This window comes from Corynebacterium sp. EPI-003-04-2554_SCH2473622, assembly GCF_001665955.1.
Taxonomy (GTDB): domain Bacteria; phylum Actinomycetota; class Actinomycetes; order Mycobacteriales; family Mycobacteriaceae; genus Corynebacterium; species Corynebacterium pseudodiphtheriticum.
The window spans coordinates 1-57,671 of record NZ_LZMN01000007.1 but is presented as its reverse complement, the minus strand read 5'-3'; the positions used below and the strand labels follow the sequence as shown (position 1 = coordinate 57,671).

General features: G+C 56.7%; 48 protein-coding genes, 2 tRNA genes and 2 pseudogenes (1 of these 52 running past the window's edge). 29 read left to right on the top strand and 23 right to left on the bottom strand.

Annotation, left to right across the window (positions count from 1 at the left end; genetic code table 11):
- On the top strand, positions 1-1,249 hold the 3' portion of the coding sequence (locus A5774_RS00575; protein ID WP_064832996.1) for a succinic semialdehyde dehydrogenase. It extends 377 nt beyond the left edge of the window; 1,249 of the gene's 1,626 nt are visible here — the last part of the coding sequence; the start codon falls outside the window, past its left edge; it ends in the stop codon at positions 1,247-1,249.
- Positions 1,250-1,527: 278 nt separating this feature from the next.
- Complete coding sequence (locus tag A5774_RS00565) at positions 1,528-2,838, top strand: alpha/beta fold hydrolase (RefSeq protein ID WP_197490197.1); 1,311 nt, start codon at positions 1,528-1,530, stop codon at positions 2,836-2,838.
- Between the two features lie 37 nt (positions 2,839-2,875).
- Here the strand turns inward: A5774_RS00565 and A5774_RS00560 are convergent, their stop codons facing one another.
- From A5774_RS00560 to A5774_RS00525, 8 genes are all read right to left on the bottom strand, one after another.
- On the bottom strand, positions 2,876-4,405 hold the full coding sequence (locus tag A5774_RS00560) for an ABC transporter ATP-binding protein (RefSeq protein ID WP_231892286.1): 1,530 nt from the start codon (positions 4,403-4,405) through the stop codon (positions 2,876-2,878).
- Entirely contained in the window at positions 4,402-5,238 is an 837-nt protein-coding gene (locus A5774_RS00555; protein ID WP_064832993.1) for an ABC transporter permease, read from the bottom strand. Before A5774_RS00555 ends, A5774_RS00560 begins: the two co-directional genes overlap by 4 nt.
- Positions 5,235-6,197, bottom strand: coding sequence for an ABC transporter permease (locus tag A5774_RS00550; RefSeq protein WP_064832992.1), 963 nt, complete (start codon positions 6,195-6,197; stop codon positions 5,235-5,237). Before A5774_RS00550 ends, A5774_RS00555 begins: the two co-directional genes overlap by 4 nt.
- Positions 6,194-7,726 (bottom strand): ABC transporter substrate-binding protein, encoded by a 1,533-nt coding sequence (locus A5774_RS00545; protein ID WP_064832991.1) that lies wholly within the window; start codon positions 7,724-7,726, stop codon positions 6,194-6,196. Before A5774_RS00545 ends, A5774_RS00550 begins: the two co-directional genes overlap by 4 nt.
- A 30-nt stretch (positions 7,727-7,756) precedes the next feature.
- Entirely contained in the window at positions 7,757-8,809 is a 1,053-nt protein-coding gene (locus A5774_RS00540; RefSeq protein WP_082936024.1) for an LLM class flavin-dependent oxidoreductase, read from the bottom strand.
- 53 nt (positions 8,810-8,862) lie between these two features.
- Positions 8,863-10,266, bottom strand: a complete 1,404-nt coding sequence (gene brnQ / locus A5774_RS00535; RefSeq protein WP_064832990.1) for a branched-chain amino acid transport system II carrier protein — start codon at positions 10,264-10,266, stop codon at positions 8,863-8,865.
- 106 nt (positions 10,267-10,372) lie between these two features.
- Complete coding sequence (locus tag A5774_RS00530) at positions 10,373-11,521, bottom strand: MalY/PatB family protein (protein ID WP_064833010.1); 1,149 nt, start codon at positions 11,519-11,521, stop codon at positions 10,373-10,375.
- 104 nt (positions 11,522-11,625) lie between these two features.
- Positions 11,626-13,509 carry an ABC transporter ATP-binding protein gene (locus tag A5774_RS00525; RefSeq protein WP_082936023.1) on the bottom strand — a complete coding sequence of 628 codons (1,884 nt, stop codon included), beginning with the start codon at positions 13,507-13,509 and terminating at the stop codon, positions 11,626-11,628.
- A gap of 232 nt (positions 13,510-13,741) precedes the next feature.
- Between A5774_RS00525 and A5774_RS00520 the strand changes: the two genes are divergently transcribed.
- Positions 13,742-14,305 carry a hypothetical protein gene (locus A5774_RS00520; protein ID WP_064832988.1) on the top strand — a complete coding sequence of 188 codons (564 nt, stop codon included), beginning with the start codon at positions 13,742-13,744 and terminating at the stop codon, positions 14,303-14,305.
- A 68-nt stretch (positions 14,306-14,373) separates the two neighbouring features.
- On the opposite strand, the gene A5774_RS00515 is transcribed toward A5774_RS00520, so the two are convergent.
- The 5 genes and pseudogenes from A5774_RS00515 to A5774_RS10745 form a co-directional block, all read right to left on the bottom strand.
- Positions 14,374-15,705, bottom strand: a complete 1,332-nt coding sequence (locus tag A5774_RS00515; protein WP_064832987.1) for a carboxylesterase family protein — start codon at positions 15,703-15,705, stop codon at positions 14,374-14,376.
- A 3-nt stretch (positions 15,706-15,708) separates the two neighbouring features.
- A complete protein-coding gene (locus A5774_RS00510) occupies positions 15,709-16,473 on the bottom strand; it encodes a hypothetical protein (RefSeq protein ID WP_023019093.1) in 765 nt (254 codons plus the stop codon).
- Between the two features lie 5 nt (positions 16,474-16,478).
- Positions 16,479-18,137, bottom strand: a complete 1,659-nt coding sequence (locus A5774_RS00505) for an LGFP repeat-containing protein (RefSeq protein WP_064832986.1) — start codon at positions 18,135-18,137, stop codon at positions 16,479-16,481.
- Positions 18,138-19,117: 980 nt separating this feature from the next.
- On the bottom strand, positions 19,118-19,369 hold the full coding sequence (locus A5774_RS11400) for a helix-turn-helix domain-containing protein (RefSeq protein ID WP_021351808.1): 252 nt from the start codon (positions 19,367-19,369) through the stop codon (positions 19,118-19,120).
- 668 nt (positions 19,370-20,037) lie between these two features.
- A pseudogene (locus A5774_RS10745) lies at positions 20,038-21,317 on the bottom strand (IS256 family transposase).
- Between the two features lie 408 nt (positions 21,318-21,725).
- Between A5774_RS10745 and A5774_RS00475 the strand changes: the two are divergent.
- The 3 genes from A5774_RS00475 to A5774_RS00465 all read left to right on the top strand — a co-directional run bounded on the left by A5774_RS00475 (position 21,726) and on the right by A5774_RS00465 (position 25,079).
- Positions 21,726-21,980: a hypothetical protein gene (locus A5774_RS00475; protein ID WP_023019099.1), complete on the top strand. Its 255-nt coding sequence runs from the start codon at positions 21,726-21,728 to the stop codon at positions 21,978-21,980.
- Positions 21,981-22,273: 293 nt separating this feature from the next.
- A complete protein-coding gene (locus A5774_RS00470) occupies positions 22,274-24,103 on the top strand; it encodes a long-chain fatty acid--CoA ligase (protein ID WP_064832985.1) in 1,830 nt (609 codons plus the stop codon).
- 292 nt (positions 24,104-24,395) lie between these two features.
- Complete coding sequence (locus tag A5774_RS00465; protein WP_023019101.1) at positions 24,396-25,079, top strand: hypothetical protein; 684 nt, start codon at positions 24,396-24,398, stop codon at positions 25,077-25,079.
- A gap of 22 nt (positions 25,080-25,101) precedes the next feature.
- Here A5774_RS00465 and A5774_RS00460 read toward each other — a convergent pair whose 3' ends face one another.
- Complete coding sequence (locus A5774_RS00460; RefSeq protein ID WP_023019102.1) at positions 25,102-26,142, bottom strand: CNNM domain-containing protein; 1,041 nt, start codon at positions 26,140-26,142, stop codon at positions 25,102-25,104.
- Between the two features lie 3 nt (positions 26,143-26,145).
- A complete protein-coding gene (locus A5774_RS00455) occupies positions 26,146-27,606 on the bottom strand; it encodes a hemolysin family protein (protein ID WP_064832984.1) in 1,461 nt (486 codons plus the stop codon).
- A 167-nt stretch (positions 27,607-27,773) separates the two neighbouring features.
- Between A5774_RS00455 and hemW the strand changes: the two genes are divergently transcribed.
- The 4 genes from hemW (at position 27,774) to A5774_RS00435 (ending at position 32,131) form a co-directional block, all read left to right on the top strand.
- Positions 27,774-29,033 carry a radical SAM family heme chaperone HemW gene (hemW, locus tag A5774_RS00450; RefSeq protein ID WP_231892285.1) on the top strand — a complete coding sequence of 420 codons (1,260 nt, stop codon included), beginning with the start codon at positions 27,774-27,776 and terminating at the stop codon, positions 29,031-29,033.
- On the top strand, positions 29,033-30,064 hold the full coding sequence (hrcA, locus tag A5774_RS00445; RefSeq protein WP_064832982.1) for a heat-inducible transcriptional repressor HrcA: 1,032 nt from the start codon (positions 29,033-29,035) through the stop codon (positions 30,062-30,064). The genes hemW and hrcA overlap by 1 nt, the downstream gene beginning before the upstream one ends.
- A 150-nt stretch (positions 30,065-30,214) precedes the next feature.
- A complete protein-coding gene (dnaJ, locus tag A5774_RS00440; RefSeq protein ID WP_021351797.1) occupies positions 30,215-31,360 on the top strand; it encodes a molecular chaperone DnaJ in 1,146 nt (381 codons plus the stop codon).
- Between the two features lie 30 nt (positions 31,361-31,390).
- On the top strand, positions 31,391-32,131 hold the full coding sequence (locus A5774_RS00435) for a 16S rRNA (uracil(1498)-N(3))-methyltransferase (protein WP_064832981.1): 741 nt from the start codon (positions 31,391-31,393) through the stop codon (positions 32,129-32,131).
- Positions 32,132-32,229: 98 nt separating this feature from the next.
- Here the strand turns inward: A5774_RS00435 and A5774_RS00430 are convergent, their stop codons facing one another.
- Positions 32,230-33,846 carry a cytochrome c biogenesis protein CcdA gene (locus A5774_RS00430; protein ID WP_064832980.1) on the bottom strand — a complete coding sequence of 539 codons (1,617 nt, stop codon included), beginning with the start codon at positions 33,844-33,846 and terminating at the stop codon, positions 32,230-32,232.
- A 239-nt stretch (positions 33,847-34,085) separates the two neighbouring features.
- On the opposite strand from A5774_RS00430, the gene A5774_RS00425 reads away from it, so the two are divergent.
- The 10 genes from A5774_RS00425 (at position 34,086) to A5774_RS00380 (ending at position 42,312) form a co-directional block, all read left to right on the top strand.
- Complete coding sequence (locus A5774_RS00425) at positions 34,086-34,430, top strand: hypothetical protein (protein WP_231892284.1); 345 nt, start codon at positions 34,086-34,088, stop codon at positions 34,428-34,430.
- A gap of 11 nt (positions 34,431-34,441) precedes the next feature.
- Positions 34,442-35,023 carry a sigma-70 family RNA polymerase sigma factor gene (locus tag A5774_RS00420; RefSeq protein ID WP_023019109.1) on the top strand — a complete coding sequence of 194 codons (582 nt, stop codon included), beginning with the start codon at positions 34,442-34,444 and terminating at the stop codon, positions 35,021-35,023.
- Positions 35,016-35,744 (top strand): anti-sigma factor, encoded by a 729-nt coding sequence (locus A5774_RS00415; RefSeq protein WP_231892283.1) that lies wholly within the window; start codon positions 35,016-35,018, stop codon positions 35,742-35,744. The genes A5774_RS00420 and A5774_RS00415 overlap by 8 nt, the downstream gene beginning before the upstream one ends.
- A gap of 84 nt (positions 35,745-35,828) precedes the next feature.
- Positions 35,829-36,788, top strand: coding sequence for a PhoH family protein (locus A5774_RS00410; protein WP_021351791.1), 960 nt, complete (start codon positions 35,829-35,831; stop codon positions 36,786-36,788).
- Between the two features lie 90 nt (positions 36,789-36,878).
- Positions 36,879-37,544 (top strand): rRNA maturation RNase YbeY, encoded by a 666-nt coding sequence (gene ybeY, locus A5774_RS00405; protein ID WP_064832979.1) that lies wholly within the window; start codon positions 36,879-36,881, stop codon positions 37,542-37,544.
- Between the two features lie 84 nt (positions 37,545-37,628).
- Positions 37,629-38,510 (top strand): pyridoxal kinase PdxY, encoded by an 882-nt coding sequence (gene pdxY / locus A5774_RS00400; protein ID WP_369815469.1) that lies wholly within the window; start codon positions 37,629-37,631, stop codon positions 38,508-38,510.
- Between the two features lie 3 nt (positions 38,511-38,513).
- On the top strand, positions 38,514-39,440 hold the full coding sequence (gene era, locus A5774_RS00395; RefSeq protein ID WP_156519503.1) for a GTPase Era: 927 nt from the start codon (positions 38,514-38,516) through the stop codon (positions 39,438-39,440).
- Between the two features lie 3 nt (positions 39,441-39,443).
- Positions 39,444-40,184: a DNA repair protein RecO gene (gene recO / locus A5774_RS00390; protein WP_082936022.1), complete on the top strand. Its 741-nt coding sequence runs from the start codon at positions 39,444-39,446 to the stop codon at positions 40,182-40,184.
- 44 nt (positions 40,185-40,228) lie between these two features.
- Positions 40,229-40,966, top strand: a complete 738-nt coding sequence (locus tag A5774_RS00385; RefSeq protein WP_027017608.1) for an isoprenyl transferase — start codon at positions 40,229-40,231, stop codon at positions 40,964-40,966.
- Between the two features lie 86 nt (positions 40,967-41,052).
- Complete coding sequence (locus A5774_RS00380; RefSeq protein WP_064832977.1) at positions 41,053-42,312, top strand: VIT1/CCC1 transporter family protein; 1,260 nt, start codon at positions 41,053-41,055, stop codon at positions 42,310-42,312.
- Between the two features lie 110 nt (positions 42,313-42,422).
- Here A5774_RS00380 and A5774_RS00375 read toward each other — a convergent pair whose 3' ends face one another.
- Both A5774_RS00375 and A5774_RS00370 read right to left on the bottom strand, forming a co-directional pair.
- Positions 42,423-42,860, bottom strand: coding sequence for a Fur family transcriptional regulator (locus A5774_RS00375; protein WP_021351784.1), 438 nt, complete (start codon positions 42,858-42,860; stop codon positions 42,423-42,425).
- Positions 42,861-42,873: 13 nt separating this feature from the next.
- Positions 42,874-43,161 carry a metalloregulator ArsR/SmtB family transcription factor gene (locus A5774_RS00370; RefSeq protein ID WP_021351783.1) on the bottom strand — a complete coding sequence of 96 codons (288 nt, stop codon included), beginning with the start codon at positions 43,159-43,161 and terminating at the stop codon, positions 42,874-42,876.
- A gap of 478 nt (positions 43,162-43,639) precedes the next feature.
- Between A5774_RS00370 and A5774_RS00365 the strand changes: the two genes are divergently transcribed.
- Positions 43,640-45,019: a glycine--tRNA ligase gene (locus tag A5774_RS00365; RefSeq protein WP_064832976.1), complete on the top strand. Its 1,380-nt coding sequence runs from the start codon at positions 43,640-43,642 to the stop codon at positions 45,017-45,019.
- Positions 45,020-45,063: 44 nt separating this feature from the next.
- A complete protein-coding gene (locus A5774_RS00360; protein WP_064832975.1) occupies positions 45,064-45,666 on the top strand; it encodes a hypothetical protein in 603 nt (200 codons plus the stop codon).
- On the opposite strand, the gene A5774_RS00355 is transcribed toward A5774_RS00360, so the two are convergent.
- Positions 45,663-47,945 (bottom strand): TPM domain-containing protein, encoded by a 2,283-nt coding sequence (locus A5774_RS00355; RefSeq protein WP_082936021.1) that lies wholly within the window; start codon positions 47,943-47,945, stop codon positions 45,663-45,665. The genes A5774_RS00360 and A5774_RS00355 overlap by 4 nt on opposite strands.
- A 50-nt stretch (positions 47,946-47,995) precedes the next feature.
- On the opposite strand from A5774_RS00355, the gene A5774_RS00350 reads away from it, so the two are divergent.
- The 3 genes from A5774_RS00350 (at position 47,996) to dnaG (ending at position 52,154) form a co-directional block, all read left to right on the top strand.
- Entirely contained in the window at positions 47,996-48,766 is a 771-nt protein-coding gene (locus A5774_RS00350; RefSeq protein ID WP_023019121.1) for a YdcF family protein, read from the top strand.
- On the top strand, positions 48,763-50,124 hold the full coding sequence (locus A5774_RS00345; RefSeq protein WP_064832974.1) for a deoxyguanosinetriphosphate triphosphohydrolase: 1,362 nt from the start codon (positions 48,763-48,765) through the stop codon (positions 50,122-50,124). The genes A5774_RS00350 and A5774_RS00345 overlap by 4 nt, the downstream gene beginning before the upstream one ends.
- 125 nt (positions 50,125-50,249) lie before the next feature.
- Complete coding sequence (gene dnaG / locus A5774_RS00340; protein WP_064832973.1) at positions 50,250-52,154, top strand: DNA primase; 1,905 nt, start codon at positions 50,250-50,252, stop codon at positions 52,152-52,154.
- Between the two features lie 141 nt (positions 52,155-52,295).
- Here the strand turns inward: dnaG and A5774_RS00335 are convergent, their stop codons facing one another.
- Positions 52,296-52,580: a hypothetical protein gene (locus A5774_RS00335; protein WP_064832972.1), complete on the bottom strand. Its 285-nt coding sequence runs from the start codon at positions 52,578-52,580 to the stop codon at positions 52,296-52,298.
- A gap of 548 nt (positions 52,581-53,128) precedes the next feature.
- Between A5774_RS00335 and A5774_RS00330 the strand changes: the two genes are divergently transcribed.
- Positions 53,129-53,608, top strand: a complete 480-nt coding sequence (locus A5774_RS00330; protein ID WP_064832971.1) for a hypothetical protein — start codon at positions 53,129-53,131, stop codon at positions 53,606-53,608.
- Between the two features lie 472 nt (positions 53,609-54,080).
- Here A5774_RS00330 and A5774_RS00325 read toward each other — a convergent pair.
- Positions 54,081-54,153 (bottom strand) — tRNA-Asn (locus A5774_RS00325).
- A 334-nt stretch (positions 54,154-54,487) separates the two neighbouring features.
- Here A5774_RS00325 and A5774_RS00320 point away from each other — a divergent pair.
- Both A5774_RS00320 and A5774_RS00315 read left to right on the top strand, forming a co-directional pair.
- Positions 54,488-55,870, top strand: coding sequence for an NAD(P)/FAD-dependent oxidoreductase (locus tag A5774_RS00320; RefSeq protein WP_064832970.1), 1,383 nt, complete (start codon positions 54,488-54,490; stop codon positions 55,868-55,870).
- A gap of 120 nt (positions 55,871-55,990) precedes the next feature.
- Positions 55,991-56,064: transfer RNA gene (locus A5774_RS00315), tRNA-Ile, on the top strand.
- A 180-nt stretch (positions 56,065-56,244) separates the two neighbouring features.
- On the opposite strand, the gene A5774_RS11810 is transcribed toward A5774_RS00315, so the two are convergent.
- Positions 56,245-56,457: an excalibur calcium-binding domain-containing protein gene (locus A5774_RS11810; protein WP_232218039.1), complete on the bottom strand. Its 213-nt coding sequence runs from the start codon at positions 56,455-56,457 to the stop codon at positions 56,245-56,247.
- Between A5774_RS11810 and A5774_RS11600 the strand changes: the two genes are divergently transcribed.
- A complete protein-coding gene (locus A5774_RS11600; protein WP_023019127.1) occupies positions 56,367-56,561 on the top strand; it encodes a hypothetical protein in 195 nt (64 codons plus the stop codon). The genes A5774_RS11810 and A5774_RS11600 overlap by 91 nt on opposite strands.
- A 523-nt stretch (positions 56,562-57,084) precedes the next feature.
- On the opposite strand, the pseudogene A5774_RS00300 reads toward A5774_RS11600, so the two are convergent.
- Positions 57,085-57,671, bottom strand: a pseudogene (locus A5774_RS00300) (hypothetical protein); the annotation flags it as partial.

Here is a 57,671-nt window from a genome sequence, read left to right as displayed (position 1 = left end):
AGGAGCGTTCGACGAAGTTACCGATGTGGCTAATAATGCTCGTTATTATGCCGGGCAAGCACCGAAACTGCTGCGCCCACAGAAAAAGCGTGGTGGAATGCCGGTCTTGACCAAAACCTACCTGCACCATGATCCGAAAGGCGTGGTCGGGCAGATCAGCCCATGGAATTATCCATTTAGCTTGGGTATTTCTGATGCAATTCCGGCGTTGCTGGCAGGTAATACGGTTGTTGCCAAGCCGGATTCACAAACTCCGTTCACTTCCTTGCTGATCGCACATTTGTTGTCTGTAGCAGGGCTTCCCGACGGCGTGTTTACTGTGGTAGTTGGCTCCGGCGGGGTAGTGGGTACCGCGATTGCCGAGAACTGTGACTTTTTGATGTTTACTGGATCGACGGCCACTGGGAAGGTTTTGGCGGAGCAAGTCAGTAAGCGCTTGGTGGGGTTTTCTGCGGAATTGGGTGGCAAAAACCCGATGATCGTCACCAGTGATGCCCACCTGGATACCGCGGTGCGGGCGATAACGCACGCATGTCTGTCGAATACCGGCCAGCTTTGTGTGTCTATTGAACGTATTTATGTCGACCAGGATATTTACCAGGAGTTCTGTGAGCGGCTCGCAGATTCCTTCCGTGCACAAAAGCTCGGCGGCGCGTTGGACTGGAAAAACCAGGTGGGGTCGTTGGTTAGTGCAGGGCAGCTGGAAACCGTGGAAGAATTCGTCGCCGATGCCAAGCGCGCCGGGGCCCGCGTGCTCACTGGTGGGAAACCCCGGCCGGATTTGGGGAAGTATTTCTATGAGCCGACGATTCTGCTCGATGTCCCAGACAGCGCCAGGCTGCTGCGCGAAGAAGTCTTTGGCCCAGTCGTGTACATCCAGCCGGTGGCGAAGGTTGACGACGCCGTCGCAGCGGCAAATGGCACCTGTTATGGGCTGAATTCTTCGATATTTGCTGCACCAAAAACTGCTTGGAAGCTCGCCCCACGTATTCATGCCGGATCGGTCAATATCAATGACGGTTATGTGGCAGGGTGGGCCTCTATTGATAGCCCCATCGGTGGGTATAAAGAATCGGGGGTGTCGCGTCGGCATGGTGCAGAGGGGTTATATAAATACACGGAGCCGAAAACAATCGCACAACAACGTGGTTTCCCCATTTGGGGGCCACAGTGGTTATCGCAAAAATCCTGGTCAAAAGTGTTGTGGAGGAGTCTTTCTTTAGGCAAGAAGACAGGTTTGCTGCGATAGCATCTTTTCGTTATAGTAGGAAATGTCTTCACAGGCCGTGGCCTTGGCCACCACCCCCCCCGAGTGGCCCTGGCCCTCCTGTTGGAGGCGCTGCCCCGTGGAATTCACCCCCCCGAAATTCCACGGGGCCCAAAAATTTCTCTGGCCTTCCGTCCCAAGTATTCCCGGGGCGGTGCCGCAGAGGGCGAAGTGGTGCATACTGCAGGCTCGAAGAAGAGTCCGGGCCGAACTAAAACCTTGACGCGTCGCGTATGCATCACTAGACATAAGTTATGTCTCTGAAAACCACTTCCAGTCGTCATTTTGGTCATAACCTCAAAGAACACACGCTCACCGTCCCTTGGGACCCACAGAATGTCTCCGCTGGCAGCTTCGAGCTCTACGCCCGCGAAATTTACGCCGACGGCAATGAAGATAAACCCGCCATCGTCTACCTGCAGGGTGGCCCGGGATTTCCCGCACCACGTCCCTTTGGTGGTGCAGGTAAAGTCGCCGGTTCAGATATCGGCGGGGTGATAGGCAAAGCCCTGGAAGAATTCCGTTTCATCCTGCTAGACCAGCGCGGCACCGGCCGCTCCCACCGCATCGATAGCGCCAGCCCAGTCGAAGACTTAAGCGTCGAACGCCTATCAAAACTCCAGCAAAACTATATCGTCGACGATGCCGAAGCCCTACGGAAAGCTCTGGGCATCGAAAAATGGTCCTTGTTCGGGCAATCCTTTGGTGGCTTCTGCATCACCTCCTACCTCTCGCGCTACCCGGAGGCAATCGAGCACGCGTACCTCACCGGTGGCCTACCCGCCACCAGCGTGGGCATCGATGATGTCTACCGTTCCACCTTCGACAAAGTGCGGGCTCGCCACCACGCCATGTATCGCGAATACCCCTGGATCGATGAGCGCATCCGGGAGGTTTGCCACCACCTGGATCAGTCCCAAGAACTCTTGCCGACGGGCGAGCGGCTGAGTTCACGCCGCCTGCGCACCGTCGGTATTACCCTGGGGCAGGGTCCGGGATTCCACACCTTGGCATACTTATTCGAAGATCCATTCCGCACTGTCGGCGGCGAAAAGCGGCTGAAGACAGACTTCTTGACCAGCGTCGCCGGCATGGTATCTTTCGCTGATGGTCCGTTGTACGCCGCGATCCACGAATCCATCTATGGCGGTGTGGTTACCCCAGGCGCTACCAACTGGTCCGCGCACCGCATCCGCGAAGAAATCCCAGGTTTCGAAGAAAATGCCGACCCTCGTTCGCAGGAACCGTTCTACCTCACTGGCGAACACGTCTTCCCGTGGCAATTCGATGAGGACCCTGCGTTGCATGCCTTCCGGCAAGGTGCGCACGACCTGGCGCAGCATGATTTCCAGACCTCGCCTTATGACCGGGAAATTTTGGCAACTGCCCCAGTCTCGGCCGCAGCTGCATATTTCGATGACATGTATGTGCCATTCGAGCTGTCGTATGACACCGCGCGTGCTTACGCGGACTGCCGCCTGCACGTGACCAACCTGTATCAACATGACGGCATCGGCTATGCTGGCGCAGAAATCTTTGACGTGTTACGCGATAAGGTGCGCGATTTTTAAGGCCGCTGTGCAAGCCTACTGTGCAGGCTATTTCCGGCTATTTCCCGGCTGCTTTGCGGTATAGTGCAGCCGCAAGCAGACGGGCGGTGTAGTCGTCAGCCGGATCCTGCCAGATCTTGTCGACGGCGCCGGCCTCCACAATCTGCCCGTCGCACATGACAATCACCTCATCGCAGATCTGGCGCACTACGTGCAGGTCATGGCTGACGAATACCAACGTTAGTCCGTAATCGTCGATCAGCGAATCGAGCAGGTCGAGCACTTGGCAGCGCACAGAAACATCGAGTGCGGAGACAGCTTCGTCGGCAAGCAGAATATCCGGGTGACCAGCAACGGAACGGGCAATGGAAATGCGCTGACGCTGGCCGCCGGAAAACTCGTGTGGCAGACGTCCGGTGGCATCTGTTGGCAGACCGACCTCGGCCAGAATCTCGCCGCTGCGCTCATCGCTGCCGCCACCCTCGGCAATGATGCGGCCTATGCGTAGCCGTGGGTTCAGCGAAGAAAACGGATCCTGGAACACCATCTGCACCCCGGCTTTGACCTCGATATTCCCGGCGGTCGGGGCCTCTAACCCTGCTATGAGTTTCAGCAGCGTGGATTTCCCGGAACCGGAGGCACCCACGATTCCTAGGCGCTTACCTCGGCGCACCTGCAGGCTGATATTGCGCAGCACCGGAGTTGTGCCATAGGCGTGTGTGACTCCCTCGAGTTCGATGATCGGGTCGGCCTTGGCCAGGGCACTGAAGGAACCCTGGGAGCCCGATTTTGTGCCTGCCGTACGGGCGGGGAGCTGATAACGAGACGCCGCCAACAGCTGTTTCGTATAAGGCTCACGCGGACTCTGGAATACCTGTGTGCTTGCACCACGCTCCACGACGTGTCCTTTGTGCAGAACCAACATGTCGTTGCACATGCGCTGAATAACATCCAAGTCATGGCTGATGAATAACAACGCCATGTCACGTTCGCGAACCAAGCGTTCGATAACACCGAGTACCTCATCTTGGGCAAGGACATCCAGTGCCGTGGTCGGCTCATCACAAACCAGGATGTCCGGATCCTGGGATATAGCCAGTGCCAACAACACCCGCTGACGCTGACCACCGGACAATTCGAAAGGGAAACGGGAAACAAAATCCGGTTCTAGACCCACCTCGGCCAACAGCTGGCGGGCATTGTGGCCTAGCATCCGACCGATTTTCATCAAAGGATCCAATGCGCTCATTGGTTCCTGAAAAACCATGCCGATGCGTGTTCCGCGTAGCTGACCCCAGCGCTTCTCTTGCCTACGGGCACGCCTGCGCACAGCCAGCATTTCTTCACCATCGATGCAGATCGAGCCGGTAGCTTGTATGCCACGCGGGCACAGCCCCAGCAGGGCCAAAGCCGTCAGTGATTTTCCCGACCCAGACTCCCCAATGATCCCAAGACGCTGACCCGGTCTAAGAGAAAAACTGAGGTCGTTGACCAGAACCTTATCCCCAGCGTGAACCCGCAGTGCATGCACGGCTAACAGACTTGGTGCCTGCGCCCGGCTCATCGTGCTTTCTTGTGCACCCATCATCGTGTCCTCCAATGTGCTGCACGGCGTGGATCCAGAACGTCGCGCAGGCCGTCGCCAAGCAGGTTAAAGCCCAACACGGTCAGAGCAATTGCCAACCCCGGCCAGACCGCCAGCAGTGGGGAAGTACCCAGTTGGGTCTGCGCTGCCTGCAGCATTAACCCCCATGATGGATGCGGTGGGCTGACACCCAGACCTAAGAAACTTAGTGCGGCCTCGGCCAAAATCGCCAGGGAAAACGCCACCGACGCCTGCACAATGGCCATCGCGCGAATATTTGGCCAAATATGGCGCCATGCGATGACCAGCTCTGGAACCTTGGAAATGCGCGCCGCCGAAATATAATCCTGCGTGAGCACTTGCAGCGCGCCAGCACGCGCGACGCGAGCAAAGCCTGGAACCCCAGAGACCCCAATGGCCAACATCGCGGTAAGCACCGATGGCCCGAACACCGCCGCAGCAACAATCGCCAACAACAGCGCCGGGAAGGCAAGCAGCAAATCCGCACCTCGCATAATCACCACATCTGTCCAGCCACCACGCATGGCTGCCCACACCCCAAATGGAATACCCAGTAATCCAGAAATGCTCACGGCAATGACCCCAACGAATAGGCTCACCTGCGCCCCGACGAAAAGACGGGACGCAATATCACGGCCGAAGCGGTCCGTGCCCAACCAGTACTGTGCTGATGGTCCGTGTAAGCGATCAGCTGGCACAGCCTGCACCGGGTCGTGTGGAATCCAAAACAACGAAACCACCGCCAGCACCACGACGACACCCACGATGCCAGCTCCCAAATAAAGGGAGAAATTCTTCTGTATAGCTGGATTCATGATGCACGCACCACCTTGCCACGCCGCAACCGCGGATCAATAAACCGGTAACCCAGGTCCACACACAGGGTGACCGCTAAAGTGAAAAACACCAACACCATCACCAGCGATTGCACAGTTGGCAAATCCCGGGAATTGACCGCATCCAACAACATGGAACTCAAACCGGGAAGGACAAATACCCGTTCTATGACCACAGCGCTGGCCACTAACGTCGCAAGTTGCACCCCGGCTACCGTCAGTACCGGCAGGGTAGCGTTGCGCAGGCCATGCCTGCCTAAAGCCTGCAATTGGGTATACCCACTGGCCCGGGCAGTACGCACGTAGTCCTGTTCGATTACTTCTAACACGGCAGAGCGCACATAGCGCGTCAAAATTGCTGCCTGCACCAAAGCTAAAGCCACCACCGGCAACACCAAGCGTGCCAGGAAACCAGCAAAACCATATTCCGGCGGCAACCAGCCACCAGCCGGTAACCAGCCCAAATGCACAGCAAAAATAGCGACGAGCACAACCGCTAGAAGAAACGACGGCACTGCAATGCCCAATTGCACCAGTCCGGACAACACCGCGGCATCCGGCTTACCATGCCGATATGCCAGCCAGGTGCCCACTGGCACTGCGATTGCCAAGGACAACGTCATGGCCAACCCCACCAAAATCAGCGAGACCTGCGCACGGTCCCACACCAGGGGAGTGATGTTTTCTTGCGACACCAGCGAAGTACCGAAATCACCACCGAGCAAACCTGTGATCCAATCGAGGTACTGCACCAGCAATGGACGATCCAGCCCGAGTGCCGCAGAAAGCTTCGCGACGTCCTCGTCACTAGCAGAAACCCCAAGGGCCACCCGCGCCGGGTTACCGGGGGCTGCGCGAAGCAACAGGAAAATTAGCACTGACGCTAACGCCAACAAGACTGCGAACCGTGCGAAAACCCGGGCCAGTGCACGAATCATGATGCCTCCCGAAGACGAGCTAGCTCAATCGCATCGGTGACCATTGTCGGCTGCACTCCAGAAATTGCTGGAGAAGAAAGCACAATATTGGGCAAATTTGCGATGCTCAGCGCACCGGCATCTGCCATGATTTGCGCGATAGCCTCGGTTATTTCTTCCGCAGGGGCGGAACTACGTCCTGCGGCGTCGAAAAGCTCGCGGACGCGAGCATTGTCATAGCCCAAATAATAATCTGGGTTGCCGAACATGTGCTCAGTGTCCCGGGCTTCCATATGCGCGATGATGGAGGCCTGATAATCCGCCGCGCCATGCACCTGGTTCAGCCACACCGCGGGAAATTCGACGGTTTCCACCGCCACGTGAAAACCCACCTCGCGCAACTGGGAATACACCAATTCTGCCAGTAATTTCGCGTACGGTAGCGACGGTACAGTCAACGTCACCAGCTCTCCGTCATAGGAACTTGCAGCAAGTAATTCTCGCGCACGGTCTGGGTCGAAGGGATAAAAACCGCCAGGAGCGGAGCTTCTGGCAAGCACATCGGTGAACCACGGGTCCGTGGGCGAGACCGGCGCGCCCGCAGTATCGGTGGCATGACCAGAAAAGACCACCTCGTTGGCGGCTTGCCGGTCGATCGCGAAGGCTACAGCCTGACGCACGAGAGGATCGTCGAAAGGCACGGCGTTGTTATTCATTGAGAAAATGATCTCGCCATTGGTAGTGCCGATATCGACGTTGATCTCACTATCGAGTGAGTCCAATAGCTCGGGAGCCTGCATTGCCCACACCAGATCGACTTGCCCGGACTGTAAAGCGTTTACTGACGAGATGGCATCGGAAAAATAGCGGATCTCCACCGACGAGCTGGCAGGAGTGCCCCAATAATCATCCCGTGGGCGGAATCGAATTGACTCCCCTGTGGCAAAACTTTCCACGAGCAAAGGGCCCGTGCCGACGGGATCGCTGGCTAATGATTCCACCCCAGTAGGCGACATCATAGCCCCGATAGTGGTGCCCATTGACCACAGCCATTGCGAATCCGGGTGCTTTAGCTGCACGCGCAAAGTGTGCTGGTCCAAGGCTTCGGCCGCAGCGACGACATCCATGCCGGACTTCAAACCATTCGTCCACTCATTTTGCACATAGTGAATGCTAAAAGCTGCTGTTTCGGCAGTAAAAGGCGTGCCATCCGAAAACTTTACGTCGTGGCGCAGCTGAAAAACATACTCGGTGCGATCATCTGAAACCTGCCAATCGGTGGCCAAAAACGGGGCGATTTCGCCTTTGCTATCGATGCGTACCAGGGTTTCGTATACGTCGGGAAGCAGTGCGCTCGGAGCCGCAGAACCACCGGCGTTGGTGAAATCAAGAGCGCGTGCTGCAGAGGTGGAGGCCAACACGATCGCATCCGCGCTTCCGGGTCGCGCATAATTGGCGGTGCTGCCAGCGGAGCACCCCGCTACTAGCAGGGCAGTGCTAGCTAAGACAGACAACCAGCGAAAGCTGCCGGTGCTGAATTTCTGTGACATTGCAGATGATTCTGAGTTGATGACTCTGAGTTACAGCTTCCACGTATTAGCCAAATGTTGCATGCTAGCCGCGGTGTGCTCGTAGCTCGGGCCTTGTAAGGAAACCATCAACTCGTCAGCAGATGCGGTGGCAGCGAACTCCTGCAGATAGTCACGAACCTCGTCTTCAGTACCCACGGCTGTGTAATGCAGCATTGAGATAATTTGTTGGCCCTGCGGTGAGTTCACCAGATCGTCGAGCTGGGCATCGGTAATTTTTGCGCCCCGGGCAGCGAACGCCTGCACGCGTTTTCGCGCAACCTCTTCGAATTGAGCTTGGGCGCGCTCTGTCGTCTCATCAGCAACGACGTTAACTGCAGCGATGACATAGGGCTCGGCAAGATACTCGGAAGGCTGGAAGTTCTCGCGGTAGTAGCGCGTGGCGTTTTCCAAATGCTGCGGCGCAAAATGCGAGGCGAAAGCATACGGCAGGCCATATTTCGCCGCCAGGGAAGCGCCAAATAACGAAGAGCCCAAAATATAGAGCGGTACGTGGGTGTTCCGGCCCGGAATCGCGACGACTCCGGGTACTGGGGAATCTTCCGGGGCGCCCAAATAGCCCTGCAATTGGCGGACATCGTCCGGGAAGTTTTCTGCTGCGCGCGGATCGCGTCGTAAAGCACGGCCCAAAGTGTGCATATCAGTGCCCGGTGCGCGGCCGAGGCCGAGGTCGATCCGGCCAGGGTACATCTCAGCCAGGGTTCCGTATTGCTCGGCGATGGAATACGGTGCGTGGTTTGGCAGCATCACGCCACCAGCACCCAGCCGAATGGTCTCGGTATGTGCGCCCACATGCGCCATAATCAGCGAAGGCACAGAAGATGCAATCTGTGGCATGTTGTGGTGCTCGGCGTACCAAATACGCGCAAAGCCCAGTTTTTCTGCAGAACGGGCAAAATCCACCGAACGCCTCATAGTGGCGGCGGTGGATTCACCGGGGTACATCGTGCAGAAGTCGATCAGGGACAGGGGAATATTGTGCGCGGAATCACCAGAAGTAGTGGTTGGACTAGCGGCAGCGGAGGCAGATTCGGGCTTAGACATAGTGTCCGCCAAATTAGTCCGTGTTTATGCTCCGTGCAATGTTGCACAAAGTTTTAGGCTTCGTGTGCTGCTTCCTGGTGCACAGGAGCTTGCTCGCTGGCTTTGTGAGGTTTCGACATATCCAGAATGACACCGATGATTACAGCGACAATAACCGGCAACAGCCAGCCCAAGTTCACTCCGTGCAGTGGTGTCCAGCCGATGATCGGCTCCAGACCCTCGGCGCCTTGGGAAACAGCCACCATGATTGCGGACCATACAACTGCGGTCCACAAACCGAGACGGAAAGTGAAATAGAACTTAACCTTGCCGCCGAAGATTGGCTCGATCAGAGTCAAGAAAATCAGGGTGATTGCTGGCGGGTACAGGAAGATGATGATCGGGACGGCGATATCCAGCACGAAATCCAGACCCTGTGCGGCCAGTACCAGGGAGATCAGGGTGAAGATGATTGCCCATGTGCGGTAGCCCATCTGTGGGGTCAGCGTGGAAAAGAACTCAGAAGTTGACGAGATCAGGCCGACGGCGGTGGTCATACAAGCCAACAAAACGATGAAAGCCCAGATGATCTGGCCGGGGGTGCCCAGCGCGGATTCCGCAGCAGCAGACAAAATTGCAGCACCTGAATCATGGTCTGCCGCACCAGGAAGCATTTGGCCGATATAGCCCAGGCCAATGTAAATGACGGCCAAGAAAGCACCCGCGATGATACCCGTGGTGATCGTGCCGCGAACCAGCTGGCCGCCTTCGGAAAAACCTCTGGTGCGCAGCGTGGAAATGATGACGATGCCGAAAGCCAGACCGGCGATGGAGTCCATCGTCAGGTAGCCTTCGAGCAGACCGGTGGTGAATGCAGACTCCGAATATTCTTCGGAAGCCGTCAGATTTTGCGCATCAAAACCGGTGATCGCAGAGATCACCAGGATAACCAGCAAAATTGTTAAAGCTGGGGTCAAAATACGACCCAGGGTGTCCATGATGGTGGTTGGGCGCCAGGCCAATGCCAAGGCCACACCGAAGAAAATTAGGCAGAAAACCCAGTTCGCAGCAGTGCCTTCGAAACCTAAAATCGGGGTGATCGCGGTTTCAAAGGACACGGCTGCGGTACGAGGTAATGCATAGAACGCACCGATAGATAGGTAGGCCAACAGCGAAAAGACCAGGCCGAAGATTGCTCCGCCACGAGCAGCGAGGTCGCGGACGCTGTGACCGGAAATAGCGATGGCGATAATCGCGAGCACCGGCAAAATCACACCCGAGCCGACAAATCCGAGGATCGCTGGCCAGAAGTTTTCGCCGGACTGTACGCCTAGCATCGGTGGGAAAATCAGGTTGCCGGCACCGAAGAACATCGAAAACAGCATCAATGAACTGAAGATGATGATGCTGATGCCCGGACCGGACTTCGCAGAACCCCGGGAAGAGCCCTGCGGAGCCTGGGTAGCAGCTGTAGCCATAGTGTGTCACCTTAACTTTTCGGGTGAGTAGTGATGAAGAATATTCAGAATACTGTACACAGACCCTAATCAGTGTGCGGTGATGGGACTAACAGATTGCCATATTTTATTCAGCAGCCCGCTTGTCGACGGCGGTTTTGATGCGAACGATCGCCTCCTCCAAGATCTCCCGCGACGTTGCGAAGTTCAGGCGCGCGTGCCCAGCGCCACCGGTACCGAAGTCCGTGCCTTCGTTCAGTCCGACCTTCGCGTGCCGACGCAACCATTGCGCTGGGGTATCCAGATCGCCTAACGCGGTGTTACGGAAATCTAGCCACATCAGGTAGGTAGCGTGCGTGGCAGAGACCCGCAATCCTTCGACAGCCTCCGGCAAAGCCTGCACAAGCCAATCGCGGGTGGCACGCAGATACTCCACCTGCGCGTCCAACTCGCCACGGGCGTCGCGGTAACAGGTCTGCGAAGCCACGATGCCTAACGTGCCGGTGCCGTCTTTGGCGACGCCGGTTAACTGTGACCATTTTTCGCGGTCCGCATCATTGGAAAAGATGATTTGTGCACATTTCAGCCCGGCGATATTCCAGGCTTTGGAGGCAGCAGTGACGGTGAAACACACCCGGGCTGCTTTCTCTGAGAGCGAAGCAGCCGGTACATGCTCGCCGTCATAAACCAGCGGTGCATGGATCTCGTCGAGCAATAACCGTGCGTCGTAGGCGTCGGCAAGCTCCACCAAGCGGGTCAGGGTCTCGCGGGAAAAGACTTCGCCTAGAGGGTTATAGGGGTTCGACAGCACCAGTGCACCGGCGCCGTTCTGGAAAGCTTTCTCAATCTCGTCGAGATCTAGCCCTCCATAGGCAGAGACTTCAATTTTCTCACGGCCCGCGGTACCCGGCAGCTCCAGCAGCGGCGGGTACGACGGGGTAGGGATGATGACCGCGGAATCCTCGCGCGTGAAATACTGCAGGCCTAACAAGAGGCCGCGCACCACATCCGCGCACCAGACGATATTGTGCGGATCCGGCCGCCAACCAAAATAATCGGCATAAAAATCCGCGACGGACTCTGCGAGGTGCGTGGTGTGCGGTGCGGGCGAATAGCCAAAGGTTTCGGCTTCTACGGCATCCCGAATGCGTTGGTGCACCGGGGCGGCGGTGGGAAAATCACTTTCGGCGACCCACAATGGCAGCACGTCGTCATCAAAGACCGTCCACTTGCGGGTCCCGCGAGCCCGGAGCTGCTCCAGATCCGGGAAATTCAGGTGAGGGTTTTCTTGCTGGTTTAACTGTTGTTTCTGGTGTGTGTTCATGCATTCCAGCCTAGTGACAGTCGCGCACGAGCTCAGCTGGGAAGCGCTGCCACCACTTAGTTAGTGCTGTCGTGCACCATGCCGTAGCGCTGAAAATGCTGGCGTTGTTCCTCTGTGACCTGCTTATCTGGGTTCGCAGAAACAGATTCCGAAAGCTCCAACAACTGTGCATATATTCCGCCGCTGCGCGCCAATTCCACCGGCGAACCTGACTCAACCACCTCGCCTTTTTCTAAGGTGAAGATCGTATCGACGTCCGCGATGGTGGACAGCCGGTGCGCGATAATGAGCGTGGTTCGGTCTTTCATCAGCTCTTCCAACCCAGCCTGCACGCTGCGTTCTGCTTTGGTATCCAGTGCGGAGGTAGCTTCATCCAGGATGAGCAGCGGGGCATCTTTCAACATGGCGCGGGCGACGGCAACGCGTTGCTTTTGCCCACCGGATAGTCGCAGGCCACGCTCACCGATCACGGTGTCGTAGCCATCCGGGAACTCCGAGATGAAATCGTGTGCATTGGCCCGACGCGCCACCGCGATGACCTCCTCGTCACTGGCCTCCGGTTTACCGTAGGCAATATTCTCGCGGATAGTGCCGGAAAACAGGGATGGTTCCTGGAACACCACGCCGACGGACGAACGCAATTTCTCCGGGCTTAACTCTGCGGTCTCGTGGCCAAGCACGGACACGCTGCCAGCTTGCGGCTGGTACAACCCCAGCAGCAAGTTCACCACGGTGGATTTACCGCCGCCGGATTCGCCGATCAACGCGATCTTGCTACCCTGCGGTGCCGATATGGAGATATCGTTGAGCACGGGTTTGCCTTCTTCATAAGCGAATTTCACGTTGCGGAATTCGAAACCGGGCTCGGTTTTTTGCTGCTGCAGCGGTGCCGGGATTGCCGGATCCACCTCGGGTACGTCTGGTGCGTCGATGGTGTTGCGCAATTGCGGGTTGGCGCTGTCGTCAAGCTCTTCGTCCATGATGCGGAAATAATCCCGCGAATTGGCCATGGCTTTTTGCGCGGCGTCGACCAGAAACGACAGCATAAACACCGGGGTCTTCGCCATGTTCATCAGCTGAATGAGCATGACCATTTGGCCGAGTGAGAAATGACCTTCCAGCGTGCGCCAGAAAATCAGGGCGTAAATGCCGAAAAACAGCACGGCGGTGGTCAACCCACGCGCAATATCCATCGAATGCCACCAGCGCGACTGTGGGCGAGTGATAGAAACTGTACGACGGTAACCGTTGCCGAAACTGGCCAGCTCGCGTACCTCAGAAACGAAAGATTTGGTGATTTTCACCTGGCCGATGGCCTCGGCAAAGCGCGAGTTTGCAGTATCGATTTCTTCGTTTTTCTCGTGCTCGTAGCTTTGCCAGCGCTTGGACGTCAATGCGGTTAGCCACAGGTACGTGGGGAACAACAGCGCCAACAACACCGCCAATGGCCAGTAATAAAAAATGGTGATGCCCAAAATCACGAACAACTGAATGATGATCGTGAACATGTTGTTCGAGAAATACTGGATAAACTGCGTGACCGCGTGGATGGAACGATCCAGCCGGGCGATAATTGCGCCGGTGTTCTGGTTATCGTGAAAGCGCTGCGGTAATGCCAACAGCTTCGCGTAGTAGCGCGTCGACAAGATCTGCCGCAGGCGTGCCGACATCATGTCGCCCCAATAACCACCGAGGTTGTCGACCAGCACGCGCACCGCATCGGCGGCAAACAGCGCGACGGCCAGCCAGAGCACCGTCGTCAAGATTGCGGAGGTATCGCCACCTTCGCGGATCCCCTCGGCGATCACGTCTGTGGCCTGGCCGACCAAAAACGGCCCGATCATCGAGACCACCGCGACCACGATTGCGGATACGATAACGCCTAAATACAGTGGCCACAGCGCCGAGGCACTGCGCATGATGCGGAAAAGGGAAGACACGAAAAATTCACGCTTTCATAAGGGTTTACTGATCAGTCAGGGTGCAGAACTTACCATTGTGCCACTGTCGGGCAAGATCTGTTGTGCTGCGGTATCCGGTTATAGCTTTCGGTTACCATAGACGGGACGTAGGAAGACATAAGACACTCGGGCGGTGAGCCCCGCCGGGGTCTCCGGCCCTCACAGTTACCTAGCAGGTGCTGAGAGGCAGTGGAAAGGCAGTGGAAAACCAATGGTGAAACCAATCGCGAAGCCACAGACAACGACGCGGGCCTGGTTCGTCGGTGTCCTTGGCACCCTGGTGTTGGGCCTGGCGGCCTGTGGGGATCCGAATGGTGGTAGCAGCGCAGACCCAGCCAGCACCATTGAGGTGGAAGAAACTGAGGAACCGGATTACAAATCCAAAGATGTCGATCCGATCAGACCCGACAACGTCAATGCCCAGGTAGAAGACCCAGGCTACGGGGTGAGCTTCACTTACCAGGGCGCGGTGTCGGCCTCAAATGGTGGCACGGTGGTGACCATCGCTGTGCGCAACGACAATGATGTGACCCTGCCGCCGGATGCGTTTGACGAGCCGACCCTGGAAACCGGCAATGGCGGTGGAAATTACAGCAAGGTGGATTTATTGCAATCCAACCCAGAGGATGGCGAGGCGCTCGGCGGGTTGGATCTGCCGCTGGGCGTTGGCGCCACGACGAACTTGCAGTATGTCTTCGACACCACCCCTGGCGCGCTGTGGGACGCGCGCCTGACCATTGGCAACGTGGTGTATGAAGGAAACCTGAGCAACTAGTGGCTGGTGCCTGGTGGCGGGAGTCCAGCATCTAGTGCCTGGCGCGCCGGGGTTGTTCCGTTCTAGCCTTACTGCCCCCGGGATTCCGTAGGGAAGTATTCGGCCAACCGTGGGATTCGGGATTCTAACATGGTGGCTTGTCCAGTGCCGAAATCCAGCCGCCAGGTGCGCCCTGTGGCCGAATAGCTGTCAAAGCCGGGGTTACCGGTGCGGGCGAACGACAATAAAGCCTCGTGTAGTCGCCTGCGCCCGGCATGTTCACTGGCGCTGTCATTGTCGCCGTCACTGACACCAAATAAGTACGCGATATCAGAAGAATGCTGCACGGCACCCGCGGTGCTGCGGTAGTACTCGGACAACCAGACTGGCCCGGTGGCTTTGGTGATCGCGCTGGCCGCCCAGCGTCCAATGAGAGCATCCGTGAGCAACCGGCCCATTGGGCGGTAAGGATCCAGCGCGAGCACACCTTCCATCCACGCGTCAAAATTACGGGAAAGTTGCAGATCCCGTGCGGTCTTTTTAAACAGTGCTTTGGAGCCTGGCACACTGCGCACCCACGGCTTGCTGTCGGTGGCCGCCAGCGGGTGGTGGTGAAATTCATCGTGGGTGGTAGATACCCACAGTGGGACGTCGGCAAGCTCGCCTAATTCGCGCAAGTCCGGGCCCAGTGCGACATCATTAATGTGTAGGTATTTGAAGCGCTGGTAGCCGCGGTCGAGTTTTTTCTGCGGCAGTTCGGCCAAACGGCGGCGAGTCAGCGGGACTTGCATGGCCATACGCAGGGTAGAAGTGCGGGCTTCGATTGGTTCACGCGGTGAGGCCGGCGACATAGCAATTGCCCGGCGGAACCCACCCCGATAATGATCTGGGCGGCAGAGCCACAGCACTAAATTGGCCCCAGCGGATTGTCCGGCCAGGGTAACGTTTGTGGGATCACCGCCAAAAGATTCAATATTGCGCTGAATCCATTCTAGGGCCAGTAGACAGTCGTGTACCCCGCGGTAATGACCGGGGGCATCGTTATTGAAGCGTGCAAATCCAGGTAATTTCTTACGGTAACCAATATTGACCTGCACGCAGCCAGCCTGCACGTTGGCGGTGGCATCGTGGCGCGGGTCATCGTGCGAACCAGTTTCGAATGATCCACCGTGGATAAACACGATGACCGGAAGATCGTCGTGATCGTGGGCATCGGCCGGGGTTGCGACCGTCAATGCCACAGCATCTGGGGAGGGTGTGCTGGCATCCACATCGCCGTTGGCAGTGCGCAGTTCGGCGTCGTCAAATTCCCCGGAGAAATTTGCATACGGAATGGAATAAAAGCGCCGCACCGTGTGGTTGTTGCTCCAGGCCCCGGTGATCATGCCAGTGGGAGTAACGACGTGTGGTTGTGATGTCATAAACTAAGACACTAGCTTTATCCAGTTAGGATCGTTAGCGATGTGGGAGGGATCGTCCTGGATGGCTTTCTTCTCCGGGAAAATGATTGGGGAATAAGGAAAATTATTCTGCAAGAAGTCAGATTTCCAGGGGAGCTTTACTTTGATGTAAAACATATCTCTACTGCGCACAGTATATTGAGGAGAATAATGCTGAGTAATGTTGCCTTCAAGATCTTGGTGATAAGAGGTCTCTCGTGGAGAAATTATTCCACGTTTATAGCACCGCAATAGATGCCTAATATAATCCTCATCGAAAGATGCAGCATAAGGCGCTAACGAAAATAGGTCGAAATCTTCATCTGACCGATTATCAACTTTCTCGTTTAGTTCGTCGAGGGTGGTTATGTTCTGTAAGTATTGGTTGAATCGTTCCAGAAAGTAATCAATCCGTTCTTCCTGTATTTGTTTGCCCAGAGCCCCTGCGCGTAACAATAAAGAGATTTCTTGTTTTTCCCTGTTTTGCTTCTCACAAGCTGTTGGAGGCGCAATTATCATGATGTATTCGCCTAGCTCGATGAGGAAATCCGAATCAGGGGTTTCCTCATCGAGCAGTGCGTGACCTTGGGCACGTGTGGTATAGCCGCATTCGAACATGCACCGACTGGATGTCCATCGCGGAGCTAAATCCACGACGCAAATCCGTTCGCTCTGATCCAGAAATTTGCTCTCGTAAGCCTGAATATCTTTCGTGGTGCGAAAATCTGGGTAATTTGCAGAAGTAGACATGGAAATTACTTTCTTCCTATACATTTGGTTTTGTGGGCTTTCGCAGTTTCAGCTACCGCATGAAGTGGGTCACCATAGGCTTGTTTTATTACTACCTTGGTAATGCCTTTATATGTAATTTTACCTTCTCTTATACAACGATATTCAATATCCTTTTGTTGGAATTTGATTGCGGCACCGCTGGCTACGCGTCCGCTGTCCAGCGGGACTTGCAGCCAGAGTTCTTCACTGTCTCCTAAATACTTGAGTGTATTAGTGTGTGTGACCGTGATTGCTCTGTCTGTTGTGCATGTGGTTTGGGGCTTCCAACCGATTTTCCAGTCTGGTCCGCTCTGCGGTGAACGTTTATGTATATTGTCCATCCTTACAGTGCAACGTCCGCCGAAAAGATATCCACCCATAAGGTTCGCTATCTCGCCGAGGAGTTGTCGCCGTCGCGGTTGATCACGATCATTGCGGGTATTGCGTGGTAGGAATTCATCCCGCAATTGTTCAACTTGATTGAGTGCACTATAAGCGAATTCAAAGAATTCATCGGCTGCTTCCTGAGTTTTGAAAGGCAGGAAAACGTGAGACATGACATCACTCGCTAAGTTACCAAAACTTTTTCCGTTTAGGGTTTGGTGCTCAAACACCTGGCTAACCCTATTGCGTGCGGTTTTTTGTGGTGCTTGAGTGGGGAGGCCGATCAATTTATCGTTCTCAAAATCCGTGATCCATTGGTCGAAAACTTCACCATAAACAGGTAGGGCATCACGGTGTTGGTCGGAAATGGTGATTCCTCCAGTGAAAACCTGTGTCCGCCCTTCAGGGTAAATGGTTTCGTTGGGTAAGCCGAGTGGGTAGCCAAGTGGGCCTCGTTCGGCGCCTTGGAGCTCCCAAGTTCTGAAGGCATCGTTGAACATGGCAGATGCTCCGGCCAGAGTGAGTAATGCAGCCCCATGCTGGAAACGTTGAGAAATTGCTAATCCTTCGGTCCGGAGAATCTCTGAAGAAGTAGGATAACCTAGCATTCCAGTTTCCCAGCCGAGGTTGCTCCAGATTAATGAGGCATGGGTGCTCACAGGGTGTGCCCCAGTGTTGGGGTGCCAGTATATGAAACCATTTGCAAAACGTTGCCGGTACCCCTGAAGATCAGGGTTTATCGACTCAGCTTCAATAGGGAACAGTAGCCAACTTGTCATTCCGCCGAGTTGTTCATAAGCCTGTAATATGGCACCGCACACGCGGTGGGGTGATGGCCAAAATATCCTGCACCGTGGGGCTCGTGATTGCCAGCGACTAGCTACACCGGATTCTTGTTCTTCTGCGATCATTAATTCCGCTTGGTCTGCATCTTCCTTATCTACTGCATCGGGTAATTCAATGGAATCAGACCACATTTCACCTGGAGTCAAAGTTTCTTGTGCAGTTGTCTCATCAATATTTTGCTCGACTGTGCGAAAAAACTCTTGCATTTCTTCAACTTCTTCTTCTGAATAGCCGCCTACTCCGTCGACCGAAAGCGGGGGAAGATCACTGGCAAGGGTGACGGTCTCTGGGTCTTGGCTAGCTGGGACTGAAGGATCCGCATAAGCGATATTTGTCGTTGTTGCAGACCCGATAAGCGCTAGGAGCGCCGTGAGCGTTGTGAAAAGATGCCGTTTTAACATGTGATCCCTCATGTCTGTTTGTTATCTGTATCTCAGTTTATTCAAGTATGTCAGATGGAGCACATATTGTGTTGAAAAATTACAGATTTATGCCAGCTGCTTGGTGAAGCCCTAATGCTGGCGAGGGTCTAATGGCAGCCTTTAACAGCTCGTTGGTGTCGCGTAGCTTGTGATTTTCACGACGGTAGCCTCGCGTTCTCAGCGGCTGAATTCTTCAGGCACAGATTCTGGATGTTTCCCGCACAGCGGGCAGGTTTAAGTCCAGTGACGGGCCGTGTGTCATGAAACTCCCAGCTTTAAAGCTACTGCCTAGCACGTGGCGTGCATTGAGATGTTTTCTGCCAAGATGCGGTCTTCTGCGAGACGGACCACACGGTCTTTGGCATCCTGGTCAATTTTTCCTTGGCATGTTCGAAGATTTTCCTATCTATTCAAACGGAACAAAACCTAGGGCACTTCACGGTGATGGATCCGTTCCACGTCGTGGATCTAGCCGCGGGCAAGCTCAACTGGCTGCCGGCAAAGACTCCAACGTGAGACCACCGAGGCGGCGTGGACGCAAAAGGAACGATCCGCTGTACACGCACCGGCGGGTCCTGCTGCCCCAGGAGGAACTACCTCACCGAGCGGCACAACAGACAGCTGGGCCTTGTTGTGAGCCACCGATGACGAATACGTAGCACTCAAGATCACGTGGATGTTCTATCAGGACATGATCCAGGCCTTATGGGCACCCGAGGAAAACGGAGGGCAAGAAGTTGATGGAACGGATCATCAACACCCTGTATAAAAGGGCGTGCCGAAAAGGTCTGGAGGAGCTGGCACAGCTGGGCTCGGGCGTTGCGGCGTCGGCGCGAGGATGTGCAGGCTTACTTGAGGCATCGCAGCGTCCAGATGAACCGGTCGAGGCCATCAATGGCCGGTTCGAGCATCTACGGCGGAACCGCCCTGGGGTTGTGCAACCTCGAGCACTACATCGTGCGGTGCTTGATTCACTCCGGGCAGCTGCACACTCGGATCAATGCACTCCAAAACACGAAGAGCTCGTAAATAGTGGACTTGCTAATGCCCAGCATTTTCGCCACTTCCATCACCGTGTACGTCTCCGCACCCGGCTTTGATACACTCATGGCTAGTTCTCGTTCCAAAGAGCTTCCAACCCCGGTCTGCTGCCACAGGCTGGGGGCCTTCATGATTGAGGGGTGCAGGTGTCGCTTCAGCCCAGAGTTGGTACGGGCCGTCATGGGCGGACCTTGGCGCGCAGCGCCCTTCACGCTTAACACCCCAGCGTGCGTGCGAGGACTCGAACCCCGAGAAATGTACCTGTCACGCACCACCCCCGAAAATCACTCCACTAGACAGGCAAGGATGCCTTGCCGCACCATCGACTCCAAGAGACATGAACCACAGAAAAGGGGAACACATGTCTACCGCACTCAAGTCCACAACGGCTGTGGCTATCGCCACCTACCGAACCTGCATCGAGTGATGCAGGTTATTCGTACGCTGGAATGCAAAGGTGAAGCGGCAGTTACAATCAGTATGTCGCCACCCGTTCAGGACGGTAGTGAATGGGTATGCAACTGGAAAATTGACGGCTTAGATGTCCCAGCAGATTCACTTCGTTGCGTCGGCAGTGACCCAATGGAAGCGATGATATTCGCGCTCGCAACCATTGGTTCAACCATAAAAGCGTCCCCAGATGCCAAGCATCTAACATTCCTTCATCACCCAGCCTTGCGAATGTTAGAGCTAGATAACTCAGACCCTAGCCGACTTAAGGTAGGTGGAGAATTTCCCACAGCCACCTCATAGAATGCACACGGGGCAATATTTATCTATTACCCCCGTGTGCATCATCTCAAGTTCGAGCCAAGCAAGGGCGTCAGTCCGTTTGTGTACGAGGACTGATTTACAAGTATGCGGTGAACCTGTCGGGGTAGGCCACGGATAGCTGATTGATTGCCTGCTTCCAGTTGCTGGTTTTGCTGCCTTCGACAAGTTGCCTGGCTGAAGCAGACACCTTGGCACTTTCTTTAGTGCGGCGGGCAGCACGACGGTCCTCGATGTTACAGATCATTAACCACAGCGTCTTCACTGCCGCTGAATCCGACGGGAACTGAACTCGGTTTCGCGTTGCTTTCCGCAGCTTACTGTTCATCGATTCGGTGGAATTCGTGGTGTAGATAACCTTCCTTGCCGCTGGCGGGAACTGCAGGAACGCAATGAATTTGTCCCACCCGTCGCGTCAGACGTTCACTGATTACGGATACTTCTGGCCAAGCTCGCTGGCCTCAAACTCATCGAGTGCACTTCGAGCTTCATCCTCGTTGACGAGCGGTATAGATGCCTCGTAGATGCTTCGAGACCTCTTTCCGGTTGCCGTAGGCTACCCACCTGTTAGCGGCACGAATCAGATGCACCATGTTGGGTGTGGATCATGGAGTCCGGCCAGGTTGCCTGGATTGCTTCGGGAAAGCCTTTCAGTGCGTCACAGTAGATAATAAAGACATTGTTGACCCCGCGGTTGGCGATTTCTGCGCACACTTGCGACCAGAATGCTGCACCTTCATTGGTAGCTACCCACAAGCCCAAGATGTGCTTGATGCCTTCCATGTCCACACCGACAGCCATGTAGACCGCCTTGTTGACGACGCGTTCGTTGTCACGGATTTTTACACGTAGGGCATCAAGGAAGATGACTGGATAGAACTCGTCGAGTTGCTTAGTCTGCCACGCGGTGACTTCCTCTCAGACCGCATCGGTGACCGCGCTCATGGTATCTGGCGACACGTTCACGCCGATGGTGGTAGCTAGATGATGTTCGACGTCACGCACGGTCATTGCGCCCGCATACAAACTAATGATCATGTCATCGAGGTCGGTAAGTTTGCGGCTGCTCTTGGGAACCATGCGCGGCATATAGGTGCCTGCTCGATCTCAAGGGACACTGATATCAACTGGTCCGTATGCCGAGTCCACGGTTTTGGGATAGGAGCCGTTACGGCTGTTGGCTTGGCCGGCAGTTTCCTTAGCAGCCCGGTCGCTATTGGCGTAGCCTAGGTGTGCATCCATTTCCGCGCTGAGCCCACTGTTAATCGTGGCCTGCAGCAAGCCACGTACTAGCTCGTTGGCGTCGGTGGTTGATTGACCTAGCTGCTGGATCAGCTTGGCGGTTTCTGGGTTCTCCATCAGTCGGCGGCTGATATCGGCGACGCGCTCAGCGTCACCATGTTTCTTCGGGGACTTAGGCAGTCGTTGTTGCGCACTCTTCTTTGTGATTGAGGATTAAACCTCATACACAAAGCTTCCGACACCCTCGGTGCATCAACAGGGAGATTTCTTGTTTTTCCCGATTCTCTCTTTCGCACGCTGTCGGAGGTGGAACTATGTAGTATCCACCATGTTCCACAAGGAAATCTGAGTCGGGAGTTTCCGAATCATATACGGCTTGTCCTTGGGACCAGGTAACATATCCGCATTCAAACAAACACCGACTGGATGTCCACCTTGGTGCGAGGTTAACCACCCAGATGTTTTCGGAGCCGCCAGGACCTCCGTCCTTCCACCGTGTGGGGCCCTATGTCTAGAATAAGTGCAATGGACGATGCACTGATAGCCAGCACATCGCTAGCTGAGGGGACGCTAGCAGGAATAACGCAGCTGCTGGTATCGCTATCGCCGTGGTTGCAGATGCCGATTGTCGTGGTGGTCGCAGGAATCGTGGCGGCGGTCTTGGCGACGGTAATCGTGCGCGGTTTGAACTTTGTGGTAGCTGCCTGGCTGTCATTGCGGGGCAGCGCACGTGGTAAACCAGCAGCGAAAGCACAGGACAGCCAGTCGGCTGCCAGGTGACGGATTAAGCAGTGACAGGTTAGGCTAGTGGCATGGCGAAGCAGAAGAAGTACCCGCGTTCTCGTGTGCGTTTTGCACTTATTACCTTGCTGGTACTGATTGTCCTGGTGTATTTGTTCAGTCGTATTTAAGTTGTTTTTAACTACGGGCGTTTTTAACTACGAGTTTCAGTGCGAACGCCCGGTATGCGGGTGTCGGCCCGCACTAGCACGTCCGACTTCGAGGCAACGCGGGGTGGGGAGTACAGTTGCCCTGAGAGTAAGTGGAACGGCGCGTAACCACCTAGGAGAACTGTGCGAGAAGCCTTCAGCCCCGCGAAATACACCATTGAACCAGGCCAGACATTATTGACCCTGACCATCGATGCGGTGAAAGCCCAGCCGAAAGCGGAGATTTTCAGCCGTCCGAAAAACCACACTTGGGTTTCGGTGTCGCGCCAGGAATTCCTCGATGAGGTCTACGCGGTGGCCAAAGGACTAATCGACGCCGGGGTGGAACAAGGCGATCGCGTGGCGCTGATGGCCAATACTCGCTACGAATGGATGCTCATCAATTACGCCATCTGGGCCGCCGGTGGTGTGGTCGTGCCGGTGTATCCTTCGTCTTCTCTGTCGCAGGTCCAGTGGATCATCGAGAACTCTGGCGCTGTGCTAGGTATTGGCGAGACCCAGGAGCACACCGAGATCCTGCGCATGTTGCAGCTTGCCGACGACGGCGAGCCGCGTGTGAAAGATTCCACGTCGCAGATGCGCTCGTTTTTCGAAATCAACGACGGCGCAGTCGATGTGTTGCAAGCGGCGGGCAAGACTATCGATGATGACGTAGTCGACAAGCGCATAGCTGCGACAGCGACGGATGATGTGGCTTCACTGGTCTACACCTCGGGTACCACGGGGCGGCCAAAAGGTTGCATGTTGACCCACCGCAACTGGAATGCGCAGATTCTAGGGCTGCTTAGCAATCCGATTGGTGGGATCGCGCGCCCCGGCAAACACGTGTTGACATTCTTGCCGCTCGCTCACGTGCTGGCGTTTTCAGTGTCCGCAGCTGCGATGATTAGCGGGTCGACGCAGAATTTTTGGCCAGATTTTGCGACCTTAGCGACGGAATTTCAGCGGTCCAAACCAAACCTGATCCTGGGCGTGCCACGGGTATTTGAAAAAGTTCGTAATGGTGCGCGGGCGAAAGCACATGATTCTGGTGCTATCCAGGGAGCATTGTTTGACCGGGCGGAAGCGACTGCAATTGCTTATTCTCGTGCGTTGGATACAGAAAAAGGTCCATCGCTGGCGCTGCGCGCCGCCCACAAAGCCCTGGATAAATTGGTGTTGTCTAAGATCCGCGCTGGTATGGGCGGCGAAGTTGATTACTGTATTTCTGGCGGCTCAGCAATGAGCCCGGAATTGATGCACTTCTTCCGCGGAATTGGAGTGCCGGTGTACGAAGGCTACGGTCTGACAGAAACTGCCGCCGCAGCGACAGTGGATTTTGAAGAGCAAAAGATCGGCACCGTGGGCCCTCCGCTAGGGGGAACCCGTGTGCGTATTGCACCAGATGGTGAGCTGCAGTTGGCCGGAGACTTAGTCTTCGCGGGCTACTGGCGCAACGCGGAAGCTACCGACGAAGCCTTCGACGGCCAGTGGTACTGCACCGGTGACCTGGGTGAGATTCTGCCTTCCGGGCACGTAAAAATCGTCGGTAGGAAGAAAGACTTGATCGTGACTGCCGGCGGAAAAAATGTCGCGCCGGGTGGAATGGAAGACGGCTTGCGTTCCCATCCGCTGATTTCGCAGGCGCTCGTCGTCGGGGATGGTAAGCCGTTTGTCGCGGTGCTGGTGACCTTGGATGAAGAAGCACTGGGGCGTTGGAAATCGCAGCACAATATTGATGCCTCCCGCAGCGTGGCGGACGTAGCGCACGATGCTTCACTGCGTGCAGAGATCCAGGACGCCATTAATGCGGTGAACGCCACGGTTTCACACGCAGAAGCGATCAAAAAGTTCTACATTCTTGACGACGACTTCACCGAGGAATCCGGCGAGTTGACTCCGACGATGAAAGTGAAGCGCAACGTGGTTGTCCAGCGCTATTCGGAGGTTCTGGACAAACTGTATTCGCGGTAAAACTCGGAATCGCGGGTTGCGTATTTCGGCCTAGTGAAAGCCTGCCACCAGCCCCTTTCGAAGCCAGTCTCCCGCAGCCGTCGGCAAGCTTATAATCTGCTGAGTTTTTTCCGGCGAGTCGAACCGTTTTTGCGCCGCTGCTGCAATAGGCTACAGCGCAGAGAAACTCTCAACCAGTACTTCAGGTTGCGAGGTTTGCGGGCTGCCTTGTGCAGTGTTGTGAGCCGAGCTTCGAGTGCGGTTGGGGATTAGGGTATTCGGTCGCGACGGTCTAGAAGGAGGCAGCCCCCTAATGCGCAAAATTGCTGCTGAACTGCGCCATCGTGAGCTCACCCAAGAGGTGTACAACATTGGCGACGAAGTGGCCGAATACATTGAGCACGTGATCGAAGCGATCGAGGATTACGACGCGGAGCTCGTCGAGGATTGCTTGGCGGAGTTGGCAGAGATCGTGGAAGATGCGCGCCGTGATTCCCGGGACGTCGTCGGTGAGCTGATTGGTTTGCGGCAGGCATTGGTATCCGGGGTAGCGTCGGGAAGTATCTCTGCGGCTGCGGATGGTATGAAGCGTTTGCGCGAGCCAGAAGCGGTGACGGTGGATTTGCTGGAGGCGTTTTTCCCACTGTCTGGCCCACCGGTCGTGGTCAACGAGCTCGTGCACACTCTGCATGAGCGCACCACGCACACCGTGGATTTCCTGCGCGAACTCGTGGAATACGTGCTCGAACAGACTGAGGCCGTAGCCCGCGATTTGGATGCGGTCTCCCTGCCGCACCTATACAACAAAGTTGGGCGGATGGCTGCGACGGCGGCGCATGCGTGGGAAACCACTGCGGTTTCTGCGCACCCTGCTTTTGCCCGCAGCATGCGTGGGCGCAAACCACCGGAATTTTTGGAAGAGCGCGCCCGCATTGACCGGATCGTCGCCAAGGTTGCCGCAAAGCGTGCGCGCTTACGCGCCGCAAGCGTGGGCTAGTCAGCGGCGGGCAGCCGAAATTCTAAGCCTCGCGCTCCAGCTGTTTCGTGATCTCTGGCCACAGCTGGCCCATGATGTCGTCCCAGTTCAGAATCCACAGCGACTCGCTGTTGTTACCGCGACCGACCACGACGATTTGCTCGCCGAGTGCGCGCATGTGCTCGATAGCGTGCTGCACCTTCGTGGAACCAGCCAGCGACAAGGCCGGGCGGGCGACATCGGCGGCTGGACTATCTGGGTCCTGTAGCAACGTATCCCGTACGTGTACCACCCGGGGCACGGCAGATTCCGCATCCGAGATCACCACGCGCAAACGATTCATCGAGCGGCTCGCCTCTTGCACATCACGCACCGTCGCATCATGCGGCAGGGGAGTGATCTCCACGCCATGTGCCCGGGCCAATGCCGAAACCGTGGAGTTCTCCAGCTCAATCACACCACTGATTTGCTGCGCGGATTTCTGATCCATCGCGCCTGTCTGCCCGGAATGCTGCACCAACGTGCGCAAGGTATCTGTGTCGTAACCCTGCGCTCCAGCACGATCGACCGGCTGCACACCCGTAGCCGCCACCAATTTATTCGCGATCAGGTTGATCCATTTCAACAACGGCCGAAAGATCCAAATGAATCCGCGAGCTGGCAGCGCAATTACCCGTACAGCAAGCTCCGGGTGTGCAATTGCCCACGACTTCGGCGCCATTTCACCAACCACCAGGTGCAAAAACGTCACCAGCAGCAAAGACACCAGAAACGCGATGGTGTCTGCCAGGCCGCCGGAAATCCCGACAGCCGCAAACCCGGGCATCAGCAAATGATGCATCCACGGTTTGGTGATGGCACCCAACGCAAACGTCGCCGCAGTAATACCCAGTTGCGCGCCAGCCAACATGATGGTCAGCTCATTCAAACTCCGCAACGCCGCGCGCGAGGCTGCCGAGGTTTCCGCGGTATCCTCCAGGCGGTGCCGTCGCGCGCCCATCAAAGAAAACTCAATGATGACGAAGAACCCAGACAGCACGACGATCGCCAGGCTCAGCGGGCCAGCAATGTACCATTCCTGCATTCCCTAGCCCCTCTCAGCTTGTCGACGATTGTTAGTTGCAAGATCTGTGTCCACCGCATCCTTGTTCGCACGGGCGCTGCGACCGCCTTCGCCTTCTTCGCCCTCGAATTCTTCAACCAATTCCAGTGACAAACTCGACGGCACGTGCCGCTCCACCTCGTCCACGGTGATGATCAATTGGCGGTTCGGTGCGGCATCTGCATCCACCCAGTCCTCGGGCTCTGCATCCAACTCAATGGTGTGAGTTTCGCCTTCTTCCACCAAAGAGCCCACTTGTGCAATCAATAATCCAGCGACGGTCTCGTAATCGCCTTCCGGTAGGTCGTGCCCGATAGCGCGTTCCACCTCGTCCAGTGGGGTGTCGCCATCAACGGTCCAGTGGTCTTCGGCGGTTTCGGTAATCTCTTCAGATTCTTCCAGATCAACGTCGTGCTCATCTGTGACGTCGCCCAGGATTTCTTCTGCCAGATCTTCCAGGGTGACGATGCCGACGAAGCCACCGTATTCATCAATCACACAGGCCATTTTCTCGTCGTTTTCCTGTAACTCGACGACGACGTCGGGAAGTGGCATCAGCTCCGGAACCACTAGTGATTCGCGCATGAGCTCGGTGGCCAACGTGCTATCAGGTTTGTCGGTCAGCAAAATATCCGTCAGATGCACCACGCCGATCGGGGTGTGTTCATCGTCGATGATGGGATAGCGGGTGTGCGCGATTGCCATGAGCTCGCGCAGCTCGCCGAGGGTGGTTTCGGGATCGATGACGTCGACGCGCGAGCGTGGGATCATGGCGTGTTCGACATCGTGGTCTGGGAAATCCAGCAGGCGGTCGAGCACCATGAAGGTCTCGTCGTCGATATCACCGGAATCGTGGGAGCTTTCCACGATGGACTCGAATTCTTTCGTGGTTGCAGAAGTATCAATATCGGCGACTGGTTCGATACGCAATAGGCGCAGCAACGCGTTGGAAGAAAAATCAAAAAATTTAATGAGTGGCCCGAAGATGCGCAGGTACCAGGCCGTCGACCGCGACAGGAACAATGCCGATTCCATGGGGGCGGCGATGGTGTAGTTTTTCGGCAGCAATTCACCGAAGATCATTTGCACGATTGTGGATACCGCCAGGGCCGCTACCGTACTGATGGCCACGGCCGCGGTCACGGATAGCCCGGTGGCGCTCAGCAAGGTGCCCAGTGATTCACCAACTAGCGGTTCTGCCACATAACCGACCAGCAAGCCAGTGACGGTAATGCCCAGCTGGGCGCCGGATAGCATGAATGAGGTGCGATTGGTGATCGCCAACGCTCTTTTACTGGCTTCGTCGCCGCGTGCGGCATTGGTGTGCAACTGTGCGCGGTCGACGGACATGAAAGAAAACTCTTGGGCCACAAAATAGCCATTGGCCACGATGATGAGAAAAATCACCGCTAAGCCAAGAATGAGGAAGAACACCGCACTTAGCATGATCCCACCACCTGGGATTTAGCTGGTTTAGATAATTGTTCGTGCGGGACGTCGATACTTCGACTCGGAGGCTCCACCATCATCCTTTCTGCGTGTGGCAATCAGTCCAATAAATACGACCAGCGTACACCTTGGTTGGCAGCGCAAACAACTATTAGGCTGGTGCTATGCATTCGCAGTCGCCCAGTTCGCCGCCTAGTTCGTTACCTATTGCCTCGGCCCGTCAGCTGTCTAGTCAGTTGTCCACTCAACTCACCTGTGAGTCTTCTGCACCATTCGGCTTGTACATCCACGTCCCGTTTTGTGCTACGCGCTGTGGCTATTGCGATTTCAACACCTACACCCCGCGTGAAGCGGGCGGTGCAAACCCAGAAGGTTATTTGGATGCGTTGGATGTCGAGCTAGACCTGGCCGCCCAGCGCGTTAATCGCCGTGCGGACACAGTTTTTATTGGAGGCGGGACTCCGTCGCTGTTGGGCGCCGATGGGTTGAGCCGAATCTTGACGACGGTGCGCAACACTTTTGGTCTTGTCGACGGCGCCGAGGTCATCACGGAATCCAACCCGGAATCGACCTCGCCCGAGTTTTTCGCCGGGCTGCGCGAGGCTGGTTATACGCGCATTTCCTTGGGTATGCAGTCTGCTTCCCATGAGGTTTTGCAAGTGCTCGAGCGTGCTCATACCCCGGGCCGTGCCTTTGCGGCGGCTCGTGAGGCGCGGCAGGCTGGTTTTGAGCATGTCAACCTGGACATGATTTATGCGACGCCCACGGAAACGGATGATGATGTTGCCCGCACCTTGGATCGGGTGATCGAGGCCGATGTGGATCACGTTTCGGCTTATTCGTTGATCGTGGAAGACGGTACTGCGATGGCCCGTAAAGTTCGTCGAGGTGAGATCCCGTCCCCCCAAGAAGACGTGATGGCTACTCGCTACGAGATGATTGCGCAGCGCCTGGCCGAGGCCGGCTTGGAGTGGTACGAGGTGTCGAACTGGGCGCGACCTGGCGGCGAGTGTCAGCACAATTTGATTTATTGGCGCGACGGCGACTGGTGGGGTGCAGGCCCGGGTGCGCACTCACACTTGGGTATGCAGCGTTTTTCCAATGTGAAGCACCCGAACCGCTATTCCGCGGTGCTTGCCGACGGCGAGTTGCCGATCAGTCAGGTAGAAGACCTAACCCCGGCTGATCGTCATACGGAGCTGTTGATGCTGGGTTTGCGTTTGCGTGAAGGCATTGACTATTCGGCGGTTGGCGCTGGAGCTGCAGGCGTCGTCCAGAATTTTGTGGACCGTGGCTTGCTGCAATTCCCGCAGCCAGGGCGTTTAGCGTTGACGGATGCTGGTAGGTTGCTTGCCGACGGAATCATCACGGATATTTTGGTCGCCGAAGATGACACTACAGCGGATGGGGAAGCGAGGTCTTGATGGCTGGTACGACAGAAACGCGCCGGGCGGAAGTTCTGCGTGCGATCGTCACGGATTACATCGCGTCCCAGGAGCCTGTGGGATCCAAAGCATTGGTGGATCGACATCAACTGGGGGTTTCTTCGGCAACAATCCGTAATGACATGGCCGTGTTGGAATCGGAGGGCTTTATTGCCCAGCAGCATGCGTCGTCGGGAAGAGTGCCCACCGAGAAAGGCTACCGACGCTTCGTCGATGGTTTGGGTGAGGTCAAGCCGATGTCGGAGGCGGAAAAGCGCGCGATTCGTAGCTTCCTCGAAGACGGTGTTGACCTGGAAGATGTGCTGCGGCGCTCGGTGCGGTTGTTGGCGCAGCTGACCCGGCAAGCGGCGGTGGTGCAGTTGCCGACGCTGAATGTTTCGCACGTCAAGCACGTGGAGGTTGTGGATCTGACGCCGATGCGCTTGTTGTTGGTGTTGATTACGGATACTGGCCGGGTTGACCAGCGCAACGTGGAGTTGGATGCCCCGATCGGGGAGGCTGAAGTACACGAATTACGGCAACTTTTGAACCGTGCGCTGGCACGGGTGCCGGTAGGGCAGGCGGCAAACCGGGTGGCTGATTTGTTGGAGCATTCCCCGGCGGATTTGCGCCACCACATGATCCGCGTGGCCACGGTGTTGATAGAAACTTTGGTGGATCAGCCCAACGATCGTTTGCTGATGGCGGGTGCGTCGAACCTGACTCGGGGCGGTAGGGATTTCCCGCAGGGGCTGCCGCAAATCATTGATGCGCTAGAAGAACAAGTGGTGATGTTTAAGCTGTTAGCGAACGTGCCACAGCTGGGGAACGTCGATGTGCTGATTGGCCAGGAGAACGAGGACGAAGAATTGCAGCAGGCGTCGATCGTTACCGCTGGTTATGGCAATGAATCCGCCACACTCGGTGGGCTTGGTGTGGTGGGGCCCACATTTATGGATTATTCGGGAACAATTTCTTCGGTTCGTGCTGTTGCACGGTATGTCAGCCAGATTCTGGCAGGCACGAATTAGCCTGTAGGCTGGTAGATCGATTAATGCACAAAGATGCATGTGCATGTGCATGTGCATGTGTATGTGCAGTTGCAGGCGCAGCGAGAAGCAGGTGCAGCGACAAAACAGAAAACCCTATAAACCAACTGACCCGAAGGAATCGATACAACAGTGGCTCGTGACTATTACGGAATTTTGGGAGTATCCAAAGACGCCAGCGAGGCGGAGATTAAAAAGGCGTACCGCAAACTCGCCCGTAAATATCACCCGGATGTGAACCCGTCCGATGAGGCCGCCTCGAAGTTTTCCGAAGCGACCGACGCTCACGACGTCTTGATGGATCCAAAGAAGCGCAAGATCGTCGACATGGGTGGCGACCCCATGGAGCAAGGAGGCGGAGCCGGGGGTGGTGGTGGCTTCGGCGGCGCCGGCGGCTTTGGCGATATCTTTGAAGCCTTCTTTGGCGGCGGTGCCGGGGGCGGTTCCCGTGGCCCGCGGTCGCGTGTGCAGCCGGGTAACGACGCGCTGCTGCGTACCTCGATCACGCTCAACCAGGCTTATACCGGCATGAAAAAACAAGTCACCGTGGACACCGCGGTGTTGTGTGATCGGTGCACCGGTTCCGGCTCGGCTGATGGTGAGAAGCCAGTGACCTGCGAGGTATGTAATGGTGCTGGTGAGATTCAGGAGATGCAACGCAGCTTCTTAGGCAATGTGATGACCACGCGTGCCTGCCACAATTGCCAGGGCTTTGGTGAAGTTATCAAGGATCCGTGCAATCACTGCGGCGGTGATGGCCGCGTGAAGAAGCGCCGTGATCTGACCATCAATATTCCGAAGGGCATCGACGACGGCATGCGCATCCGTATGGCAAGCCAGGGTGAAGTGGGCCACGGCGGTGGCCCCGCTGGTGACTTGTATGTGGAAGTCCGGGTGAAAAAGCACGATATCTTCACCCGCGATGCCGATACGCTGCACCTGTCCATCACCGTGCCGATGGTCGATGCTGCGTTGGGCACCACCTGCAATGTGGAAGGCCTGGACGGTGAAGCGATCGAATTTGAGATCGCAGCCGGAACTCAGCCGGGCGGGCAGATCGTGAAGGAAGGCAAGGGCATGCCGCGCGTGCGCACCGACGGGCAAGGCAAGATGATTGCCCATGTTGACGTCGCCGTGCCGACGGACCTGGACAAAAAGACCCGCCAGTTGCTGGAGGAAGTCCGCGACAAGCGCGAGGAATCTTCGCGTGTGAATTCCGAAGCCGACGGCCATTCGGACGGATTGTTCAGCCGGTTGCGTGGACGCTTCGGATTTTAAGTTCGGCTTCTAGCGCACAAGGTTTTTGCCATGTCACTCCCGGTATTTTTTGCTTCCGCGCCGTTGCCACAGGTCGGTGAAGCCACGGAGCTCACTGGGCCGGAGGCCCGCCACGCCGTCACGGTCAAGCGTATCGGGCCTGGTGAGCGTATACAGCTCATTGATGGTGCGGGCCGCTGGGCCGAAATTGAAGTCACCGAAACCGTCGGCAAAGATCACCTGACTGGGGTGGTACTGAACGCTGGCGAATGTGAGCGCCCGGAACCCTACGTCATCGTCGTACAAGCATTACCGAAGGCCGAGCGCAGTGAGCTAGCCGTGGACTTGGCGACGCAAGCCGGAGCCGACGAGATCATCCCGTGGCAAGCCGCCCGCTGTATTGCGAAGTGGCAGGGCGCCAAACGCAGCAAAGGCGTGCAGAAATGGCAGTCCGCGGCGGCTGCGGCGGCGAAACAATCGCGCCGGGTGACAGTGCCGGAAGTCTGGGAGCCGGTGAGCACCGCGCAGCTCGCGCAGCTGATCGACGGACACACCGCCGTCGTTTTGCACGAGGAAGCCAGCCAGCCGCTAGCCCAGCTGGCTCCAGAGTTTTCCGGGACGGTGTTTCTTATCGTCGGGCCAGAAGGCGGCATCGGCGATGACGAAGTAGCACTACTGCGCAGCGCCGGTGCGCAGCCAGTGGTTCTGGGGCCACAGGTGTTGCGCACGGCTTCTGCGGCGATGGTGGCGTTGTCCGTCATCGGTGCAGCCACTAGCCGCTGGGGTGGGTAACCCATGCGCTTATGAATTCTTATGAACTTTATGAAGTTTATGAATTTATGCGCTGAAGTGGGGAAACGGTGGCGAACAAGTGTTCGTGTGTCGCCAAACTATCCAAAAGTAAACGAATACAAGCTCAAACCGGGCGAGACCTCGACCTCCAGGATTCCTGCTTGTGCTTGGTCGGATTCCAGAAGATTTACTGTTCCGTCGTCGGTAACAGTGAACTCTTTCCCGTTGGCCTTGATGGTGCCCGTGCCAGACACCACTGCCTGCACCAAAGCTGCGCGGTAATTCAGTCGGATCTTGGCGTTGTCACCTGCCGTAATGTTTTCTCGGTCGATGGTCCAGTCGCCTTCCAAGGTGTATTGACCGATCTCCGGTTCTGGTCCAGACAAGGTGCCGGACTTGTAGGCCGAGTTGGCGTAGTAACGGGCACGCTGGCTGCCCAAATAGGTCTCTGGGTTGCGTTGCTGGGTGGTTTCGTCGTCGGAATCTTCCAGTGGGGCAGGAAGCTCCACCGACGGATCACGCTTCTGTAGCAATTCGCGCACGAGCTGCTCAGTGCGGGCGTAGGCACCCTCACCTTCGTGGATTTCCCGTACGGTGCCCTCAGCGTCGACAAGATAATGCGCTGGCCAATAATGGTTGTTGAAGGCCTTCCAGGTCGCGAAAGAATTGTCTTGGGCGACGGGGTAGTTGATGTTTTGCTCGGAAACCGCCTGGCGCACATTCGCGGTTTCCCGCTCGAAGGCATATTCCGGGGAGTGCACACCGATGACGGTGAAACCATAGTCGCGGTAGTGATCATAAAGTTTAGTGATGTGGGTGTTTGCTCGCTGGCAGTTAATGCAGGCATAAGCCCAGAAATCGATCAACGTGACATCACCAGAGGTACGCGGGTCGACGGGGCTGTCCGTGTTCATCCAGTTCTCCAGACCCACCAGCTCTGGAACGGTGCCGCAATTGCCCAGCTCGCCGTTGCCGCGGCAATCTTCTAGTGAATCTGAGCCCTCATTTTGTTGTGCCAGTTGCGCGGTGACCGTCTTTTCGGCATCGCCAGTCCAGTTAGGAAGCTTTTGTTGAATCCAGGCCGGTGCACCCAGTGCCAGGGCACCAGCCATCGCGATGACGATGACGCCAGCGGTAGCCCGGAAGATGCGTTGACGCGACTGGAAGAAATCCACGCGCTTGCCCACCTGTTGGCCGCCCAGAGCGAAAGCCAATAGCGGGATGGCCACACCAATGGCGAACGAGATGCAGAGAACGGCGATGCGAGCATCGATTTCCCCGGTAGCGCCTGCCACTGTGATCGCCGCCAATACTGGACCAGCGCAGGGCACAAAGACCACGCCCATCGCCAGGCCGACGGCAAACCCGCCCTTATCGCGGGCGCGGGCCTGCAACTTATGTGCCCGCGGCAGGAACTGGAATGGCCACTCCAGTAGCTCCTGCAGCTTCGGAAAGATCATTCCTAGGCCGACTAGAACCAAGAGGGCGATGCCGAGCTTCCACAAAATATCTGCGGGCAGACCCAGCGCGTTGAGCAAGGTGGTGGCAAAAAGCGTGACGACGGTAAAACTGGTGACCAAACCGCCGATAACCAGCCATGGTCGAGATTTGGAGCCTTGGGATACCGCCAGCACAAGCGGCAGGATGGGCAATATACACGGTGAAATACCGGTGATTAGGCCACCGATAAAACCGATGGCGATGGTACTGAGCATGATTGTGCAGCCTTTCTCAATGGGGTACTCGCGCATTGGCGTCTGCGTAATACGTGCGAGCCCGCAATTTCTCGGTCATTGTCTAATCCGGAGCGAAGCGCTGGAGCGGATTGGTCTTTGGTGGTGTTGATCGTGTGATAAAAATTTTTTATTTTTTCCAATCCGATCAGGCAGGTGGTTTCGCAGTAGTAGTTGAAGGCAGAAAAACTGCTGAAACCACTAGCTTTGAGGAGAACCCAATGCCTGCACATACTTCGATGAAGAAATTTTTAATCACCGTCGCTGCTGTTGCGATGAGTACGGTGGGCCTGGCTGCGTGCAGTAATGATTCCGCTGAGACTCCGACAAAGTCCTCAGAAACGAGCACTGAGATGACTTCAGAAAAGATGAGCTCAGAAAAGAAGAGCTCAGAAAAGATGAGTGATGACAAAATGGAACACGACAAGATGGAGCACGACAAATTGGAAGGTGATTCCATGATGGGCGGTGACGGTGACAAGATGGAGCACGACAAGATGGAACACGACGACAAGATGACTGGCGACAGCGACAAGATGGAGCACGACGACAAGATGAGCCAGTAGTATGTAATGCTGTGTCTAGTTGCAGCCCCGAAGAGCATGCTCGCCTCGACTCGCTCGTTGCGGGCGTGGCCAGCGGGGATCAGCATGCCTTTGCACAGCTTTATGATGCGCTTTCTCCGCTGGCCTTCGGTGTGATCATCCAGGTTTTGGGGGATAACTCGCTGGCAGAAGAAGTGCTTCAGGAAGTGTTCGTGGAAGTCTGGAATAAAGCAGATAGCTTTGATCCAGAGCGTGGTCATGCTCGCACGTGGGTGGGCCGGATTGCACATTCTCGCGGAATCGACAGATTACGCGCTCATAATGCTAGTGTTCGACGCGATGACGCCGAGTTTGTGCTTGGCGAGCGCATTCGAAGCATCGATGTGGAAAACGAAGCACTCGCCAATGTGGAAGGCAAGCGCCTGAGAGCAGCCGTCGACACGATTGGGGAGCCGCACCGCACGGCCGTGTTACTGACCTTTTTCGACGGGCTTAGTCACGCGGAACTGGCAGAAACCACCAATGTTCCATTGGGCACCGCCAAAACGCGGGTGCGTGATGGAGTACGCAAATTAGCAGCTGTCTGGGGAAGGGGTGAAGCCCACCATGAGTGATCGCACCGTGAATAACACGGATGAATTCGATGATGAGACTTTCGAGTCCTTTCTCGACGCTGTCCCGGAACATACCCCACCGCCGGAAATAAAAAACCAGCTGCTGGCGAAACTTGGCCACTCGAATGCGGAAACAACCAACGTGGTGCCGTTGCAGGCACGCGCACAACCAGCGCAAACAGTGCAGAACCGTGGCCGCACCCCTTCGGAGACGTCGAGAAAACCCTGGGCGGTACTTGCCGGGGTCGCGGCCGCGGCACTGCTGGTGGGTATTACGGTGCTTACCCCCGTGCTCAACAACACTGCGGATGATGCTGGTGAGGGCGCCATTGTTGCGGAAGAAACTCAAACCACGCGCGACGTACCGTCGACGGATGGGCATGAGCAGATGCATGAGATCATGTCCGCTGCAGACATGGTCAGTGGTGCCACTACTGCGGAGGGAGCACGTCTAAAAATTGTTTCTTCCAATGAGGTGGGCAAAGCCGGTGCGATGGTGGATGGCCAGCCGGAACTTGCCGACGGCATGGGCGCGCAAGTTTGGGCCGTCGACAAGCATGGGGTGGTTCGTTCTGCCGGCGTTATCGGCCAGGATCCACACCAGGATGTATGGATGCCGTTCGACGCCGCAGCGCACAAGGTTATGATCACTGAAGAGCCTGCTGCTGGTAGCGCTAGCCCGAGCGGGCGGATGCTTGCCGAAGTTGAGTTGGAAGCCTAAACCCGGAACCGGAAAGCGCACAAGCAGAGAGCACAGAAGTGGAAAACTTCGTGGAAAACTCGTTGCAATTGGTAGGCTAGCGACGTGCACATTCAAACCCGCAAGATCGACCTGGACCCCGTTCACGCACGCACAGTATTAGGTAATACTGATGAAAACCTGCGCGTGCTGGGCAATCATTTAGACGCGGATATTTTTGCCCGCGGCACAATGGTGAAAATTACCGGCCCGGATTATGAGGTTGCGCGCGCCGTTAAGGCCTTCCATGAGTTGGAATCCATGGCCCGACGCGGGCATACCGTTAGCCCGGATGGTGTGAAACATGTGTTGTCACTGTTGAGCGAAGATTCACCGGTATCCGTTGCGCAGGCACTCGGCGGGAGCATTGTCTCGCGCCGGGGGAAAAAGGTTCGCGCGAAAACCGTTGGTCAAGCCGAATACGTGGACGCCATTGATGAAAACACCATTGTCTTTGGTTTGGGCCCGGCTGGTACGGGCAAAACCTACTTAGCGGTGGCAAAGGCGGTGCAGGCACTGCAGAACAAGCAGGTACAGCGCATTATCCTGACCCGCCCGGCAGTGGAGGCCGGAGAGAAGCTGGGGTTTTTGCCGGGCACGTTGAATGACAAGATTGATCCGTATCTGCGCCCGTTGCACGATGCTTTGCGGGACATGCTGGATCCAGAGGCTATTCCCCGTTTGATGGAAGCAGGGATCATCGAGGTGGCGCCGTTGGCGTATATGCGTGGCCGTACGCTGAACGACGCCTTCGTGATCTTGGATGAGGCGCAAAATACTACTGCGGCTCAGATGAAGATGTTTTTGACGCGTTTGGGCTTTGGTACCACCTTTGTGGTTACCGGCGATGAATCGCAGGTGGACTTGCCGCGTGGGCACAATTCAGGGTTGAAGACCGTGCGTCGTATTTTGGGCGGGGTCGAAGGGATTCACTTCGCTGAACTGGGAGCCGGCGATGTTGTGCGCCACTCGCTGGTGGGTCGCATTGTGGATGCTTATGACTATCACGAGCAGGCGGAAAGTTAGCTGGCTAACCAGCGGGCTGGGCAACTAATTAGCTCAGCAACTAGTTAGCTAGGCAAGAAGCGCACAGAGAAAGCACTGAGGAACCCGCATATGAGTATTGAATTTTTCAACGAATCTGGCTTCGATGGCATCAATGAGGAAATGCTGCTGGATGTTGCTGCGTTTTCCCTGGCAGCCATGGATGTGAGCCCGGACGTGGAAGCCACGATTACGTGTGTGGATGAAGACACCATTGCTGAACTGCATATGCATTGGATGAACCTGCCAGGCCCAACGGATGTGATGAGCTTTCCGATCGATGAGCTGACGCCGGGGTTTCATACCCCACGGCCGGATGGGGAAGCCGTGGGCCCGGCGATGCTCGGCGATATTGTGCTGTGCCCGGAATTTGCGCAGAAGCAAGCAGATGCGGGCGGGCATAGTCTGGCGCATGAGCTAGCTTTGCTGACTACCCACTCTTGTCTGCATTTGTTGGGCTATGATCACGGCACTCCGGCAGAAGAAAAAGAAATGTTCGCCCTGCAAAACGAGATTCTCGCGGACTGGTACGACGACGTCTCTCGTCGTGGGAAGAAATTCCCGCCGAAGCCGACTGGCCCGCAGGCCTTCCCGTCGGCAGCGGATCGTGCTGATTTGGATGAGCAGTTGGCTAGCCAATCGCTTGCCGACGGCCACATCCCAGCCATTGCGCAGCCACAGGAAAAAGCAAGCGAGAAGCCTAATGGTGAATCCCGTGGCGCAGGCGAAGAAAACTAATCAAGCAGTATTGCAAGCGAATATTGCATTAGAAGATTGCAATAAAAGATTCTGCGCTATTTCAGGTTAAAGAGGTAACCGCTTATGAACATGAACACCGTGTTGTCGATTCAGTCGCACGTGAGCTTTGGCCACGTGGGTAATTCCGCAGCCGTATTTCCCCTACAGCGCGCTGGCTATGAGGTATGGCCGGTACACACCGTGAATTTTTCTAATCACACTGGCTACGGCGACTGGGGTGGTCCGTTGCTTCCCGCTGAGCAGGTTGCTGATGTTATCAATGGCTTGGAGCGCCGGGAAGCTTTCGACAAGATCGACGTGATCCTGTCTGGTTACCAAGGCAGCCCAGAAATCGCTGGCGTGATTACAGATGCGGTGCAGCGCATTAAACAGCAGAATCCGGATGCGTTTTATGCCTGCGATCCGGTCATGGGCAACGCGAAATCTGGTTGCTTCGTGGATGATTCGATCCCGCCGCTGCTGCGCGACAAGGTCATCCCGGTAGCGGATATCGCCACCCCAAATCAGTTTGAACTCGGGTACTTGACTGGCAAACCGGTAGAAACTTTTGCACAGGTGCTGGAGGCAGTGCGTGCGCTACAGAAAATGGGCCCGCGGGTGGTGCTGGTGACTTCGCTGGTGCGCCCAGAAAACCCGGCTGATGTCATCGAAATGCTCGCAGTTGATGGTGACGAGGCCTACCTGGTGCAAACCCCGTACCTGGATTTCAAACGGAATGGATCAGGCGATGTTACTGCGGCGCTGTTTAGCGCTCACTACGCTTACCATGGCGAGGTTTCACAGGCCCTGGAGGCCACCGCGGCTTCGGTGTATGAGTTGCTCGAGACCACTTACAAGCGCGGTTCTGCGGAACTAGACCTGATTTTTGCGCAGGAGTGTTTCGTGCAGCCCAAGCAGTATTTTGACGTCACGGCCGTAGACAATTTACCAGCAGGTGAGAAATAAATTATGAGTCTGGATAGCTACCTCGATGTGCCGGAAGGCTTCCGTTCTGGTTTTGTCAGCTTCGTTGGGCGCCCAAATACCGGAAAATCGACGTTGACTAATGCCTTGGTGGGGCAGAAGATCGCGATTACCGCCGACCAACCAGAAACTACCCGGCATGCTATTCGCGGGTTGATTCACCGCGATGATGCGCAGGTCGTGGTCGTAGATACCCCAGGTTTGCACCGCCCGCGCACGCTGTTGGGCGAGCGGCTTAATGAGCTGGTGAAAGACAATTATTCGGATGTCGATGTAATCGGTTTTACCGTGCCTGCCGACGAGAAAATCGGCCCCGGCGACCGCTGGATTCTGGAGAATATCCGTAATGTAGCGCCGAATGTACCGATCATTGGGATTGTCACCAAGCTGGATAAAGTGGGCAAGGATGCCGTCGGCAAGCAGCTTATTGCGCTGCATGAAATGCTTGGTGGTGACAGCGAGGTGGTGCCGGTTTCTGCGACGAAACGTACGCAGATTGATGTGCTGACGGACGTGATCGTGCAGCAGCTGCCGGAAGGGCACAAGTTTTATCCAGACGATCATATTACGGATGATGACAGTTTCACCCGCATTAGCGAGCTGATCCGGGAAGCAGCTTTGTCGGGCTTGCGTGATGAGCTTCCGCACTCGGTTGCCGTGGAGATCGACGAGATTCTTCCCGACGAGGACCGCCCGGGTGTAAGCAATGTGCACGCGGTGTTGTATGTGGAACGCCCTGGCCAGAAGAAGATCATCGAAGGTAAAGATGGTCGCCGTTTTGGCCGCATTGTGCATAACGCGCGCAAGCAGATTATCGAGCTGTTAGGGCATAACGTGTTTTTGGATTTGCGCATCAAAGTGCTGAAGAACTGGCAATCGGATCCGAAATCGCTAGGTCGGCTGGGCTTTTAGACTGTGGCGCGGAGCAAGCCTTACCGGGAAGATGCCATGGTCGTGCGTACCTATGATTTTGGCGAAGCCGACCGCATCATCGTGCTGTTGACGAAGCAGCACGGGGTGGTGCGCGCGGTGGCCAAAGGGGTGCGCCGGGCGAAATCACGTTTTGGCTCGCGCTTAGCACCGTTTGTGCACCTGAATGTGCAGTTGTACCCGGGCCGTAGCCTAGCGACCATCACTGGTGCGGATACCGTGGCGTTTTTCGCTACCGGCATTATTGACGACTATGAGCGTTATACCTCTGGTTGCGCCATGCTGGAAGCTGCCGAGCGCTTAGCCCAGCCAGCAGACACGGCGATGTTTGATGCCTTGCTGGAAGCCCTGGGGCTGCTTGCCGACGCCCGGGACCCGATTGCGGTACTGGATTCTTTTTTGTTGCAGGCAATGGATTTTGCCGGTTGGGCACCGGTGTTATTCGAGTGCGCCCAGTGTGGTCGCCCCGGCCCGCACCATGCTTTTCACCCTGGGGTCGGTGGCGCGTGCTGCCACGAGTGCCGCCCGAGCGGCTCGGCGGATATCAATGAGGAAGTGCTGCATTATATGTGGCTGCTTGCTGGACGACACTGGGAGAAAGCCGCAGAAATTGCTCGCGCACACCCGGATTATTCCAGCACTGCTCACCGGCTGGTGCGTACGCATTTGCAATGGCACATGGAGCAGAACGTAAAAGCGTTGCACATCATGGAACAATCGCTGTAGCCAAGCATTCCTTGCGCGCTACCCGCGCACTAGACTGTGATGCGATGAGTATTTTTGACACGGACCACCAGATCCCGCAGCAGTTTATTCCGCGTCACATTGCCCTGGTCATGGACGGAAATGGCCGGTGGGCGCAAGAGCGTGGCATGGAGCGCACCGAAGGCCACAAGCGTGGCGAAGCAGTGCTCATGGATGCCGTTGACGCGTGCCTGGAACTGGGGGTGGAATATCTTTCTGCGTACGCGTTTTCAACGGAAAACTGGCGCCGTTCCGCCAGCGAGGTGCGCTTCCTCATGGGCTTCAATCGAGATGTGCTGCGGCGTCAACGTGATGTGTTGCATGATAAGGGTGTGCGCGTGGTCTGGGCGGGGCGCCGTCCGCGGCTGTGGCGCAGCGTAATTAACGAGTTGCGTGCGGCTGAAGAGTTGACGAAGAACAATACTCGGATGACATTGGTCATGTGCGTGAACTATGGTGGTCGCGCTGAGCTTGCCGACGCTATGCAGTCAATGGCCCGGGATATCGAGGCCGGTACGTTGCGCGTCGGGGAGATCAGTGAGAAAACCATTGGGCGTTATTTGTATGATCCCGGAATGCCCGATGTGGATTTGTTTTTGCGCCCGTCGGGGGAGAAGCGGACCTCGAATTTTCTGCTGTGGCAATCGGCGTACGCGGAGATGGTGTATCAGGATAAGCTGTTTCCGGATTTCACCCCGCAGGATCTTTACGACGCCGTGGCGGAGTACGCGCGGCGTGACCGCCGCTTCGGGGGAACGAAGTGAATCCGGACAGCAGTGGTGGTCGGAGGCGACCAGCACTACCAGGACAGCAGGTGCAACATGCGCAGCAGGCGCAGCCGACGCGGAGAATGCGACCACAGCAAGCAGGACTACAAGCACAGTCTGTGTCTGCCGCCGCGCCCTCCGAGGAACAACTGGAACGCTGGCGTCGCTATCTAGCTAATGAGCGCTCGGAGGCAGCGGTGTATAAAACATTGGCTGCCCGGCAGAAGAACCCGGAAGATCGCGAGATTCTCAGTAAGATCGCGGAAGCGGAATCGCGGCATCAGCGTTATTGGCTCGATAAGCTCGGCGATCAACTTGGCACACCGCGGAAAGCCGATTTTAATACTCGTTTATTGGGCTTTTTGGCGAAAGTTTTTGGTTCCGTGTTTACGCTTGCTTTGATGCAGTCTGCGGAATCGCGCAGCCCCTATCTTGCCGACGAAGACGCCTCTGATCAGTTGGCAATGGATGAAAAGGTGCACGCAGAAGTGGTGCGTGGCTTGGCGACGCGTTCGCGCGAGCGAATGTCAGGGACTTTCCGTGCTGCGGTGTTCGGTGTAAACGACGGATTGGTATCCAATTTGGCGTTGGTACTGGGGGTTTTAGGGTCCGGTGTCGGCAGCACGGTGGTACTGATCACTGGTGTTTCCGGATTGCTCGCAGGCGCATTATCCATGGCAGCCGGTGAATTTATTTCTGTGAGGTCGCAAAATGAGTTGTTGGGTGCTTCGACCCCGCAGACGTCCTCGTCAGCGATGGCAGCCAACGTGGACGTGGAGGCTAATGAGTTGGCCTTAGTCTTCCGGGCCCGTGGCATGTCGGAGGCTGAGGCGCAGTACAAGGCGGATCAGCTGTTTGCGCGGATCTCCCTTTCTGCAGAAAGTTATGCAGAAAGGTTTAGCGGTGGCGGGCACAGCCCGGAAAACCCCAGTCCGGAAAATCACAACCTAGAAAATCCCGGCTCGGAAAACCCGAGCACGAAAAGCGCCGGCTCGGAAAACCCGAACACGGAGGTCCGTGGTGGGGAAGCAGCAGAAGATGAGGAGTTCGCGGAAGCGCACACGCCAGGCGGTGCATGGGAAGCGGCTATCTCCAGTTTCTGCTTTTTCGCCGGCGGAGCTTTGTTACCGATCTTGCCTTTTATTTTTGGTGCCTCGACCACCCTGGGTGCCGTGATTGCTGTGGTGCTGGTGTCGCTAGCACTGCTGATCACAGGTGCGGTAACCGGGATCTTGTCCGGTAAACCGCCGGCCTGGCGCGCGTTGCGACAGCTGCTGATCGGGCTGGGTGCAGCTGGCATCACTTATTTGTTAGGCCTGGCCTTCGGCGGAGTGGTTGGCTAAAGCTGCAAGTCCGTCGCATGCGGAGGCAAGCTCGCCGCACGCTAAGACAGCCCGACAGAGTTGCGTACCGTGCGATAGCTACAGCGCGATAGCTACGGTGGCTACCGCAACTATTTGTTGTTGTCGTCTTTCTTACTACTGCAGTCCGCACAGATGCCGAAGACTTCGGCATCGTGGCCAGTGAGCTGAAAACCGTAGTCGGCCACTACATCGCGTGCCCAGCTTTCTACTGGGCCGCCGTCGATTTCTTCGGTGCGGCCACATTCGGTGCAGACTAAGTGATGGTGATGATGATGAGATTCGCAGCTGCGGTACAGAGTTTCCCCGGATGGCATGTGCAGCACATCGACGGCATCGATTTCTGATAACGATTGCAGGGTGCGATAGACCGTCGTTAAGCCAACCTGGTTTTCGCGGTGCACTAATTCATGATGAATGGTTTTCGCGGAGGCGAACTTGTCTAGATCGTTTAACACCTGAATAACGGCGGTTCGCTGGCGAGTATTACGCGCGCCTAGTTTCGGGATGGCGGACTGTACGGAAGACATTGCTCCAGTCTATTTAAGGAGCGATGCTAGCCGCAATGGCTGCGATGTTGAGGGCTTCACGGCGGGTCAGTTGGTAGGTGACTTCGCGTCCACAGGCGTGAGAGCTGACCAGACCGGATTGCTTGAGGATGCGCAGGTGCTGGCTTATCAATGGTTGCGAGCGTCCTAGTTCGCGGACGAGTTCATAGACACAGCAGTCGCGCTGGCTTAAGCAGTGCAGGATTTGCAGGCGTAGCGGGGAGTTGAGTGCGCGAATAATAGTCGCAGCAGCGGTGGTGTTCGCGATAACGTCGGTAGGCATCACGAGTCCTTCCTGGTGGTTCTTATCTGCCGACACCGATGTGACGAGAGATAGCAATCCCGTGCATAATGGGATCGATCTTCAATAAAAGTTATCTTAAATCTTAAGACACTTCAGACGCCTGAACAAAACTAACCAAGTGTTACCTTATATTTGCAGGGGGTTCGGGTTTTCGTCTCCACCCCCATACGGGGATATTTATGTATCGGGAAGGCGGCCCCGGCAAACCCGCCCCCGGTAATCCGCGCCTGGAAAACCCGCGCTCGGTAACCCTGGCCCGGCAACGCTGGTTCGGCAGTGCTGGTTTGGCAAACTCATATCGGCGTTGTGCAGCGGCGGCTTGTCTGGCGCCGCGGACGCAAACACAAGAATCGAGAAGTTCGGCAGTCTGGACTACCTAACTCAGGTATGTTTTCCGATGCACGGTAGGATGGCCTGCGAGAACCGACTTATCCCCTACCAGAGGAGTCCTTTTACAATGGCGAATGTCATCGACACCGTCGTAAACCTATGCAAGCGTCGCGGCCTGGTCTATCAAGCAGGTGAAATCTATGGCGGCTCGCGCTCGGCATGGGACTACGGCCCGCTCGGCGTCGAATTGAAAGAAAACATCAAACGCCAGTGGTGGCGTCACATGGTGCAATCCCGCGATGACGTCGTCGGCATTGACTCTTCCATCATCCTGCCGCGCCAGACCTGGGTCTCGTCCGGCCACGTTGAAGTGTTTACCGACCCGTTGGTGGAATCGCTGTATACCCACAAGCGTTACCGCGCCGATCATCTGCTGGAAGCCTATGAGGAAAAGCATGGCCACCCACCAGAAAACGGCCTGGCAGACATCAACGATCCAGAAACCGGCCAGCCAGGTAACTGGACTGAGCCGCGCGCGTTTTCCGGATTGCTGAAGACCTTCCTAGGCCCAGTCGACGACGAAGAAGGCCTGCACTACCTGCGCCCAGAAACTGCGCAGGGTATTTTCGTGAACTTCAAGAATGTGCTGACCTCTTCGCGCATGAAGCCACCATTCGGCATCGCGAATATCGGTAAGTCCTTCCGTAACGAGATCACCCCGGGTAACTTCATTTTCCGCACTCGCGAGTTCGAGCAGATGGAGATGGAGTTCTTCGTCGAGCCTGGCACCGATGAAGAATGGCACCAGTACTGGATCGATGATCGGCACCAGTGGTACATCGACCTGGGCATTAAGCCAGAAAACCTGCGTTTGTACGAGCACCCACCAGAGTCGCTGTCGCACTACTCCAAGCGCACCGTCGACGTGGAATACGCTTTCGGTTTCCAGGGCTCCAAGTGGGGCGAGTTGGAAGGCGTGGCCAACCGCACTGACTACGACTTGCGTGTGCACCAAGAAGGCTCTGGCGAAGACATGTCGTACTTCGACCAGACCAAGGAAGAGCGCTGGATTCCGTACGTGATTGAACCTGCCGCTGGCCTGGGGCGTTCCATGATGGCTTTCCTTGTCGACGCCTACCACGAGGAAGAAGCACCTAATGCCAAGGGCGGAACCGACAAGCGCGTCGTGCTGCGCCTGGACCGTCGCCTGGCTCCGGTCAAGGTAGCGGTTTTGCCGTTGTCCAAGAAGGAAGAACTGACCGGCCCAGCCAAGGAATTGTCGCAGAAGCTGCGCCAGCACTGGAATGTTGATTTCGATACTTCCGGTGCTATCGGTCGCCGCTACCGCCGCCATGATGAGATCGGTACGCCGTTCTGTGTGACCTATGACTTCGATTCTTTGGAAGACGGAGCCGTCACCGTGCGCGAGCGCGACACCATGGAGCAAGAGCGCGTGGCCATCGAGGATCTGGAATCCTACTTGGCTGCACGCCTGGTCGGCTGCTAAACGCTTATAGCCCCGTAAACGGGGCTCGATAGAAAGGCACGCGCATGCGCTACACCAGTTGGGACCGTAATGACCGCAATACCCCGGTGTTGCTGGAAGAAGACGGGCCAAACCGTCTGGGAGTGTTCAGCGATGAGCTGGCGCGACTCGACGGGGCCAACTGGCAGCTGCAGGTAGAGCAGTCTCGTGGGATTGAAGCCGTGGATGCTGAAAGCTCGCAGCTGAAGCTGTCTGTCGAAGGCAACCTAGCGCGTGCATCGCGTTTGCTTGCCCGCGTGGGCAAGCGCGAATTTACCTTGATCAATGAATCCGGCAAGAATTGGATCATTGACGACGAAAACGGCAACAAGGTTGCGCAATTCAGCGGTGCTAACCGGGGAGTGCGCCGCGCCATCCTGGAATTCGATGGACCTACAGCTGCTGGGGCAGCAGCCAGTGGGCCAGCAGGTGCTGGGGTAGGAGCCAGTGGGGAAGAAACCCGTGGGGAAGAAACCCGTGGGGCAGAAGCATTGAGCCGCGACGAAATCATCGCGCTGAGTTTTAGCGCACGCATGATCCTGGAATCACGGCTGTCGTCGTCGGCAGTAGGTATCATCGCCACACTATTGTTATGCACAATCGTGGCGATCCTGGCCTTCTTGTTCTAGAACGAGCCGCCGGAGTGACCGCCACCGAAGCCACCACCCCCGCCAAAGCCTCCGCCGCCACCGAAGCCGCCGCCGAAGCCACTGCTGCCGCCGGATCCGCCCAAGATAGACCCCAGCACCATTCCGGTTAACAAAGAGCCGGTGGAGCTGCGACCACGGCGGTAACCATAGCCACCGCGTCTGGTGGGGCCACCGGGGCCGCCAAAACCACCGTGCTCATTCATCGAACGCTGGTGGTCTTTCACATCGTCTTCAGCGCGCTTAATTGCGGCTTGCGCCGCCTGACCGGCGCCACGGGCAGCCTCAATGCCTAAACGCGCATCCGTCTGACGCAACTGCAGGGCCTCGGCGTGCATGCGTTGGGCGTCGGCAAGCGCGGTCCGAGCCCCGGATTTCACGATTCGTCCGCGGGAAGAAATCAGATCCTCTGCAGCCTGAATTCGCGAATTCGCAGACTCTAGCTGTTGTTGCAAAAGCTGCAACGTGCGCTGGTGATCGGCGGATTTCTCGCGCACCCGGTCCAGCTTGTCGTCCAATTCGGTATCAGCATCCAGTAGTTGGTTGTAGCTGCCCAGCGGATCACTGTCTTTATTTTCTTTGGCGTGCGCCAGTGCTTGTTGTGCGTTGTCGACCACGGAATCGAGCCGGTCCCAATCTGCCGGAGTGCCATCGTGCGAGCCGCGTTGCTTCAACTGTGCGGCCTCGTCGATTTCTTCTTCTACTTCAGCAATCAGATCGTTGATACTGGATTTCGCGGTGGCGATATCCGAACGCGTGTTTTCCACGCCGTCGAGAAGCCGGGTGGTGACCTCCAGCGCATGTTCTGTTTCGCGGATGGTTTCTACTAATCCCTGCTGCTGACCAGCCGGCTTATCCTGCAGCTCGTTAGCGTGCGAGAGCAAATCCTCGGCTTCTTCCAAGGAAACCTCGGCCATCTCTGGGTTATCTGCGATGGTGTGCAGTACTTCTGGAGAGTAGCTTTCCCGCAGCGATGCCATAGTGGATTGGGCCCGGTGTAATTGGGAGCGCGCTGCGACGCTGCGCTGGGTGAGCTCGGCAATCTTAGAATCCGCCTGCGCCAGCAAGTTGCGCATCTCCGCGAATTTTTCGGCCTGGGAATCCAACTCACGGTCGGCCTTGCCACAATCAGAGATGATTTCCACCAACCGTGCACGACGCTGATCTTCCGGCAGAGTGTTATGCGCGTCCAACTCTTTTTTCGTGCGGAAGGCGCGCTGCATGACAGATTTAGAATTGTTCATCGCGCGCGTGAATTGTCGGACACGGTCGGCACCGAATTCTGCGGTTGCCAAGTCTAGTTCTTCCTTCGCGCGCCGGATGGACTCATCAGTCGAGGTGACTTCTTCATCGGCGCGCTCTTCCAACGTCGCCACCGGAAGGCGCAGCAGCGAGCTGGTGTCGTCCGGAGAAATTCCGCGCGCATCGGAGAGCAGCTCGGAGGAATTTTGTTGGGTTTTCCGGCGGTTGTAATACCACACACCACCGCCACCTGCGACGGCTGCGAGACCACCGGCTGCAAGCCAGCCCGCCCCAGACGAGTCGCTGCCGCCAGCATTACCAGCGTCGCCAGCAGAACCCGTGCGCACGGCTTGCGCAGCAGCGAGCCCGGCGCCGGCGAAGTTGTCGTTAATCAACTCGTCGTACGCGGCGGCGGAAGCAGCATCGAGTTTGTCTTGGCTCCAGGTGCCACCCGGCGAGGCGTAGACATCGTATTGGCTGTCGTCCACGGCAATGGCCAGCACACCGACGTTGCTGCCCTGGCCGCCACCGTTGGCCGCGGCGGTGGTCTCTGCGTATTCCTGCGCGCTCATCCCGCCGAAGGTGTCGGTGTAGACGATATAGAACTGAATGCGATCCGACTGTTGCAACTGTTTGAGCTCGTCGTTAATTGCTTGCTCGTCGTCCGCGGACAGGATGCCGACGCCGTCGACCAGCTGGCTATTGAGCCGCCCCGCATCGACGGCCTGGGCAAGAACCGTGGTGTGGGCGGGCAATGGGCGCTCGGCGGTTGCCGCTAGGTGCGTTTCGGCTAGCGCGGGGGATTCGGTGGCAGCGCTGGCGTCGGCAGCACCCATGCCGAACGACGCAGCCCAGCCTGTTGCCGCGAAAGCCGCCGCAATTCCAGCAGTAGTTCGAAATCCACCGCGGGCACCGGAGCCGAGCAGACGGTGTCGAAAAGCGATGGCCGGACGGGCACCGGAAGCCTGTGCGTGCGCTGTAGACGTTGAAGACTCGAAAGAAGTTGAATTCTGCCGCATGACGACGATGATACCCGCGAAGCCAGGACGGTTAAGGCAGACTAGAGGGCGTGAATTCACTAAAAATTGCACGGAGGGGCCTGGCTGCGCTGGCGGGTACGTCGTTGCTAGGGGCGGTTGTACAGGCCAGCCGGGTGCTCACCGTGGCCTATCGGCGCCGTTACCTGCCGGTCTACGATCCCGAGGCCATCGTGGTTTTAGGCACTGCGCAGTACAACGGAACCCCGTCGCGGCAATTCGCGGCGCGTCTGGAACAAGCGGTGTTTGCTGCGCGTATTTTCCCCGACGCTCAGGTGTTGTGCGTGGGCGGCGCGCTGCCGGGCGATACCGAAACTGAGGCTGCGGTTGGTGCAAAATATTTGCAGGCACGTGGGATTGTCCGGGCGGAAGGCATTGGTGTGGGCTCGGATACTGCAGCGAGCCTGGCGGCGACGTTCGACCGCTACCCGGAGCTGCGGGGCCGTGATGTGTTGCTGGTGACTGATCCGAACCATAGCGCGCGGGCGGAAAAAATCGCGCGGCGTTTTGGTGTGTTACCGCAGGCTTTTCCCACACCGTATTCACCTTGCCAATTTCCGGGTTTGGCTTGGTGGAAATCGTTGTTACACGAGATCGGCGGGTTGACCGTGGCGGATGTGCATGTGCTGGCGGGAGCATCGGCGGCGGTTAGGCTAGAAAGTGTGCTGCGGAAAGCGCAGGCGCTGGTGTGGCCCTCGCGGCGCATGCGCCATGAGTATTTGCGTGCACAGCATGAGCATGAGCAGGCGCGGGTGCAGGCGCAACAGCAATGCGGAGAAAACGGGCAGGAGAGTAGCCAGTGACAGTAGCCGGGAAGGCCTACCGCTACGGCGTCGCAGATACGCAGCGTCGTTATGCAGAACAAGCGAAACAATCGCACTTGTCGACGGCTGCTACCACCAGCACCGGTAGTTTGCTGGATCCGGCGAGCGCAGAACAGCGTGACGAGTTTTCCCGTGATCGTGCCCGCGCGCTGCACTCGGCTGCGCTGCGTCGGTTAGCGGATAAAACCCAGGTGGTGGGCCCGCGCGATGGGGATACTCCGCGTACCCGCCTGACGCATTCCCTGGAGGTTGCGCAGATTTCCCGTGGCATCGGCGAAGGCCTGGGCCTGAACCCGGATTTGTGCGAGATGGCAGGGCTCATCCACGATATCGGCCACCCGCCGTATGGTCACAATGGTGAGACCGCGCTCAATGAGCTTGCCGACGAATGCGGCGGCTTCGAAGGCAATGCGCAAACCTTGCGGATTCTGACGCTGTTGGAACCGAAGATTCTGGACGACGCTGGCACAAGCCGCGGGCTGAACCTGACCCGGGCGGCACTTGATGCGGCGTGTAAATATCCACGTACCAAGACCAATGCGGATGGCAGCACCAACCGAAAATATGGCTGCTATGACGAACAAGCCGACGTGCTCGATTGGATCCGCGCCCATGATCCGGCGGGAAACCACCGTAGCGGCCAGGCGCGGCCCACGATGGAAGCGCAAACCATGGACTGGTCGGACGATATTGCTTATTCCGTGCACGATGTCGAAGACGGCGTGGTCGCTGGGCGCGTGAACCTGGCGGTGCTGTGGGACCTGGTGGAGTTGGCCGCGTTGTCCGAAAAGGGAGCCAAGGCTTTCGGCGGGGATGCCGAAGAACTTCTCGACGCCGCCGGTGCGCTACGCGAATTGCCGATCATCAATGCCGCAGTAGATTTCACCCCGAGCCTGCACGGGTACGTACAGCTGAAAGCCATGACTTCCGAGCTAGTAGGCAGGTACGTTGGCGCGACTATTGCGGCGAGCCGGGAGCACAACGCGGAGCTCGTCGGCAAGGGCGAACTAGGGCGTTACCAGGGTGAACTGCTGGTTCCGCGACAGGCAGCGGCCGAGGTGAAGCTATTGAAAACCCTGGCTGTGCTGTACGTGATGGATGAGCCTTCGCACTTAGCGCGGCAAGACCGCCAGCGCGAGCGGGTCTATAACGTCTACGACTACTTGGTGGCTGGCGCGCCGGGTTCGTTGGACCCGATGTTTGGGCTGTGGTGGCGGCAAGCAGAGAACTCAGCACAGCGGCAGCGCGTGATCATTGACCAGATTGCCTCGATGACGGAATCGCGGTTGGAACGCTTGGCCCAGCAGGCCGCGCAGCTATCCGGGTTTTTGCACTAGCACTAGCGTGCTGCCCGGCTATCCGCGAGCAGTAGGCCCACTCTTGGTGGCCAGTATCCTCGAGCATTCGGCCCAATCCTGGTGGCCAGCTACGCTGTCGCGCCCGGAAAAGGTAGTCTTTGGGCATGGCTCAAGGACGGATCCCCGATAGTGATATTCAGGCAATCCGCGAACGCGCAGCTATCGACGAGATCGTCGGCGAGTACGTACAACTAAAAAACGCGGGGCACGATTCGCTCAAGGGGCTGTCGCCGTTTAAAGACGAAAAGACGCCGTCGTTTCATGTGCGTCCGCAGCGCGGCTATTATCACTGCTTTTCTTCCGGCAAAGGTGGCGATGTTTTCAGCTTCCTGATGGAAATGGAACAGCTGACCTTCCCGGAGGCTGTGGAAGCCGTCGCGGAAAAGATCGGTTATCACATCACGTATCAGGGCGGAACCACTGGTGGTCGGCGGGAAAAACCTGGCACCCGCCAGCGCCTGATCCAGGCCAATCGTGTGGCGCACGAGTTTTATCGTGAGCAGCTCGAAACCGAGCAAGCGCGCACTGGGCGGGAATTTTTGCTGGACCGCGGGTTTTCCCGCGAGCAGATCTACGAGTTTGAAATCGGTTATGCCCCCGCAGGTTGGGACACAATGACCAAGCATTTGCTGCGCAAGGGCTTCGAGTTCGACGAGCTAGACAAGGCAGGCCTGTCGAAGATGGGCAAGCGCGGCCCGATTGACCGTTTCCATCGTCGGCTGTTGTGGCCGATCAAAGATATCGCCGGCAACGTGATTGGTTTTGGCGCCCGCAAGCTTTTCGACGACGACAAGTTGGGCAAGTACATGAACACCCCGGATACCATGCTGTATCACAAATCAAAGGTGTTGTTTGGCCTGGACATGGCGAAAAAGCATATCGCTGCTGGGCATCAGGCGGTGGTCGTGGAAGGCTACACGGACGTCATGGCGATGCATGCCGCGGGAGTGAAAACCGCGATCGCTGCCTGCGGTACCGCTTTTGGCCAGGATCACTTGCAGGTGATTCGCCGGTTGATGCTGGACGATAACTATTTCAGCGGTGAGCTGATTTATACCTTCGACGGTGACGAGGCTGGGCAGAAGGCTGCGTTGCGCGCATTTTCCGGCGAACAGAAATTTTCGGGACAGTCTTTCGTAGCTATTGCTCCGCCGGGGATGGACCCGTGCGATCTGCGCCTGGAACGTGGCGACGCTGCGGTGCGGGATCTGGTGGCTGACCGGATCCCGATGTTTGAGTTCGTGATTCAGTCCATCCTGGCCAGCCACAAGCTGGATACTGCTGAAGGGCGCCTTCAGGCTTTACGACGCACCGTGCCGGTGGTTGCTGGTATTCGTGACAAACCGCTGCAGATGGAATACGCACGGCGCTTGTCCGGGTGGGTCGGCTGGGATAGCCCGGATGAGGTCGTCGCGCAGGTGCGCAAGGAATCTGCGAAGGTACAGAACCCACAGGAAACGGTGAAACGTGCGCGTCGGTTTGATAATGACAGCCAGCGTGATGCCCGGCAGGACAAGCCCGGCATCGTCGCGCCGAACCCGCGGGATACTTACTTGTGGCCGCAGCGGGAATCGCTGAAACTGGCGCTGCAGTACCCGCAGCACGTCGGCGAGTACTTTGATGGCTTGGGTGAAGATGTCTTCAGCAACGAGGCTTACCGCGCGGTGCGTGCCGCGATTTACCAAGCCGGGGGAGTAGCTAATGCCAGCGACGGCGTCGACTGGATTGCTGCGGTCGCTGAGCACATGGCGGATCTGGTGGGGCGTTCGCTGGTTTCAGAATTGGCGGTGGAAGAAATTCGCTATGCAAGTGCGGGATTGCAAGCCTACGTTGACATGGTGTTATCCCGGTTGCAGGAAGCTCGGGTAGGCGATCAGATCGCGCAGTTGAAAGCACAGTTACAACGCATGCGTCCGAGTGATGATGAGCAGACCTATCACTCGTTGTTTGCCGATTTGGTGGCCTTGGAGCAGGCGCGCCGGGACCTGATTGCTCGGGCGTTCCGGTAGCTAGCTACTTGCGAGGTGCGCGCGTCCCGGGGTAGTGGGCTGCTAGTTAGTCGCCGTCGCGCTCGCGCTAGTCTTTGCGGCTGGCACTAGTCCTCGTCCACTTGCTAGTCTTCGCTGTGCTCGCTATCCCTCGTCGGTGCGCTAGTCCTCATCGTGTTCGTAGATACGGTCGGCTGCTGCGCGGCCGTCGTAATCAGCATCGTTGCGCTTGCCATTTTTGCCGGCGCGTAAGTCTTTGACCTCGCGCATGCGTGGTTCCGGGTCCAGCTTGTTGGCGATGGCCTTGCGGGTTGAACGGGCCACGGATTGGGTGACTGGGGAGTTAATCGCCTTTTCGTAGGCGCCTTTGATTTGGTGGAACCGCTTTCGGCCCGCCTTCGTGCCGAAGACGTATCCCGCGGTGGCACCGACGACGAACTGAATCATGGTGAAACGTTTCCCTTTTCCTTGCGTTTGTTGTGCACGTGCTCGCGCAGGGGCGTGCAATGAACTGTGCTCTAGCCTACCTGCCTCAGCTTACTAGTCTCGGTCTACTGGCTTGGTCTGGTTGTTTCTTTGGTTGGCGCGGCCTAGTTGGTTCGGTCTAGCTGTTTAGGTTTACTGGCTGGTCTGGTTGTTTCAACCTAGTTGTTTCGGTGGCTCTAGTTGGTGTGAGGATGACGGGATTTCACCGCGGCGTGGTGGTGGGAATAAGGGGTTTTCTTGTGCACACTAGTTAAATCAGATTTTCTGGTTCGTGTGCCGAAAATCCTAGTTTTTTGAGCGTTACCTAGTAATTTTAAGGCAAGCGTAACCACCGTCACTAGGTAGCTTGATGTGATATATGCCCCACATTTTGGGGTCTAGGTACCTTGTTGACGTGTCACTATAGGTATACTCACTAAACGTGTCGAGCTGGAGTTCTCAGAGGTTAGACACCGCCTCCCCAGCAAACGCTGGGAAAACTCACAAGACTCACAAGAAGGGTTGAAGACATGAAATCGAATACTTTCCGCCGCGTTTCCATCGCGGCAGCCACTGCCGCTCTGGGCCTGACCCTGGCAGCTTGCAGCAATGGTGGCAATGGTGCCCCAGTGACCGTCACTGAAACCGCAGCACCAGCACAACAGAATAACCAGAACAACCAAAACAGTGGCCAGGAAACTGTCACCGTAACTGAAGGTGCTGGCGCTAACGCTGGCAACAACGCCGGTGCCGGTGCCGGAGCTGGCCAGGCGGGTGGCGGCGCTGCCACCAACAACCTGCCTGCCGATATCACTGGCTACACCGGTGAAGCAGAGCGTGACCTGACCGAAGAGCGTCTGACTAAGGACGAAGTAGCTCAGGTTCTGCAGCGCGCCCACAATGGTCAAGCCAAGGTCAAGTGGGACAACGACGGCTACTGGGAAGTTGAATCTGGTGGCATCGACATCGACATCGACCAGAACGGTTTGATTCTTAACGTTGACCGCTAAATAGGTCACCTCAGCTTCTGCATAGCTTTTGTGACTATGCAGGGCATTCACTAATTGGTTCTTTTGGGAACCCAGCGAAACCGCCCGATGCGCGCATAGCGTGCCGGGCGGTTTTCTTATGTCGTGGTGGCGAGGGGGCCCATCGCCAGCAATCATTTCCCGCGGGAATCATGTCGCCGGGGATCGTCGTGCGCGGGAATCATGTCGCCGGGAGGCATGTCTATTGTGTCTTTTTTACAAATAGGCCCGCTGAAAGAGGCCGTTTTCGTTCACTATTTGTAAAAAAGACACAAAATATCTGGATCCCGACACGGGGCAACAATCCCGGACACACTTTTGCTACTTAACCCCGCACTTTTGTGGCACAGCCCGTTTTGTCACATATCCCGCCCTCGCATAACCCTAGGCGGATTCAGGCACGACAAAGCCCCGCAAGTCAGTGCATTTACTGACCCGCGGGGCTGAAATATTGCTCCTCCAACTGGGCTCGAACCAGTGACCCTTCGATTAACAGTCGAATGCTCTGCCAACTGAGCTATGGAGGATTATTTTCTACGTCTTCTGGCTTGACCTTTGGTTCTGATTTGCTCTGAACCTTTCGGCCTGTGCCTTCCGGCGCAACGATGATTAACTATATAAGTGTATTTGATGTAGTGCAAATCGCCAGCGCAGAGGTGTTTTTCGGCAGAGTTTGTAGCCTTCTTATCTGTAGCGTTCTTATCTACTGTGATGACTGTAACCTGCCAAGCGGGAATTATCTAGGCTTCCTTGTCGTTGCGGAGCGTAGCAACACCGATTGGTGCCGATTGACACCGATTGAAGGCAATCGGCGCTAATCGGACAGATTTACCGAATGAACGAAGAAAGGCCTAACAACGAATGACTGAAAACATGAAGGTCGACGTTCTGGTTATTGGTTTCGGCAAAGCCGGTAAAACCATCGCTATGAAACGAGCCGCTTCAGGTGACCGGGTGGCTCTGGTGGAGCAATCCAGCACCATGTACGGCGGAACCTGCATCAACATTGGCTGCGTGCCGACGAAAGCCCTGCTCACCGACGCAGAACGTCACCACGCCAAACCCACCACTGATGATTCCACGGCTTTTTCGGAAGCCATCCAGCGTCGCGGAACGCTGACGTCGAAGATGAACCAGGTGAACCTGGACCTCGCGGAAGGCAAAGGTGTCATTGTCGTCGACGGTCACGCTAGCTTCATTAGCGAAAAGACCGTGGAAGTCACCGGCGGCGAAGAGCGCATGGAAATCACCGGAGAGACGGTCATCATCAACACCGGCGCTGAGCCCGTCGTCTTGCCGTTGCCAGGCGCCGACCTGGAGCGCGTCATCGACTCCACCCAGGCACAGCGGTTGGACGAACGCCCAGACTCCCTCCTGATCGTTGGCGGCGGCCCTATCGGCATGGAATTCGCAACCTACTTCGCCAAGTTCGGCACGAAAGTGACCGTGGTCGATACCGTCGACACGCCATTTGCCAACTTTGATCGCGACATTGCAGAACACGTCGGCACGATCATGGACAACTTGGGCATCACCTGGATCACGGGAGCCCAGGTCACTGAATTCCGCGAAAGCGGCGCCGATGCTGTCACTACTGTGTGGAAAGACGGTGACGGTAACGAACAAACCGCGGATACCGCGCAGGTACTGGTGGCCGTCGGGCGGAAACCGGCGACGAAAGACCTTGGTCTGGATAAGGCAGGCATCGAGCTGACTGAGCGCGGGGCAGTAGCCGTCGACAAGCACCTGCGCACCAACGTCGAAGGCGTCTACGCTGCGGGTGATGTCAATGGTGGACCGCAATTTACCTACGTGTCGTTTGATGATCACCGCGTAATTCTGTCGGACCGTTGGGGCGATGGCTCCCGTACGACGGACAACCGTGTGGTGCCGACGACGACGTTCATCGACCCGCCCTTGGCGACGGTTGGTTTGGGTGAAGATGCTGCCCGCGAGGAAGTCGAAGCACGCGGCAACACTCTGGACGTCAAGGCAGCGGATATCAAGGATATTCCGATCATGCCGCGCCCGAAGATCCTGGGTAAACCTGAAGGGCGCGCGAAGATTTTGGTTGAGCGCGAAACCGACCGCATCGTGGGCGCAACCTTGCTGTGCGTCGATGCCCAGGAGCTGATTAACACGCTGGCGCTGGCGATGTCTGCTGATATTCCAGCAAGCACCGTCGGTGGCGGAATTTATACTCACCCAAGCTCAAGCGAGGTTTTCAACGCTTTGCTGGGGTAGTGGTAGACGGCGATTAATTTGCCGTTATACTTAAACAACAGTTTCGGTACTTCGGCTCGGCTGCTCCACCGCAGCGATTTTGCGGGAGAGCCCTCGGGCCGTGATGTGCGGGAACTGGAAGGGGCTATAGCTCAGTCGGTTAGAGCAGTGGACTCATAATCCATTGGTCGCGGGTTCGAGCCCCGCTGGCCCCACAGTATGGCATCAGTTGCGTCCTAGTTGACACTAGGAGTCACAACATGGTGGACATGCCGGCGGTATCTGTTTTGATTCAGGTACCGCCGGTTTTTCTCATTTTCGCCCAGATTTCCTGGGCGAGAGTTGAGCAGTCTATTGCTCGGTAGCAAGCAGGGTATTCCCAAAAGTTAAGGTTCTTATTCGCAGGCTACTCCGTCACCGTCGCGGTCCAACTTGGTGCTATAGCCTGGATTTCCTCGGTACAGTGGGGCAGCGCCAGCTGCACGTGCTGCAGCGCAGTTAGGGTAAAAGGCGCTCGGTGCTGGAGCTGGCGCTTCGGCTGGAGCTGGTGCTGGTGCAGGCGCTGGAGCTGGCGCTTCCGCAGGTGCTGGTGCCGGTGCCGGTTCAATATGCTGTTGTTGCTCTGCTGGCTCCGAAGGGAGTATTGGGCTTGGCTCGTCGACATATTTTTCAGGTACATGAGAACCACCAGTGGTGCTTGTCTTCGTGCTAGAAGACTTGGTGGAAGACTTTGTAGTTTTCCGAGTCGTGGAACTTGCGGAAGTTGTGGTCGTTGATTTTCTAGTAGAGGATTCCGTCGGGGTACTCGATGAACTAGTTGTAGTAGCAGGCTTGTTTTCTGGTTGCTTTGATTCTTCAGTTGACGGAAACAGAATCAATCCCAGTACAAATAAGAGAACGGATACAGGGGTGACGATCTTCCAATGCCGATTAAGTGCTGAGGACGGGTTTGAGCGATCTCGACGTTCATGCAACAAGAACCAGGCCCCGGGGATTGCGATTGCCAGTCCAATTAAGATGGCTGCGAAGAAGCCCGCAAACCCGCCGTACGTAGGTGAGGTGATAAAAAACAGGATTCCGAGTCCAACGGAAACCCAGGCAAGAGTCATTTTGATGCGAGAACCATTACCAGGTCGCTGGGTAGAAAATTGTCCAGGGGTGGTCAACGTAAGGCCTTTCAATTAATTGCCAGGAACTCGAACAGAATACCCTAGAAAGTAAAGCTAAAGTTACGTTTAGCTGATATTGGTGGACCAGGTGTGCACCGGCTCGCCGGATTTCTGATTGTCGATATAAGCGCTGAGCATGCGCGCGATGGCTTGCCGACGCAGCGTGCTATCCGGGCCGTCATGATCCTCGGCAGGCGCATCGGTAGTCGCATTGACCGTAGCATCGGCCGTGGAAACGGCGGCAGAAGCATCCCGAGCATTAGCGTCGTGACCAGCCTCGGCGCTAAGGGCAGCGGTCGCGTTGTCGAGTGCTGCTAGCTGCCAGGTCGCACCATTCTGTCGGTTCCGTGCGCGCCCTTCGATGATCCCCAGATGCTTCTGAATCAATGCCGGGTTCACCTCGAGTTGCTCCAAGCCCTGCTCGGCTTGCTCCAACAAGTGCTCGGTCACCAATTCGGCGACGGGGATAGTTCCCAGTGTCGGCCAGACACGACCAGTGTGGTCACGGTTGTCTTTCGACGATGCGGCGAACAACTTCTTCGCCGGGGCCCGCGATGGCATCCACGCAAACATGACCCTGCCGACACTGGGAACTATCCCCGTCGCCGAATTGGTGACCGAGCACTTGTTGGAGCAAGCCGAGCAGGGCTTGG

What these genes read in the sequence shown, in the direction of transcription:
- A5774_RS00560 (WP_231892286.1), bottom strand. Translation starts at nt 4,405, where the DNA reads ATGATGGGTGCACAAGAAAGCACGATGAGCCGGGCGCAGGCACCAAGT.
- A5774_RS00555 (WP_064832993.1), bottom strand. Translation starts at nt 5,238, where the DNA reads ATGAATCCAGCTATACAGAAGAATTTCTCCCTTTATTTGGGAGCTGGC.
- A5774_RS00550 (WP_064832992.1), bottom strand. Translation starts at nt 6,197, where the DNA reads ATGATTCGTGCACTGGCCCGGGTTTTCGCACGGTTCGCAGTCTTGTTG.
- A5774_RS00545 (WP_064832991.1), bottom strand. Translation starts at nt 7,726, where the DNA reads ATGTCACAGAAATTCAGCACCGGCAGCTTTCGCTGGTTGTCTGTCTTA.
- A5774_RS00540 (WP_082936024.1), bottom strand. Translation starts at nt 8,809, where the DNA reads ATGTCTAAGCCCGAATCTGCCTCCGCTGCCGCTAGTCCAACCACTACT.
- brnQ (WP_064832990.1), bottom strand. Translation starts at nt 10,266, where the DNA reads ATGGCTACAGCTGCTACCCAGGCTCCGCAGGGCTCTTCCCGGGGTTCT.
- A5774_RS00520 (WP_064832988.1), top strand. Translation starts at nt 13,742, where the DNA reads ATGGTGAAACCAATCGCGAAGCCACAGACAACGACGCGGGCCTGGTTC.
- A5774_RS00515 (WP_064832987.1), bottom strand. Translation starts at nt 15,705, where the DNA reads ATGACATCACAACCACACGTCGTTACTCCCACTGGCATGATCACCGGG.
- A5774_RS00510 (WP_023019093.1), bottom strand. Translation starts at nt 16,473, where the DNA reads ATGTCTACTTCTGCAAATTACCCAGATTTTCGCACCACGAAAGATATT.
- A5774_RS00505 (WP_064832986.1), bottom strand. Translation starts at nt 18,137, where the DNA reads ATGAGGGATCACATGTTAAAACGGCATCTTTTCACAACGCTCACGGCG.
- A5774_RS11400 (WP_021351808.1), bottom strand. Translation starts at nt 19,369, where the DNA reads ATGACGGCCCGTACCAACTCTGGGCTGAAGCGACACCTGCACCCCTCA.
- A5774_RS00475 (WP_023019099.1), top strand. Translation starts at nt 21,726, where the DNA reads ATGGACGATGCACTGATAGCCAGCACATCGCTAGCTGAGGGGACGCTA.
- A5774_RS00465 (WP_023019101.1), top strand. Translation starts at nt 24,396, where the DNA reads ATGCGCAAAATTGCTGCTGAACTGCGCCATCGTGAGCTCACCCAAGAG.
- A5774_RS00460 (WP_023019102.1), bottom strand. Translation starts at nt 26,142, where the DNA reads ATGCAGGAATGGTACATTGCTGGCCCGCTGAGCCTGGCGATCGTCGTG.
- A5774_RS00455 (WP_064832984.1), bottom strand. Translation starts at nt 27,606, where the DNA reads ATGCTAAGTGCGGTGTTCTTCCTCATTCTTGGCTTAGCGGTGATTTTT.
- hemW (WP_231892285.1), top strand. Translation starts at nt 27,774, where the DNA reads ATGCATTCGCAGTCGCCCAGTTCGCCGCCTAGTTCGTTACCTATTGCC.
- hrcA (WP_064832982.1), top strand. Translation starts at nt 29,033, where the DNA reads ATGGCTGGTACGACAGAAACGCGCCGGGCGGAAGTTCTGCGTGCGATC.
- A5774_RS00435 (WP_064832981.1), top strand. Translation starts at nt 31,391, where the DNA reads ATGTCACTCCCGGTATTTTTTGCTTCCGCGCCGTTGCCACAGGTCGGT.
- A5774_RS00430 (WP_064832980.1), bottom strand. Translation starts at nt 33,846, where the DNA reads ATGCTCAGTACCATCGCCATCGGTTTTATCGGTGGCCTAATCACCGGT.
- A5774_RS00425 (WP_231892284.1), top strand. Translation starts at nt 34,086, where the DNA reads ATGCCTGCACATACTTCGATGAAGAAATTTTTAATCACCGTCGCTGCT.
- A5774_RS00415 (WP_231892283.1), top strand. Translation starts at nt 35,016, where the DNA reads ATGAGTGATCGCACCGTGAATAACACGGATGAATTCGATGATGAGACT.
- ybeY (WP_064832979.1), top strand. Translation starts at nt 36,879, where the DNA reads ATGAGTATTGAATTTTTCAACGAATCTGGCTTCGATGGCATCAATGAG.
- pdxY (WP_369815469.1), top strand. Translation starts at nt 37,629, where the DNA reads ATGAACATGAACACCGTGTTGTCGATTCAGTCGCACGTGAGCTTTGGC.
- era (WP_156519503.1), top strand. Translation starts at nt 38,514, where the DNA reads ATGAGTCTGGATAGCTACCTCGATGTGCCGGAAGGCTTCCGTTCTGGT.
- A5774_RS00385 (WP_027017608.1), top strand. Translation starts at nt 40,229, where the DNA reads ATGAGTATTTTTGACACGGACCACCAGATCCCGCAGCAGTTTATTCCG.
- A5774_RS00380 (WP_064832977.1), top strand. Translation starts at nt 41,053, where the DNA reads ATGCGACCACAGCAAGCAGGACTACAAGCACAGTCTGTGTCTGCCGCC.
- A5774_RS00375 (WP_021351784.1), bottom strand. Translation starts at nt 42,860, where the DNA reads ATGTCTTCCGTACAGTCCGCCATCCCGAAACTAGGCGCGCGTAATACT.
- A5774_RS00370 (WP_021351783.1), bottom strand. Translation starts at nt 43,161, where the DNA reads ATGCCTACCGACGTTATCGCGAACACCACCGCTGCTGCGACTATTATT.
- A5774_RS00365 (WP_064832976.1), top strand. Translation starts at nt 43,640, where the DNA reads ATGGCGAATGTCATCGACACCGTCGTAAACCTATGCAAGCGTCGCGGC.
- A5774_RS00360 (WP_064832975.1), top strand. Translation starts at nt 45,064, where the DNA reads ATGCGCTACACCAGTTGGGACCGTAATGACCGCAATACCCCGGTGTTG.
- A5774_RS00355 (WP_082936021.1), bottom strand. Translation starts at nt 47,945, where the DNA reads ATGCGGCAGAATTCAACTTCTTTCGAGTCTTCAACGTCTACAGCGCAC.
- dnaG (WP_064832973.1), top strand. Translation starts at nt 50,250, where the DNA reads ATGGCTCAAGGACGGATCCCCGATAGTGATATTCAGGCAATCCGCGAA.
- A5774_RS00335 (WP_064832972.1), bottom strand. Translation starts at nt 52,580, where the DNA reads ATGATTCAGTTCGTCGTCGGTGCCACCGCGGGATACGTCTTCGGCACG.
- A5774_RS00330 (WP_064832971.1), top strand. Translation starts at nt 53,129, where the DNA reads ATGAAATCGAATACTTTCCGCCGCGTTTCCATCGCGGCAGCCACTGCC.
- A5774_RS00320 (WP_064832970.1), top strand. Translation starts at nt 54,488, where the DNA reads ATGACTGAAAACATGAAGGTCGACGTTCTGGTTATTGGTTTCGGCAAA.